The organism is Microbulbifer mixtoriginis (SeqCode), from assembly GCF_052466695.1.
On record NZ_CP174285.1, the window covers coordinates 233,186 to 290,856 of the forward strand.

Genomic DNA, 57,671 nt, shown 5'->3' on the forward strand with positions numbered 1-57,671 from the left:
GTAAAAAGGCCCATAGGCGCCAGCGAGTTCTAATCCCAGAATCCACACATCTCCACCGGGGTCGCCCTGATAAAATTCATCATCGCCAAAATCACCGAAGAAAAATTCACCACCACCGGGGCTCAGTGCAACCAGTTGTTCTGGGCCGCGACGCCCTGCGTATTCGACTAGTGCCTCGCGCGGTGGCGTGTCTTCATTGGCGTCTTCATAGCTGAATGAAGCGCCCAGATGTACAGTACTGTCGAAGTTACTGATTGGGGCCCAGGTAAATCGGGTGGCGGCACCAATACCCTCGTTGCGTGGATCACCGGGGTTGCGCAGATTAAAAAGGGTGACCCCATAGGTATGACAGCACCAATGGGTATGCCAGCCAATGCCCTGTTGCCTGCCGCGGTTGTCGTAAATACCAGCGGATGAGGCAAAGGATCTCTCCATCATGGTGATTTGATTGGAGGAAGTGAGTTGGTTCATCGAGCGGCTGGGTTTAAAATTTCCTATGCGGAGGCTTCCATCAAAGACTTTAGTGCCCAGGTATACAGTCCTTAATCCTCCAGTTCCAGAGGAGGCAAAGTCTCTTTCCAGTTCGTATTCCCATTTCCACAATTTTCCCCGCATTTTTAGTCGTACTCGACGAAAATCTGTAGTGTTTACGGGTTCTTCAAGTTCTGTATCAAACAAGATGGTGTCATAGTAGTTTTTATCTTTGTCAAAAAAATATGTGTCAAAGTGAATGCGGCCGCCGAGTTCTGCAGAAAAATTTTCATCCTTGGACGTAATTTTTAGTCCCCCTTCAGTTTTGGCCTTATCAGCAGTGGCGAAGGGAGATAAAAGTACACAGGTTAGGGCGAAATACAGGGCGTAGTATTTCATGCAGTGTCCTTAGAGGCGGCTGTATCTTTAGCTGCGTATTGTTGCAGTTTAGCAAGTAGGTTTGATGATTTTTCGGTTTTCTGGGGTAGGGTTTACTTATAAAGAGAAGGTCTTGGGATATGGCCGAGTAAGGGATGGGTGTTCTTAAGTAAGCCCGTGAAACACCTGCAGCTGTGTATACTTCTACAAGTGTTTCTTGGGTGGAAATGAAGCTGGTTGTAGCTCAATTGTTTTCCTGATAAGTGAAAGTTTAGATACGCTCCAGCTTATAGCCTTTTTGCTTCATCAGCTCAGCAATGCTGCCTTGGCCGACTAAATGGCCGGCGCCGACAACCACAAAGAGTTTCTGATACTTCGGCGCTTTTAAGATTATTTTGTTCGCCATTTTCTCGTTGCGCTGAAAAAACAATTTTTCATAAAGTGGCTGGTACTCGGGACTTTCTTCAAGGCCATCGAGAATAATCAGTCGATTGAGAGCTTTGTCGTCTCCGGCTTTCCATGCACTAGTGAGCTTTGGTAAAAAGGAAGAGATATCTTCCAGCTGCTCAAGCGTCTGCTGGAGTAGAAGGGCGGGATTATCCAGGCCATTTAATAGCTGGAATTGCTGTAGAACCCCCTCCAGTTCCAATACCGGTTTGCCGTCCTTTTTAGCCTTACTTAGGAAGTGGCGATCGATACCCAGTTCCGGGTTGAGACCCTGGGCCTGCATTTCGATCATACTCATGGAAATCATGGCGATGGCTGGGCGCTGGCGAATAAACATAGCCTCCGGCATGTTGCGTTTGTGCATCCAGGCTTGTAATTTCTTGTACAAATCTGCGGGGAGGTCATCACGCAGGCTGCGTTCTCCCTGATAAACAGACTCCATCATAATTTTCTGCTGTATCAACATATCGCTTTCGGCGGCGAGGATATCAGCTTCAACAGCAACGGCATCACTTTGGGCATAGGCACGCTCAATCTGGGAGCGCATTGGGTAATAGTCTTCTGTGGCCAGGTGGATAGATCCCAGCAGGTAGACAGTTTTATCCTCCTTGGTGGCTTTCCAGAAAATACCTTGATCTGTTTCGGCTGCAGAGGCTGTGCCAACAAATAATATAAGAACAAGAGCGATTGACCGTGTGAAGTAGCGTTGGAACATTACTTTTCCCTGAATGTGTTGAGGCGAATTATGTTAGCACTCGAGAAGCCCGTCTGATACCAAGTGACTGCGCAGGTAAATTGGCCTTGCCAGAGGGGTTTGTTGCAAATCTGTGTGGAATCTACTGGGAAATTACTTCTGTGAGGGTCAAAATACTCTCTTTGTTCCACTTTTGCGGTAGATATTTTGAGAATTGTACAAATCTGGCCTGAATTGGAGCCTGGAGATAGAGGTAAGGCTGCGCTGGATTTCATTCAGGAGTTGGCTCGGCAGGACGCAAAACCAATTGTGATCTCAGCCGGGGGGGCCTTGGTGGCGCGCCTCGAACTGCATGATGTCCAACATATCCGATTGCCTTTGAACAAGAAGCCTTTTTGGGCTATGGCTCTTGTGCGCCGCTTACGCAATGTCCTACAGAATTTAAATGCCGATGTGATCCATGTCCATGGGCGTTTAACCGCCCAGATGGTCTGGAGAGCTTGGGATGGTATGGATGTCAATACACGCCCCAGTTTGGTCACTCATGTCGATGGTTATTATTCGCCCAGTCGAAGGGATGTAGGGTTGGTTTCCGGGCCATGTGTGATCGCATCATCCGATGGAATTGCCAGCCACCTGAAAGCGCATCTTGGGGAAAAATTGGTTAATCCTACCCATATCGTGCACTGGGGCATTAGTTCTCGGGAGTTCGATCGCAGTAAACCTGTATCGGGCCAATGGCATCTGCGTTTCCTGAACAGCTATCCGCAACTGGAGGGAAAAAATTGGTGGCTGTATTCGGGCCCCTTGTCTGAAAAGGGTGAGCTGAAGGTGTTTTTGCACGCTCTGGCGCGGGCCGTAACTAGCCGGGAGGATTTATTGGGGTTGGTGGTAGGGGCATCAAAGGGTGGTGATTTACACCATATCCGCAAGTTGGAGCAACTGGCTCAAGAGTTGGGGCTGGAAGGGAAAGTACTTTTTCTGGGAGAGAGAAAGGATTTACGGGAGCTCTATGCCTCCTCTCAATTGACTTTCAGTTTGGCCAGCCCTGGTGAGCCTAGCGGCCAAAGTGCTATGCAGGCTTTGGCGATGGGGTGCTCTGTAGTTGCCTATAAAGATACTTGTGCTGGAGAGGTGCTGGAAGGCTGCTTCCCAAAGGGAGTTGTTGAGCGGGGAGATTCGCAAGCTTTATGTGATGTGGGTCTGGCTTTAATGGAGCAGCAGGATAAAGTGGAGTTAAATGGTTTTTTTCATGAAGAAATCGTTAAAAAGACCATAAATATCTATCGGGATTTAGTTGGCTCTTCCATCCGGCCAGAGGCTGATTATGTTTGAGGTTGATTAAAAATTAAAGTGCCCATTAAATGAGGCAAAATCAAAACCGGGATTGGGGATATTCGTATAGGCATTGGAAAAGTGGCTATAGCGCAGCGATAGTGTATGGCCGCTACTGAAGCGATAGCCCAGAGCAAAATGTAAGGCAAAATTTACCTTGGTGCTGAGTCGAATATCACCAAACTTCTGCTGGCTTAAATAAGAAGCGCCGACACCCGCCTCGCCAAAGCTACCGAGGGGTTCACTGCGCGGATACCAACGCAGCACCGGTTTGATTTCAAGAATATTTTGCTGTTGGGTTTTATTGAGGTGTTCCAGGCGGATATAGGAATAACTGCCTTGTCCCCACCACTGCCAGGAATTATTGGCATTGTTGAAAGAGGTGAATAGGTAGGAATAGTTGATACCGCCTACTTTGGCGGCTGAAATCGAGTCTCTCTGCATCAGGACATTTCCTAGCCCCTTTCCTGCGCTGATAATAATTTCCTGCTCGGCGATAGTGGCAGGGGCTCCGGGGAGAATCCAGGCGAGCAAAAGTGTACAGCCCAATGCTGTGTTGCTGCTTATACCATTTTGGGAATATTTACGCATGGGTTGTGAGGATCATAGTTGCAAGAGCTGTAACTAAGACTAGTGGGAAAGTGATTGAAGGCAAGCACGCTACCTATTGACCGCCACCGGCTTCCTCAAGTTTGCCTGGGGCTGAGATCAGCCCCAGGCCGCGGAGTTTTTGGACGGTTATCGCCACTGACGTTTCAGTTGACGAATGGCATCGGAGTGCAGTTGGCGGGCGCGTTCCTGACTAAGCCCAAGCTGTTCGCCGATAACTCTGAAAGAGCAATCCTTGTCTGAAATAAGTCCATAGCGCAGGTTCAATACCGTCCTTTGCCTAGCTGGCAGGCGGTCGACAGCTTCGCGTAGTCGCTCTGCCAGCTCTTGGTTGGTGACCAATTCATCGGTATTGTAAAGTTCGTCGGCGGGAGCGTAATCCAAGCGGGTACTGCTCTGGTCGTCTGCGACAGGGTCGTCCAGTGAGCCTGTTGGGCCGGGTAGCTTGAGCAAGCTTTGAATTCGTTCCAGGTCAAGCCCCGTGTGCCTGGCTAGATTTTCATCGGATGCGGGCTGGCCTAATGCGCGTACCTCGCCGATGGCACGGTAAATTGTGCGTAAGTCATCCTGCACATTGGCTGGCTGGCGAACCAAATCTTCATTGCGCCGCATAGCCAGTTGTATTTCCTGCTGAATCCACCAGTAGGCGTAGGTTGAAAATCGGTAGCCCATTTGCGGCTTGAAGCGCTCTATTGCTTTCATCAAGCCGACGTTCCCCTCCTGAATCAGATCAATAAAAGGGACCGAGGGATTGCGAAAGCGCTTGGCAATAGCGATTACCAGGCGTAAATTGCACTGAATCAGCTTTTTTCTTTGCTCCTGAAAGCGTCTCAGAAGCCCACCGAGTTTGCTTCTTTCTCGTCGGGTGAGTTCTTCGAGTGACAGTAACATCTCCGTGCGAGCAATTATCAGGCCGTGGTCATAGGCACCGGTACTGCCCCGCTGCTCCACGCCTTCACTACGCAATTGCACAAGCTCGGTTCCGCACTGCTGTAATTTCTCAATCAGGGTATCTTCGAGATCCCGCAGTAGGCAGGTGGTACTGTGTTCCTCCTCTGGGGTAAGCAGCTCAAGTCTGTATAGGTGCTTGAGATAGCTTTGCATTGGGGTGCTGCCACTTTCGCTGAGCGATTCCCCAACTGAATGGATCTCTTCGATATCGGGTTCGGCATCTTCTGCCTGACCGCGATTTTCCGCATTGGAGCAGGAATCGGAGAGGGCGTTGTCTGTATCCTTCAGCCAGTCTTCATCCCTTGAGTAAAAGTTTTCTCGGGACAAGTGCTTAAACCTTCTGTTGACTGCGTGAACGATATGCTTTGTTCAGTCTCTCCAGGCGCTCTTGGCGCCCTTTTCACCTTAACGATAGATGAAAGTTGAATTTTGCGCCCAATAAAGGCTGACTGATGGGTTTTTGTGGGAGGGGCTGGGCGCAGCAAACGCCCAGTTAATAAAAGATAAATTATTTTAGGCGCTTAACTCGCATTTTCTTTCCGCCATTGGCGGGTTTCATAAAGAAGGAGCCAAACATTGCACGTTCTACGATAATTAGATCGCCGGCCTTCCAGAAAATGCGTCCTGTATCATTCTGCTTCCAAATCTGACCATTCTCCAGAGTGATAATCTTTTTATTGTGAGTGCTCTCTTGAATCTCAGTGATTCTTGCCTCAATAGACTCAGGTGTCTCTACAGTTTGCTTATACTCTTGACCAAAATTTTGTTCGGCTCGCCTTTCAATGGAGTTACTGAGCTTATCGTAGCAGGCCAATCGGTCTGTATTGGATGTCACTTTAGAGCAGTGTTTGAGCTGCTTTCCAAGTGAATCTGCATAAACACTGGAGGTAAGGATCGCTAGAAGGGAGATTATAAAAATTCGAGTCATGACTATTTATTACGCTTTTGCCGGTTGTTGGCTTTATTTTGCCGGAGCAGTTGGTGATGGACAATTGGATTTGTGCGTCTCAGCACGCTTTTAGTGGAACCTACATGGAAAAATAGCTTCCATAAAAATGGGTCACCCTGCCACTCTTTAGTGTTCAGGCCGGCTCATTTGTAAGAGCAGCGCTTACATTAGGAGGTTGTCGAGCGCTTAGCTATTGGTTGGGTTAAAAATATAGGCAAAAACTATCCAGGGGCGGAAAATGAAAGGTCTTATTACTCCCGCAGTTCTATTGGCCACGCTAGGTTACCTTAGTTTTGAGGGGTTGCGACTCTCTTTTGCAGGGGAGGCCTTTGCCGCTACGAGCATGGTTAGCCTGTCTCAGAGCCAGCAGGGGAAAAACATAGAGCAGGACTTTTCTGGAAATGGTGCTCAGAAGGAAATGCTTGATGGCAGTGAGATGATGGAATTTGAAGGGGACATCTTTGCGGATGTGCCTGAGCATGCGGCAACCGATAAGGGTGTCGGGCAGAGAGATTCATTGGGAGAGAAATCCCCAAGTAAGTGACGCAAGGGCATTTTTTTGTTGATGCCTTAGTAAAAAACCGGGTTTTACCCGGTTTTTTACTATTTACATGGGTTCAGCGTTTTTGAGCGCTAAAGTGTTTGCCGCTTTGACTGCGGCTGTCATCGCCCATTAAGTAGAGGTAGGTGGGCATAATTTCTTCTGGTGCCGCCACAGATTTGGGGTTTTCTGCCGGATAGGCTGTTGCGCGCATTGGGGTGCGAGTTGCGCCTGGGTTGAGGCTATTCACCCGTACATTGGATACACCATCCAATTCATCGGCCAATACCTGCATAAGGCCTTCTGTTGCGAACTTTGATACAGAGTAGGCACCCCAATAAGCCCTTCCCTTTAGGCCTACGCTGGAACTGGTGAATACCACTGATCCGGCTTCGGATTTTTCTAGTAATGGCAGTAGTGTTTTGGTGAGCCCAAATACGGCATTAACATTGACCTGCATAACCTGTTGCCAGGCGGAGAAATTGTAATTTGCCAGAGGGGTGCGCTGCCCGAGGAGGCTGGCATTGTGAAGTAGCCCATCGAGACGGCCAAACTCCTGTTCAATGGCCTCGGCAAAATTTTCAAAGTGCTCTATTTTGGCTTCATTGAGGTCCATTGGGAAAATGGCCGGCTGCGGTCCTCCTGCGGCCTCAATCTCGTCATAGACCATCTCAAGTTTTGGAGTGGTGCGTCCCAGTAAGATTACAGTGGCTCCGTGTGCGGCGAAAGTCTTTGCTGCAACCTTGCCGATACCGTCACCAGCGCCGGTTACAAGTATGATTTTATCTTTTAGTAGGTTTGATGGAGCGACATAGTCGCCGGCATATTCAGACATGAAACATCCTGATGCTGGCGCCCAGCATCGGGCCGGGCATGGTTTCGAAGGTTAAATATAATGTTGCTGGAGTAGGGGCCAGATTTCATCCACTGAGCTGACCAGGTGATCGGCACCCCAGTTAGCAGGATCGTCGGAGGCATCAATATATCCGTATGCGCAAGCAATGGTAGGCATGCCCGCACGCTGGCCGGCAATGATATCTCGCTGATGATCCCCTATATAAACGGCATCCGCTGGAGTGCAGCCTATTTTGCTGCAGGCGAGCAGTATGGCTTCAGGGTCCGGCTTGGACTTGCTCACATGATCCGGGCAAATCACAGTGGAGGCTGGCGGCAGGTATTCGAATGCTCGCATAAGGGGCACAGTAAACGCTTCGGGCTTGTTGGTAACGATACCCCAGGGGATTTCATTTTGTGCCAGCGTATCAAGTAATGGCTCTATGCCGGGAAAAGGTACGGTCTGCTCTGCGAGGTGTGCCAGGTAAAGATCCAGTAGGCGCTGCAAAAGGCTGGAAAATTCAGGATCGCCTTCCTGCTTGCCAAACCCCAGGGTGACCAGTGCTCGCGAGCCGCTAGAGACGGTGCCACGGATAACCTGATCGGGCAGGGGAGGGAGTTGCTCCTGGTGGCGCAACTGATTGAGCACGACAATAAAGTCTGGTGCGGTGTCGAGGAGTGTGCCATCCAGATCAAATAAAACTGCTTTCATTCTATGGTTCGCTTATTCGGGTTTGCTGGCATACATCAGGTAATTGACGTCGACGTCGCGGGGGTTCAGTTTATAGGTGCGGGTTACCGGGTTATAGGTCATGCCGGTGATGTCGCGTAACTCCAGATCCGCCTCGCGCAGCCAGGCACCCATTTCCGAAGGTCGGATAAATTTGCTGTATTCGTGGGTGCCTTTGGGTAGTAAGCGTAGGATATATTCCGCTCCCACCACCCCGAAAAGCCAGCCTTTAGGGGTGCGGTTGATCGTCGAAAAAAACAGGTGCCCGCCGGGTTTGACCAAGTTGGCACAGGCGCGGATTACCGAGGCAGGATCGGGTACATGCTCGAGCATTTCCAGGCAGGTGACAACGTCGTAACTTCCAGGGGCTTCCTCGGCAAGTGCTTCCACTGTAATACGTCGATAATCTACCGATACGCCACTTTCCAGGGCGTGTAGCTTGGCGACATTGAGAGGGGCTTCGCCCATATCAATACCGGTTACCGTCGCGCCTCGCTGAGCCATTGCCTCGGCTAGAATGCCACCGCCACAACCGACATCCAACAGTTTTTTACCAGCCACCGAGGCGTATCTATCGATATAATTAGCACGCAATGGGTTAATTTCGTGAAGGGGTTTAAATTCACCTTCTTTGTCCCACCAGCGGCTGGCGAGTTGTTCGAATTTGGCGATTTCCGCGGGATCTACATTACTCATGAAATTCTCTGCATACTCCGTCGCTATCAACCCGCAAATAAATTTGTGCCGGGTTAGTTCAGCACTGAGGTGCTGTCGCCGGCTATTAGCCGGTCCTAGTCCGCGAATACGAGGAGGGTCGAATGACTACTTCCGTACTTCACGGGCGGCAATAAATGACGAAGAGAGTCAATTTAATTGCCCGGTTAATCGTTAATTGCTGGCTGCTTATTGCAGTTGAATTACCGTAACCAATAACGCCTAGCGTGAATGGCCGGCGATTCTATCACGCCATAATTGCGCCCGCTGGATTACCTCTGCTTCATTCAAGGTCAACAGCTGGCGTTCCTCCAGCAGTTGTTTGCCGGCAACCCAGACATCGCTGACATTGTGCCCACCGCTGGCATAAATTAACTGTGATACAGGGTCATGCACTGGTTGCTGTTCGAGGCCGGATAGATCGATCGCGGCAATATCGGCGCTCTTGCCGATTTCCAGGCTGCCAGTCTTCTCTTCAATTCCCAGGGCGCGGGCACCATTGATGGTGGCCATCGCCAGTGCCTGGTGAGCGGGAAGCGCAGTGGCCTTGCCGCTTACGGCTTTGGCGAGCAGGGCGGCGGTACTGGCCTCGGCAAAAAGGTCCTGACTATTGTTACTCGCGGCTCCATCGGTGCCCAGTGATACATTGATACCGGCGTCGAGCATCTCGACCGTGGGGCAGAAGCCGGAGGCCAGCTTGAGGTTGGAGGATGGGCAATGGGCCACATGCGCACCACTGGTTTTTAACAACTCTATGTCCCGTTCATTGGTTGCTACCATGTGCACACAGAGCGTTTGTGGGCTCATTAGGCCTAGCCGCTGTAGTCGTTCGGTGGGGCGTTCACCATTTTGTTTCAACGCAGTTTCCACTTCTTGGTAAGTCTCATGCAGATGGATCTGCACGGGAATTTGCGCCTCGGCGGAACACACGGCGATTTTTTCCAGGGTCTGATCGCCAACTGTATAAGGGGCGTGTGGTGCAAACATCACTTCAATGCGTTCATGGGCGCGGTAGTCGTCGCGCAGTGCCAAGCCTTTGTGCAAGGCCTCTTCGGCGTGGCGGCTCCAGGGAGTGGGTGCGTCTAATATCGGGAAGGCGATATGAGCGCGGATGCCGGTTTCCCGAGCGGCGATTGCTACGGCTTCTGGGTAGAAGTACTGATCTGAGAAGGTGGTAGTGCCCGAGCGCAACATTTCAGCAATAGCGTGGCGGCTGCCATCTGCGACAAACTCCGGCCCCACCCAGCGTTGTTCCGCTGGCCAGATATGTTTCTCCAGCCACTCCTTGAGGGGGCGGTCATCAGCATAACCCCGCAATAGTGTCATGGGCGCGTGATTGTGAGTATTGATCAGTCCGGGAATCAGGGCGTGATGTCCTAACTCTACTTCCCGCTTTGCCTTAAAGCGTATCTTGGCTTCTGCCGATGGCAGCAGAGCGGTAATTTTTCCGCCTTCAACAGCGAGTGAGCAGTTCTCGTACACTTTTTGTGCGGGGACTACCGGAATAATCCAGCGCGCATGAATCAGGGTATCTATTGCTTGGGGCATGGGGAGGTAAGTGGCGACGGTTAAGATAGGGATTTACTTTAACGGCAGAGTCTGCCCGCGGCAACAGCTGTAGGTGAGGCTCGGAAGTGCGTGGGGACTGCCATCCAAAGGCGTCAAACTGTGCTAGAATCGCCCGCTTATCCGGGCTCAGTATCCATGCCCGCGCTATAAAAGGAACGCCGTAAGCCATGGGCGAATTAGCCAAAGAAATCTCTCCGATTAATATCGAAGAAGAACTAAAGCAGTCTTATCTCGACTACGCCATGAGCGTGATCGTCGGGCGCGCACTGCCGGATGTACGCGATGGCCTCAAGCCGGTACACCGTCGTGTGCTCTTCGCTATGAGCGAGCTTAAAAACGACTGGAACAAACCTTATAAAAAGTCAGCGCGTGTCGTTGGCGATGTGATTGGTAAATATCACCCGCACGGAGATACCGCGGTCTACGACACCATTGTGCGTATGGCTCAGCCGTTCTCTATGCGCTACACACTGGTGGATGGCCAGGGTAACTTCGGTTCTATCGACGGTGATAGCCCGGCCGCCATGCGTTATACCGAAATTCGCATGGATAAGCTGGCCCACGAGCTGCTATCCGACCTCGATAAAGAAACGGTCAATTTTGTCGACAACTACGATGGCTCCGAGCAGATGCCGGAGGTACTGCCTTCCCGAGTACCGAACCTGCTGGTAAACGGTTCCTCCGGTATTGCTGTGGGCATGGCCACCAATATTCCTCCTCACAATTTGGGGGAAGTTGTTAATGCCTGCCTGGCGCTGATTGCTAACCCCGAGCTGTCTGTCGACGACTTGATGGAGCATATTCCCGGGCCGGACTTCCCCACTGGCGCAACCATTAATGGCCGTGCCGGTATCTTGCTAGCCTACCGCACTGGTCGCGGACGCATCTATGTGCGCGCCAAGGCGGACGTTGTTCGCGATGACAAGAGCAATCGCGAAACGATCATCATTACTGAGATTCCCTTCCAGCTGAACAAAGCGCGCCTGATCGAGCGAATTGCCGAGCTGGTGAAAGAGAAGAAGATTGAGGGTATCTCTGAGCTGCGCGATGAATCCGATAAAGACGGCTTGCGTGTAGTGATTGAGCTTAAGCGCGGTGAGCTGGGTGATGTGGTCTTGAATAACCTCTATTCCCAGACCCAGCTGGAGAGTGTGTTCGGCATCAATATGGTAGCTCTGGTTGATGGTCAGCCCAAGGTGCTGAACCTGAAAGAGTTGCTTGAGCACTTTGTACGTCACCGCCAGGAAGTGGTTACCCGCCGTACCGTTTACCTGCTGCGTAAAGCACGCGAGCGCGGCCACATTCTAGAAGGCCTGGCAATTGCTATTGCCAATATTGATCCGGTCATTGAACTGATTAAATCCTCCGCAACGCCGGCGGAAGCCCGTGAGGCGCTGCTAGCCAAGGGTTGGCCGGTGGGTAACGTACAGCAGTTCCTGGAGCGCGCTGGCGCCGATGCCTGCCGCCCAGATGACCTGCCTAAAGAATTTGGCCTGCGCGATAACGCTTACTATCTGTCCCCAGCTCAGGCTCAGGCCATTCTCGAACTGCGCCTGCACCGCCTCACTGGTATGGAGCACGACAAACTGCTGGCGGAATACCAGGACCGCTTGGAGCAGATCGCCGAGTATCTGCATATTCTCGGCAGTTTTGAGCGCTTGATGGAAGTGATTCGCGAGGAGCTGGAGCAGCTGTCAAAAGACTTTGGTGATGAGCGTCGCACCGATATTGTTGCCTCCCGTCAGGATTTGACCGTAGAAGATCTGATCACCCCGGAAGACAAGGTGGTGACCATTTCCCACGGTGGCTATGCCAAGAGTCAGCCTCTGACCGATTACCAAGCCCAGCGTCGTGGTGGTATGGGTAAGTCGGCCACCCAGGTGAAAGATGAGGACTTCGTCGAGCACCTGCTGATCGCCAACTCCCATGACACTATTTTGTGCTTCTCTAACAAGGGCAAGGTGTATTGGCTCAAAGTCTATGAAGTGCCGACTGCTGGCCGCGCCTCCCGTGGCCGCCCGGTGGTCAATATGCTGCCCCTCGAAGAGGGTGAGCGCATTAGTAGTCTGATGCCAGTGTCTGAATACGATGAGGATCACTTTATTTTCTTCACCACCGCCAATGGCACCGTGAAGAAGACTCCACTGACGGCCTTTGCCCGTCCGCGCAGCGTTGGTTTGCGCGCAATTGAGCTGGAGGAGGGCGATCGTCTCGTCGCTACAGCGGTAACCGATGGTGAGCGCGATGTGTTGCTGCTCACCAGTGCTGGTAAAGCAGCCCGCTTCTCCGAAGCCAATGTGCGCTCTATGGGGCGCGTGTCTCGCGGTGTGCGTGGTATCCGCATGCAGGAGGGGCAGGAAGTGATCGCCATGGTAATCCCTGAAGAGGGAGGCTCCGTGATGATGGCGACTGAAAACGGCTACGGTAAGCGCACCGCGATCAGCGAGTTCCCCACGAAAGGTCGAGGTACCCAGGGGGTTATCGCAATCGCCGAAAGCGAGCGTAACGGCGCTCTGGTCGGAGCTTGTCAGGTCCACCCGGGTGAGGAAATGATGTTAATTTCCGATCAGGGTACTCTGGTGCGCACCCGAGTCGATGAGGTTTCGGTGCTGGGGCGCAATACCCAGGGTGTGCGTGTCATTCGACTCAAGAGCGGTGAAAAACTCGTGGGCCTCGGGCGCATCGAGGAGACGGAAGAAGAGGGTGAAGATAACGGTGGGGCCGAGTGACCCACCCCAAACTACCAACAGAAAGGCTGCGATTATCGCGGCCTTTCTTGCCTCTGGCACCCTAAGAAATGCTTAAAAGCGTGATATCCATCTCTCAAGATGGTGTTTTGTGCGTCGGCATATCTAGTTGAATTTGAAACCATTTTTAGTTTGTGGAAATCAGGTCATGAGGAAATACAATTTCTGCGCTGGTCCAGCGGCTCTGCCGGAACCGGTCTTACAGCAAGCACAGTTGGAGCTGATGGACTGGCGCGGTCTGGGTTGTTCAGTAATGGAAGTTAGCCACCGCTCGCCGGAATTTGTTGAGGTGGCTGAGCGCGCGGAGCAGGACTTGCGCGATCTGCTCCAGGTGCCGGATAACTATAAGGTGCTGTTTCTGCAGGGGGGCGCTACCGGGCAGTTTAGCGCGATACCCTGGAACTTGTTTGGCGCTGGCTCTAAGCAGGCAGATTTTATCCACTCGGGACAATGGGCCGCAAAAGCGATTAAAGAGGCCCGGCGCTATGGTGATGTGAATGTGGTCGCCACTAGCGAGGACCGCAATTTCAGTTATGTGCCAGCGCAGAATAGCTGGCAGCAGAGCGAGGGTGCGGCCTATCTTCATTACACGCCCAACGAGACTATTGGCGGTATCGAGTTTGATTATGTTCCAGAAGTGGACTGCCCTCTGGTTGCGGATATGTCATCAAATATCCTTTCCTGCCCGATCGACGTGGAGAAGTTCGGTGTAATTTATGCCGGCGCGCAAAAAAATATCGGACCTTCGGGAATTGCGGTCGCCTTAGTGCGCGATGATCTCCTGGATCGGGCGATGAAAGATATTCCGCGCAGTTTGAGCTGGAAAGTGGCAGCCGATGCCGGTTCAATGGATAACACCCCGCCCACATTTGCTTGGTACCTTTCTGGCCTGGTTTTCCAGTGGCTTAAGGCGCAGGGCGGGGTTGAAGCTATGGCCCAACAGGCCGCTAAAAAATCCTCGTTACTCTATGAGTTTCTCGATGGCAGCGATTTCTTTTCCAGTCCGGTAGAAAAGTCCAGCCGCTCGCGGATGAATGTCCCATTTGTGCTGGCCGATGAGCGCCTCGATAAACCGTTTTTGCAAGAGGCTGAAGCAGCTGGGCTGCTGAGTTTGAAGGGACATCGCTCTGTGGGTGGCATGCGCGCATCCCTTTACAACGCAGTGCCTTTTGAGGCGGTGAAGGCGTTAGTGGCCTTTATGGCAGACTTTGAAGCCCGCAAAGGCTAGAGAGCAGACAATTATTAACTTCAGGAGAAAGTAGAAAGCGGATGACAGAGGAAACCGTGGGAGGCGACCAGCGCCTGCTGGAGCTGCGCAATCGTATTGATAGTATTGATTCAGAGATCGCGCGATTAATCAGCGAGCGAGCCAGTTGTGCACTGGAAGTGGCTGAAGTAAAGAAAGCGACAGGTGAGGATGCGCTCTACTATCGTCCTGAGCGTGAGGCGCAGGTACTGCGTCGCGCCATGGAGCGCAATGACGGCCCCCTGACGGATGAAGAAATGGCAAGGCTGTTTCGTGAGATTATGTCTGCCTGCCTTGCTTTGGAGGAGCCTGTCAAAGTGGCTTATCTCGGGCCAGAAGGTACCTTTACCCAGCAGGCGGCCCTGAAGCATTTTGGCAATTCTGCGCAGAGTCGTCCGCTGGCGGCCATTGATGAGGTCTTTCGCGAGGTGGAAGCCGGCGCTGTAAATTACGGTGTAGTGCCCGTGGAAAATTCCACCGAGGGTGTGATTAATCATACCCTGGACAACTTTATGAACTCCAACCTCAGTATCTGTGGTGAGGTGGAGCTGCGAATTCACCATCATCTAATGATTTCTGACGTGACCCGCCCTGAATCGATCACGCGGATTTACTCCCATGCCCAGAGTCTGGCCCAGTGCCGAAAATGGCTGGATGCACATTACCCCAACGTGGAGAGGGTGGCGGTTTCCAGTAATGCGGATGCGGCCAGGCGTGTTAAAGGGGAGTGGAACGCTGCAGCAATCGCTGGCGATATGGCTGCCGAATTATATGGTCTCAAAGTGCTCTCAGAGAAAATCGAGGACCGTCCGGATAACTCTACGCGCTTCTTAATCATTGGTACCCAGCGGGTGCCCGCCAGCGGTGATGACAAAACCTCCCTGATGGTCTCTATGCGCAATGAGCCGGGTGCGCTGCACGATTTGCTAGAGCCATTTCGCCGTTATGGAATCGATCTCACCAGGGTGGAAACCCGCCCATCCCAGTCTGGAAATTGGACCTATGTATTTTTCGTGGATTTCAAGGGGCACCGGAATACAGATGATATTGCGGAGGCACTCAAAGAGGTTGGCGCCTGTGCCTCGGACCTGAAAGTGCTCGGGTCCTACCCGCGCGGTGTGCTGTGATGGAGAAGTCTCATATAGGTCGCTTATTGGTGGTTGGCGTCGGCCTTATTGGTGGTAGCTTCGCGTTGTCCCTAAAGGCGGCGGGTGCTTGCCGTGAGGTGATCGGTGTCGCACTCCAAGAGGAAGTCTGTGAAGAGGCAAAGAAGCTAGGCGTGGTCGATCGTGCCTATACCAGTCTGCCGGAAGCGCTCGACTTGTTGGAGGAGGGAGACCTGGTTTTTATCGCTGTGCCAACCTTGGCGGTGGAGTCGGTGTTTGCGCAGTTGAAGGACAATCTGCCCGAAGGTGTAACGGTTACCGATGCTGCCAGTGTTAAGGGAAGTGTGCAGCGCTCGGCGGAAAAGGTCTGGGGCAGGGTGCCGAACTTCCTGGTGTTGGGGCACCCGATTGCTGGCTCTGAGAAGAGCGGGGTCAGTGCCGCACGAGATGACCTTTATCGCGATCACCGTGTCATCCTCACTCCGGCTCCTGATACCGATGTCGATCGCCTGCGCTTGGTGGCTCAGGCTTGGCAGGCTGCAGGATCTGAGGTGCTGACAATGTCGGTAGAAGAGCATGATGAGGTGCTGGCTGCAACCAGTCATCTACCTCATGTAATCGCCTTCAGTCTGGTGGATACCTTGGCCCACGACGCCGAGAATGAAAATATCTTTCGCTATGCTGCTGGAGGTTTTCGCGATTTTACCCGTATTGCCTCCAGCGACCCGGTGATGTGGCGGGACATTATGTTGGCCAACCGGGATGCCATTTTACAGTCGATCGATCTCTACAGTCTCAACCTCTCCTCCCTGCGCAGTGCCATTGCCTCCGGTGATAGCTCGGCGTTGATGGGAGTTTTTACCCGCGCTAAAGCGGCGCGGGATCACTTTACAAAAATGTTGGCAAAACAAGCGTATTCAGAACCTATGCAAGCTAAGGAAGTAACTTTTATTGCTCAGCCGGGTGGCACAGTGAGTGGCAAACTCCGTGTTCCTGGAGATAAATCCATGTCTCACCGTTCAATTATGCTGGGCTCCCTGGCTGAAGGTGTGACAGAGGTGGAGGGATTCCTCGAGGGGGAGGATGCCCTTGCTACTCTGCAGGCTTTCCGTGATATGGGGGTGGTGATTGAGGGGCCGGACAAGGGCCGAGTGATAATACACGGGGTGGGACTTCATGGCTTAAAGGCACCGCCTGGCCCCTTATATCTGGGCAACTCCGGAACCTCTATGCGCCTGCTTGCTGGTTTGCTGGCGGGGCAGGGCTTCGACGTTACCCTAACCGGCGATGAGTCCCTCTCTAAGCGCCCTATGAATCGAGTTGCCAACCCATTGCGAGAGATGGGCGCGGCTATTGAGACTGGCCCTGAGGGGCGTCCGCCGTTATTGATCAAAGGCGGCAAGCCTCTGTCGGGGATCAATTACCGGTTGCCAATGGCAAGTGCCCAGGTGAAGTCTGCGGTACTACTTGCAGGCCTTTATGCAGAAGGTGAGACCAGTACCGAAGAACCGGCCCCCACTCGAGATCATACCGAGCGTATGCTGCAGGGCTTTGGTTATGCGGTGGAGCGAAATGGCGCCTGTGCGACCTTGCGTGGTAGTGGGGGGCTTAAGGCTTGCCGTATTGATGTGCCGGCGGATATTTCCTCTGCAGCTTTCTTTATGGTGGCTGCGGCTATTTCCCCGGGAGCCGATGTGATGCTGGAACATGTGGGCATCAATCCCACCCGCGACGGGGTTATCAATATCTTGCGGGCCATGGGTGGCGATATAGAGCTTTTAAATAAGCGTACTGTAGGGGGGGAGCCGGTTGCGGATATTCGGGTTCGCTATGCACCTTTAAAGGGGATTGCCATTCCAGAGGGTCAGGTGCCACTGGCTATCGATGAATTTCCCGCACTTTTTATTGCTGCCGCTTGTGCCCAGGGGCAGACGGTATTGACCGGCGCCGAAGAGTTGCGTGTGAAGGAGAGTGATCGTATTCAGGCGATGGCTAACGGCCTTTCTGCCTTGGGGGTGAGCGCGGAGCCTACCGCGGATGGAATTGTAATCGATGGTTCTATTGAAGATGCTGTATTTTCAGGCGGCACTGTGGATAGTTTGGGGGATCATCGTATTGCGATGGCTTTTGCGGTGGCATCGTTGCGCGCAAAGGATACAATTCGCATCCTCCACTGCGCTAATGTGGCGACCTCCTTTCCAAATTTTGCCGAGCTGGCCGTCGGTGCAGGTCTAAATCTGCAGTTGGCATGACCTAAGACATGAGTTAAGGAGGGGCCGGTTTGCGCGGCTTACAATGAAGTTGAGTTGTACAAAAATATGAATGAAACGAACAAGCTGCCACCGGTCGTCACAATTGATGGCCCCAGTGGTTCTGGTAAGGGGACTATCGCAAAGTTGCTGGCGGATAGGCTGGGCTTTGTTCTTTTGGATTCTGGTGCTCTCTATCGGGCTGCAGCTTTGGCGGCCCTGGAAAAAGAGGTGGATCTGGCCGATGAGGATTCGCTGACCCAGGTTGCCAGAGATCTGGATGTTCGCTTTCTGATCAGTGATGGTTGTCTGCAGGTCCTGCTGGAGGGGCGCGAAGTCAGCCATGAAATTCGTATGGAGCGGGTGAGTATGGCGGCCTCTACTGTCGCTGCCATTCCTGGGGTACGCGCCGCACTGTTGCAGCGCCAGCGTGATTTTCGACTACAGCCTGGATTGGTTGCTGATGGCCGCGATATGGGCACGACCGTATTTCCCGATGCTCCAGTCAAAGTCTATTTGACCGCCAGTGCAGAAGAGCGCGCCAGAAGGCGCGAGGCTCAGTTGCGGGAGAAGGGGGTTTCTGTTAGCCTCCGCGACCTGCTGGAGGACATCCGTGCCCGTGATGCACAGGATATGAACCGAAAAGCCTCACCCCTGGCTCCTGCGAAAGATGCGGTAGAGCTCGATAGTACTGGGGTGACGATTGAAGAGGTTCTCAACGAAGTGCTGGCACTGGTGCAGAAGCGAATTGCGCCCTGAACCACAGAAGTCAGCAGCAGATAGTTTTTAACGATAACGGCCGGGTTTTGCCAGAATTGCCCGGCCGTTGTTGTAATCCGACCCGCGTTCTGGCATCGCGGTTGGGGTCTTGGCTGGCGGTTGACTAAACTCAACAGTTACCAACGGCTGGACCCAGCACTATAGGTAATGTAATGAGCGAGAGCTTTGCTGATCTATTTGAAGAGAGCCTGAAAAGCGTTGAAATGGCACCGGGCGCTATTGTTACTGGTGTTGTAATTGACGTAGACAAAGACTGGGTAACCGTTCACGCGGGCCTGAAGTCTGAAGGCGTTATCCCTGCTGCCCAGTTCGCCAACGATAAAGGCGAAGTTGAGCTGCAGGTGGGCGACGAAGTACAGGTTGCCCTGGAAGCTGTAGAAGACGGTTTCGGTGAAACCCGTCTGTCCCGTGAAAAAGCCAAGCGCGCTGAAGCCTGGAAAATCCTCGACGCAGCTCACGCAGCTGACGAAGTGGTTAAAGGCGTTATCAGTGGCAAGGTTAAGGGTGGCTTTACTGTCGACGTTGCCAATATCCGCGCATTCCTGCCCGGCTCTCTGGTTGATGTTCGCCCGGTTCGCGACACCGCGCACCTGGAAGGTAAAGAGCTCGAGTTCAAGGTTATCAAGCTGGATGCCAAGCGTAACAACGTAGTGGTTTCCCGTCGCGCCGTGATGGAAGCTGCAACCTCTGAAGAGCGTGAAGCGCTGCTGGAAAGCCTGCAAGAAGGCATGAGCATTAAAGGTATCGTTAAGAACCTGACCGACTACGGTGCTTTCGTAGATCTGGGCGGTATCGACGGCCTGCTGCACATCACCGATATGGCTTGGAAGCGCATCAAGCACCCAAGCGAGATCGTGAACGTTGGCGACGAGATCGAAGTAAAAGTACTGAAGTTCGACCGCGAGCGCAGCCGTGTATCCCTGGGCCTGAAGCAACTGGGCGAAGATCCTTGGGTATCCATCAAGCAGCGTTACCCAGAGAACAGCCGCGTGAAGGCGGTTGTAACCAACCTGACCGACTACGGCTGCTTCGCCGAGCTGGAAGAAGGTGTCGAGGGTCTGGTACACGTTTCCGAAATGGATTGGACCAACAAGAACATCCACCCGTCCAAAGTTGTCCAGGTTGGCGACGAGGTAGAGGTGATGATCCTGGATATCGACGAAGAGCGTCGTCGTATCTCCCTGGGTATCAAGCAGTGCCAAGAAAATCCGTGGGATGCCTTCGCGCGTAAATTCGCTAAGGGCGACAAGATCTCCGGTAAGATCAAGTCCATCACTGACTTCGGTATCTTCATCGGTCTCGACGGCAGCATCGACGGTCTGGTTCACCTGTCCGATATCTCCTGGAACGAAGCTGGCGAAGAAGCTGTTCGCAAGTTCAAGAAAGGCGACGAAATCGAGACTGTTATCCTGGGCATCGATTCCGAGCGCGAGCGCATCTCCCTGGGTATCAAGCAACTGGAGTCCGATCCGTTCTCCGACTACGTATCCACTAGCGATCGCGGCAGCATCGTCAATGGTATCGTGAAGGAAGTAGACGCTAAGCAAGCGGTAATCACCCTGGCGGATGAAGTTGAAGGCATTCTGCGTGCTTCTGAAATCAGCCGCGACAAGGTTGAAGACGCTCGCAATGTTCTGAAAGAAGGCGAAGAAGTAGAAGCTAAGATCACCAGCGTGGATCGCAAGAACCGCGTGATCAGCCTGTCAATCAAAGCCAAAGATCAGGACGACGAGAAGCAAGCCATCAAGGATCACAGCAAGAAGCAGTCTGAGCAGGTTCAGCCCGCTACTATTGGTGACCTGATTAAGGCACAGATGAGCAACAAAGATTAATAGTCTTTAAGTGTTCATTGCTCCAAGTTTAGTGCTTGGAGTGACCCGAAAGCCGGACTGGGGTTGCCCAGTCCGGCTTTCTATTAGATGATTGGCGCTCTACTCCAGAAAATCAATGACTTACAAAGGTTGCGGAGCGCATGACCAAGTCCGAACTGATCGAAAGGATTGCGTTGAGGTTGGATCAGCTGCCAGTTAAGGATGTAGAGCTGGCGGTGAAGGTGATGTTGGATACTATGTCTGACTCCCTGTCGCAGGGTGAGCGTATTGAGATACGTGGTTTTGGTAGTTTTTCCCTACACTACCGAGCGCCGCGCACTGGGCGTAACCCCAAGACGGGGGATGCTGTGGCGTTAGCGGGTAAGTATGTACCCCATTTCAAACCGGGGAAAGAGTTGCGCGACAGAGTCAATCGCAGTATGCATGATGTGGTTGGGATCGAAGTATGATTGCATCTTAGGGCTTGCGGGATCAGAGGGGCAGGGCTCCTCGAGTGGCAGTACCGTTCGCCAGAAAATTCTATTGGCTGTTAGAGTCACCCTTTAGTGGAACGTGGAGGTTCCCTTGTCATTTCTGCGCTGGCTGATGCACTTTATTTTCGGTCTTCTGGCCCTGGTATGCGTTGCTCTCGGAATCTATTTCGCGGTGGAAAACTCCCAGGTAATCTCCCCGGTTATTGCAGGCTACTCATTGCAGTCAGGCAGCGTTGGTGTTTGGCTTATCTGCATGTTGCTGCTGGGTGTCCTGCTCGGATTTCTCGCCAGCCTTTTGCCAATTTTTTCCCAGCGTCGCCGCGTGCGAGGTCTTAACAAGCAGCTGAAAAAGATGGAGCGCGAACTCCAGGCTGTTCATCATAAGGCTACCGGAGACTGACTTGCTGGACTTAGCCTATTTCTTCTTTTTACTGGCTGCCGTTGCAATCGGTTGGGTGCTGGGTCGAGGCAGCACTAGGAAAAAACCTGACTTTAGTGAGCAGGAGCAATCCCTCGCCCGCTCCTATGTTCAGGGGCTCAACTATTTGCTCAGCGAGCATCCCGATGACACTATTGAGAAGTTTATTGATTCTCTTGAGGTAAGCCCGGTCACTTTCGATACACACCTGGCCTTGGGAAACCTCTTGCGTAGGCGAGGGGAGTACGACCAGGCTATTAGAGTGCATCAGAACCTGCTGGCGCGCCCTAGTCTATCAAGGCAGAGCCAGCACAGGGCCCAATTTGAGCTGGCTTGCGACTATATTGCTGCTGGTTGGTTGGATAGAGCCGAGCGACTATTACAAGAGCTGGTTGAGACTTCACAGGAGCTGCGTGCAACCAGCCTCGAGCACTTGATAGAAGTCTATAGGGATGAGAGAGAGTGGGCTAAGGCTATTCATGCAGTAAATCTACTGCATGGCCGCCGCTTTAAGCGGCTGTCAGCGGACTGGGCTCCTGTGCAGGCACACTTTTGCTGTGAGTTGGCTGAGGAGGCAATTACCGGCAAAGACTACTTGAGTGCGCGAAAGCATCTCGACGCGGCTTTAGGGTATGATCGAAGTTCGGTCAGGGCTTGCCTGTTGTGGGCGCGACTCGAATATTTGCTCGGCAAGCAGCGAGATGCCATTAAAGTATTGCAGCGGATCCCCAAGCAAAGTCCAGACTATATCCCGGAGATTCTAGAGCTGTTAGTCACCTGCTACGTGGAGCTTGATGATGGGAAGGGGTTGGACCGCTATCTTGAGTCGCTTCTCAAGGAGCATCCTTCAAATAGTGTGCTGATTGCCCTGACTAGCAGGATTCAGGAGCAGGATAGCGAAGCTGCCGCTGCGGCTTTTATGGGAAAGCAGCTTGCTCTGCGTCCTTCTTTGCGAGGGCTTGGCCGCTTTCTGGACTTATATATAGGTACTGCGCAGGGTAGATCGAGGGAAAATCTCTCCCTGCTGAAAGCGCTTATCGATCAGTTGATCGCTAGTCGCCCACACTACCGGTGTAGCAACTGTGGTTTTTCTGGTAACCAGTTGCATTGGTTGTGCCCCAGTTGTAAGCACTGGGATTCTGTCCGGTCAGTCAAAGGGATCGAGGGTGAGTGATCAGCTCCCTCGGCCACCGTATAACCTAATCCTTAAGAGGTATTTCTTTGCAGTCTCAAGTCTCCTCCCCAGTTATTGTTGCTCTTGACTATGACAGCGCTGATGCCGCGCTCTCCATGGCTGACCAGTTAGACCCGTTGCTTTGTCGGGTAAAAGTTGGCAAGGAGCTTTTCACTATTGCTGGGCCCGACCTGGTTCGTGCCCTTGTGGGCCGTGGGTTTGAGGTGTTTCTAGACCTGAAATTTCATGATATTCCCAACACTGTCGCTGCGGCGGTTAAGGCGGCTGCGCGCATGGGGGTCTGGATGGTGAATGTGCATGCTAGTGGTGGAGAGCGCATGATGAGGGCGGCTGTAGATGCTCTGAGTGAATTTGGTGCTCGCAAGCCATTGTTGATTGGAGTTACTGTGTTGACCAGTACCACCCCGGAAGAGCTGGCTGCCACTGGGGTTGCTAAACCGCTTCAGGAGCAGGTGCTAAATCTGGCTACACAAGCACAGTCTTGTGGTCTCGATGGCGTGGTCTGCTCTGCCCGTGAGGCTGAAGCGTTAAAAGCGGCTTGCGGCCCCGACTTTGAGCTGGTGACTCCGGGAATTCGTCCTGCGGGCAGTGATGCCGGCGATCAGCGACGGACTCTCACCCCTTCTGAGGCGCTGGATCAAGGTGCTGACCTCTTGGTGATAGGTCGACCTATTACTGCAGCAAAGAATCCCATGGTCGCCCTTCAAGATATATTGACTGAAATTGCAGGAAATTAAGGTTTGTTTGCCTAGACCGGGTGTGATGTAGTGTAATAGCCCTCGGGCAAAGTGTTGTTTGACCTGTTGGTATCATGTCCCGGCTTGGGGAGGTAGAGCTGTCCCAATGTGAAACTAGAACACTTTCACTGGGAGTCAAACATGATTAAAACTCATTCATTACTTTCTTTGCTGTTAGCTATTGCACTTTCATTTCTTTCCTCATCAGTAGTATTTGCCGATGGGGCTGAGAGTGAGCAGCAAGTTGCCTTTGAGGTCAATGTAAACAGTGCATCTGCTGAGGAGCTTGCTGGCAAGCTTCTTGGAGTTGGTGAGGCTAAGGCGCAGTTGATTATCGAGTATCGGGAACAATATGGACCCTTTACATCCTTGGATCAGCTTCTAAATGTCAAAGGGATTGGGGCGGCCACCCTGGATAAGAATCGTGAGCGCATTCGGTTGTAGCTGCTTCTGACTAGCGGTGGATTAAGGTCTTCTTTGCTGAGTGGGTAAGGGGTCTATGTCTACCTATTTGCTTAACCGGGTTAGAGAGAGGGTTCAATCACCTCCTCTGCTGTGAATTTGGCGTCAGCACTTATTTGAGTTTTTAGTGTTGGCGCTATCTCACGCCAATCGTAGAGCATTGAGGAGAGAGGTTTAGTGGATCCGATGTCAGCTTGGTGGCTTCCCTTGCTAGTTGGAGGGGCTCTGAGTTATGGCGTGACGCTTGTCTTGCTGTTGCGCATGCGAAATTTGGCTTTAGATGTTCCTAACCACCGTTCAATGCACAGCGCTCCAATTCCGCGCACAGGCGGATGGGCACTGTTGGCGGGCTGCGGACTGGGCATAGCTGTAGGGCCTGCTTCCCTCCCGTTACCTGTTTATATGTCTTTTGTGTTGCTCCTTGCCGTATCTGCCATGGATGATATTAGGCATGTGGCGGCGAAGGTACGTTTGGCTTTCCAGTTGATTGCTGCTTTGATGGTTGTCCTTGCGCTCCCTATAGGGCTGGAGTGGTGGTGGCTTCCCCTTTTTGTGTTGGGCGGGGCCTGGATGATCAATCTATACAACTTTATGGATGGTATAGATGGATTTGCTGGCAGTATGACCGTGATTGGCTTCTCATCTCTTTGTCTGGCATTCCTCTTGGTGGAAGACTGGGAGTTGGCAGGGGTGTGTGTCTTATTCGTTGTGTGCGCATTAATTTTCTTGCGCTTTAACTGGCCTCCTGCGCAAATTTTCTTGGGAGATGCAGGGTCGACGTGCATTGGCTTGGCGGCGTTTACCTTAAGCTTATTTGGATGGCAGAGAGGGGCCTTTGAGTTATGGTTTCCAATCATTGTTTTTAGCCCTTTTTGGGTGGATGCCAGCATTACATTGTTGCGGCGAATGGCTAGCGGGCAGCGTTGGTGGGAGGCGCATCGAGAACATTTTTATCAACGCTTGGCTATTCGTATCGGGGTGGCAAAAGCGCTCTACCTGCAGCTGATTCTGATGATCGCAGCCTCTGCCCTGGCGTTCACTTTTTCTGCTTTCGCGGCAACTTGATTTCAACGGTCGCTTTTAATTGGCGCCACGGATTGGTTGATTTTTATGTATGGGGTAATCCTTTGATGGGAATTTGGCGAAAGCTGGAGAGGGCTAGGAAGCCGGTTTTGATGTTGCTGTTTGACTTGGCAATGCTGAGTGCTGCCTTTTTTATGGCGATGGCAATTCGATTGAATGGATTAGCTGAAGCCGTAACACTCCCAATGCTGGGTTGCTTGATTATTACGATCTGCTCTAGCAGTTTAATATTTCTAAAGCTCGGCCTTTACCGCACAGTTATCCGCTATATGGGGCAGAAAGCGGTTATTGCTGTGCTCCAGGGAGTTACCGCATCCTCAATTTTGCTTGCGGTTGCCTCTTATTTGACGACCGCAGGTGTCCCTCGCTCGGTTCCCGTAATTTACTGGTGCTTCGCGTTGATAGCAGTAGGGGGGTCTCGGTGGCTCGTCCGAATTTACTATCAAATGGCGTTGGAAATTCATAAAACGCGAGTGGCAATTTATGGGGCTGGTACTGCTGGCCTGCAAGTTTACAAGGCCCTGCTTCACGGTGAGGTCTACAAGCCGGTTGCCTTTTTTGATGATAACACCTCAAAGCAAAAGACCCTGATAGATGGTGTTATGGTCTACTCCCCTTCAAGCATACTTGATGTGGTCGCTGAGCATGATATTGCTGAAGTATTGCTGGCGATGCCTGGTGTTCCAAAGCGCCGGCGCCGAGAAATAGCGAGAGGGCTTCGTGATCAGGGATTGGTAGTCAAAGCTATTCCTGGTGTGGAGGAGCTGGTTGATGCGGCAGGCCGTACCGAAGATATGTCCCAAACCTATGAGAATGTATTGGGCAGGGCTCCGGTGGAGCCTGAGAAGGCTCTGATAGCTGGTTCCATTAGCGGCAAAGTAGTGCTGGTAACGGGCGCTGGCGGCTCTATTGGGTCGGAGCTTTGCCGACAGATTGCCCAGTGGGGCCCGGCTCATTTGGTGTTGGTGGAATCTTCAGAGTATGCGCTTTATCAAATCGAGCGCGAGCTTCGTCAACAGCAACTGGATGAGGGGTATCAGCTCCGCGTCACAGCCTTGCTTGGTGATGTTCGGGATGGGGTTCGGATGGCCGATATCATTAAAGGCTTTTCTGTTAATACCATTTATCACGCTGCCGCTTACAAGCATGTTCCCCTGGTTGAGCAAAATGTTGTTCTGGGGGCGGACAATAATGTGCTGGGCACGTTGTCGGTTCTGGAGGCCGCGGAGGGTTCTAAAGTTGAGCAGTTTGTGCTGATCTCCACCGATAAGGCTGTACGCCCTACGAACGTAATGGGGGCTACCAAGCGTTTCGCGGAGTTGGTGTGCCAGGATTATGGGCGTCGCTCTACTCAAATGCGGGTTTGCATGGTGCGCTTTGGCAATGTGTTGGGGTCTTCGGGTTCGGTGATACCCCTGTTTACGGATCAGATTAATGCGGGCGGTCCTGTCACTGTAACCCATCCAAAAGTAACGCGTTACTTTATGACTATCCCTGAAGCGGCTCAGCTTGTATTGCAGGCAGGCAATATGGGGCGCAATGGCGATGTATTCGTTCTGGATATGGGGGAGCCAGTCCTTATATATGACCTTGCTGAGCGGCTAATTCGGGTTATGGGACACTCTGTGAAGGATGATAAAAATCCTGATGGGGATATTGAGATTCAAGTGTCAGGTTTACGTCCTGGGGAAAAGCTCTATGAAGAGCTGCTACTCGGTGACAATGTGTTGGGCACTGACCACTCGATGATAATGCGTGCGGAAGAAGAGTTCTTGGAACCTGGGGTCTTGCGGCGATTGATTGCGGGGTTGAGGCAGGCTTGCTTAGAGCATCATTGTGAAAGGGTTCATCAGATTTTGTCTGAGGCGGTAAGTGGTTACACCTCAAAGCAAGGTTTGGTCGATGCTGTTTGGTCCCGGTCTCGCACTGTGAAGCCCCAGGTAAAAATGGCCACGGTGGAGCGTCTTCCTGTTACCAGTGAGGGCGGCTTGCACTAGCTTACCAGGTAAGCTGTTACATGAGCTCCTGATTTTTGGGGGCTTGTAATTCCAAGGGTGGAATATAGGTAGGTAAAAGCCATTCTGCCCATGGGGTGAGGGAAGTGCGGTGAAGCATGAAGAAAGTGAATAAGAAAAAACCCCGCATAGCATGCTATGCGGGGTTTTTGTTTGGCTCCGCCTGCTGGGCTCGAACCAGCGACCCAATGATTAACAGTCATTTGCTCTACCAACTGAGCTAAGGCGGAATTTAATCTAACTTATAGAGCGCAAATTAAGCTGCGCTTTGAAATTTGGCTCCGCCTGCTGGGCTCGAACCAGCGACCCAATGATTAACAGTCATTTGCTCTACCAACTGAGCTAAGGCGGAATATCTTTTCGGCTGTGCCGTTGAGATGGCGCGTATATTATAGAGCACTCCTGGCGAGGTCAACCCCTTTTTTGATCTTTAACTAATTGATTTGTCAGGAAATTATTTATTTGGCCTGTGCGCAAAATGCCTCAGGTCTGGGTGGGGCGGGGTAGGACGCTATTCTCTTGTATTTGAGGGTGGTATGACGACAGCCTACAATCCGCTGTTGCATGAACGATTGAGTGGTTGAGGGAAGTGTATGGAGTCGCGACCTTTTAAGGTGGAATCTAAGTATCAGCCTGCCGGGGATCAGCCGCTGGCGATCGAGCAGTTATCCGAGGGTATAGATGACGGCTTGAGTCATCAAACACTGCTAGGGGTTACCGGCTCAGGTAAGACCTTCACGATGGCGAATATTATCGAGCGCTTGCAGCGCCCGGCGATAGTGATGGCTCACAACAAAACGTTGGCAGCTCAGCTCTATGGCGAGTTCAAAGAGTTTTTCCCCAAGAATGCCGTCGAATACTTTGTTTCTTATTATGACTACTATCAGCCCGAGGCCTATGTTCCCTCCTCGGATACTTTTATTGAGAAAGATGCATCGGTAAATGAGCACATTGAACAGATGCGCCTTTCCGCCACCAAGGCACTGATAGAGCGGCGTGATGTTGTGGTCGTTGCCACGGTATCGGCTATTTACGGTCTGGGTGATCCTGATAAATACCTAAAAATGGTATTGCACTTGGATCGCGGCGACCTGGTGGATCAGCGCACAATTTTACGCAGGTTGGCGGAGTTGCAATACACGCGCAATGATGCTGATTTCCGCCGCGCAACTTATCGTGTGCGCGGCGATATTATTGATATCTACCCGGCCGACTCCGATTTAGAGGCGGTACGCCTGTCTCTGTTTGATGAAGAGATTGAAGAGATCACCTTGTTTGACCCGCTTACTGGAGAGCAGTTTAAGAAAGTTCCCCGGGTTACCATCTTCCCCAAGAGTCACTACGTTACCCCGCGTGAGACCATTGTCAGCGCTATTGATGAAATCAAAGATGAGCTGCGAGTACGTCTGGAGCAGTTGCGCGGTAATAACAAGTTATTGGAGGCGCAAAGGTTGGAGCAGCGCACCCGCTACGACCTGGAAATGATGCAGGAGTTAGGATACTGCAATGGTGTGGAGAACTATTCCCGCTACCTCTCCGGCCGCAATGCTGGCCAGCCGCCCCCCACGCTATTTGACTACTTGCCAAACGATGCACTGCTATTTATCGATGAAAGCCACGTAACCGTGCCACAAATCGGCGGCATGTATCGCGGGGATAGATCGCGCAAAGAAACTTTGGTGGAGTATGGTTTTCGCCTGCCTTCTGCCCTGGACAATCGCCCCCTCAAGTTTGAAGAGTGGGAACACCTGGCCCCGCAAACGGTATTTGTTTCGGCAACGCCTGGGCCCTATGAAGCCGATCACGCTGGGCAGGTGGTCGAGCAGGTGGTGCGGCCCACAGGGCTTGTTGACCCGGAAGTGGAAATCCGCCCGGCCCAAACCCAAGTTGATGATGCGCTCTCTGAAATTCACCGCTGCGCGGAAGCGGATCAGCGAGTGCTGATTACCGTGCTGACAAAGCGGATGGCAGAGGACCTGACTGAGTATCTGGAGGAGAATGGGGTGCGGGTACGCTACCTGCATTCCGATATTGATACCGTTGAGCGGGTGGAGATTATCCGTGATCTTCGTATTGGTGAGTTTGATGTGTTGGTGGGTATTAACTTGCTGCGAGAAGGACTGGATATGCCTGAGGTGTCTCTGGTGGCGATCTTCGATGCTGACAAGGAGGGTTTCCTGCGCTCTGATCGCTCCCTGATCCAGACTATTGGGCGTGCGGCGCGCAACCTTGAGGGGCGGGCTATTTTATATGCGGACAAAGTAACCGGCTCCATGGAGCGCGCGCTTGAAGAGACCCGTCGACGCCGGGAAAAACAAATTGCTTTCAATAAAGAGCATGGCATTACACCGAAAGGGATTCGCAAAAGCGTTGCGGATATTCTTGAGGGCGCTGTGGCGCCCGGTGTGCCCAAAAGTAAGCGTAAGGTGGCAGAAGGGAAGGGTACCTATAAGGTTGATGACAAACCGATGTCCGATAAGCAGCGCTGGGCGCGAGTTGCTGAGCTGGAGAACCAGATGTATGAGCACGCCAAAAACCTGGAGTTTGAATCTGCAGCGAAGCTGCGAGATGAGATTGCCCACCTGAAGGAGGTGGAATAGTTTAGTTGGGGGCGGCTTTTTCGGCTGCCCTCACCGCCACGGCAACTTAAAGCAACTCTGTAAAAAGTTCAGTAAGTTGTTGAAAACACTGAAAAGCGGTGCTAAAGTTCGCGCTCTTCGCAGCACTGGGTTCCCCCGCTGCAGAGTTCTAGACCCGTAGCTCAGTTGGTTAGAGCGCTGCCTTGACATGGCAGAGGTCAGCGGTTCAAATCCGCTCGGGTCTACCATCTTCAAAAGGATGGTTACCCATCTGAATCAATAGTTCCATGAACCACTTCATGGATAGTTTCATGCGGTCTTTGGTAGGGATCGCCACTGAGAGAAAGGACAAACAATGCTCGTTGTTACTCTCCCCGATGGTTCTCGTCGAGAATTTTCCGCTCCGGTTTCCGTGCATGACGTAGCCGCAGATATCGGTCCTGGCTTGGCCAAGGCTGCACTTGCAGGCGTAGTCGACGGCAAAGAGGTTGATACCAGCTATGTCATCGATCGCGATGTCAATCTGGCCATCATCACCGACCGTCAGCCCGAAGGCCTGGAAGTCATTCGCCACTCCGCTGCACACTTACTGGCGCAGGCAGTTAAGCAGCTGTACCCGACGGCCCAGGTCACTATTGGCCCGGTTATCGAAGATGGCTTCTACTACGACTTTGCTTACGAGCGTCAGTTTACGCCGGAAGATCTCGAGAAGATCGAAGAGCGCATGGAAGTGCTGGCCAAGGAAGATATTACAGTCAGCCGCCGGCTTATGCCCCGTAAAGAAGCGGTGCAATACTTCCGTGATATGGGTGAAGAGTACAAGGCCGAGATTATCGACAGCATCCCCAGCGACGAAGATATTTCTTTGTACCGCCAGGGCGATTTCGAAGATCTGTGTCGCGGCCCCCACGTGCCCTCCACTGGCAGACTGAAGGCGTTCAAGCTGACCAAGGTGGCTGGTGCTTACTGGCGCGGTGATTCCAGCAACGAGATGTTGACCCGTGTCTACGGCACCGCCTGGGCCAACAAGAAAGAATTAAAAGCCTACCTGCGCCGTATTGAAGAGGCAGAGAAGCGCGACCACCGCAAGCTGGCCAAGAAATACGACCTCTTCCATATCCAGGAGGAGGCGCCCGGCATGGTGTTCTGGCACCCAAATGGCTGGACTATTTACAGTACTGTTGAGCAGTACATGCGCCGCCGTCAGCGCGAGTTTGGTTACAAAGAAATCAAAACCCCACAGCTGGTGGATTTCAGTCTATGGCAGAAGTCTGGCCATGCGGATAAGTTTGCCGATGACATGTTTACGCTCACCAGTGAAGAGCGCCAGTTTGCCATCAAACCTATGAACTGCCCCTGTCACGTGCAGGTGTTCAATCAAGGTTTGCGCAGTTATCGCGACCTGCCGCTGCGTTTGGCGGAGTTTGGCTCCTGCCACCGTAGTGAACCTTCCGGTTCCCTGCACGGTCTGATGCGCGTGCGCGGCTTCGTGCAGGATGATGGTCATATCTTCTGTAGCGAAGATCAGATCCAGTCAGAGGTTTCTGACTTTATGGATCTGCTGCACTCCGTGTACAAAGACTTCGGCTTTAATGATGTTATTTACCGTCTCTCCACTCGCCCGGAGAAGCGTGTAGGTTCCGATGAGAGCTGGGATAAGGCAGAGAAAGCCCTGGCCGATGCGCTGGATGCCGCGGGCCTGCCGTGGGAAGAGCTGCCAGGTGAAGGCGCCTTCTACGGGCCCAAGATCGAATTCTCCCTGAAAGACTGTCTCGGCCGGGTATGGCAGTGCGGTACCATTCAGGTGGACTTCTCTATGCCGGGCCGTCTGGATGCGCAATATGTTGCCGAAGATGGTTCGCGTCAGTCCCCGGTGATGTTGCACCGTGCAGCCTTGGGTTCCTTCGAGCGCTTTATCGGAATTCTGATCGAGCATTACGAAGGCGCGTTCCCCACCTGGCTGGCACCACAGCAGGTGGCGATCATGAATATTACCGATCGTCAGGCCGATTACTGTCGTGACTTGGAGGCCCGCCTTGGTTCGCTGCAATACCGCGCCAGTGCTGACTTGAGAAACGAGAAGATCGGCTTTAAAATCCGCGAGCACACGCTCCAGCGTGTCCCTTATCTGCTGGTCATTGGCGATAAGGAAGTAGAGAGCCAGACGGTTGCCGTGCGCACCCGCAGCGGTGAGGATCTGGGAAGCATGACTTATGAGTCTTTCCTTGAGATTCTCGAGCAGGACGTCAGTCGCCGCGGCCGTTTGTCCGAAGATAATGCATAACAACTTGGCAACTGGGAGACCATAGCTATTAAACGAGACACTAAGGGACGGTCCAAAAAGGCCCGCATAAACGATCAGATTGAAGCGTCAGAAATCCGCCTGATTGGCGCTGATGGCGAACAGGTAGGCATTGTCTCCCTGAATGAAGCGCTGGAAGCTGCACAGCAGGCTAGCTTGGATCTCGTTGAAATTGCCCCGGACTCCACGCCGATAGTCTGTAAGATCATGGACTACGGCAAGCACGTATTCGAAGCTAAGAAAGCTAAGAATGCCGCCAAGAAGAAGCAGAAGCAGCAGCAGATCAAGGAAATGAAATTCCGCCCGGGCACCGATATCGGTGACTACCAGATCAAGCTGCGCAACCTCATCCGCTTCCTGGAGGCGGGTGACAAGGCCAAAGTATCCCTGCGCTTCCGTGGTCGTGAAATGGCTCACCAGGAGCTGGGTATGGAAATGATGCAGCGCATCGAAAAAGACCTGGAAGAGCTGGCCATTGTAGAGCAGCGACCAAAGATGGAAGGTCGCCAGATGCTGATGGTTCTCGCTCCCAGCAAAAAGAAAAAGTGAGGTTTGGGGAAGCGATTCCCGGAACCTCCTTTGAGAAGTGATTGGGCGACGGCTGCCTCCTCACTCTCACCGTGCCGATGGCTCAGGTTGTCGGCAGATACTAAAGGTGCCTGTTATGCAGGCGAATATTCACTTTGGAGTACAAAATGCCGAAAGCAAAGACTCACAGTGGCGCTGCCAAGCGCTTCAAGAAGACGGCTGCGGGCTATAAGCACAAGCACGCTAACAAGAGCCACATCCTCACCAAGATGACCACGAAGCGTAAGCGTCAGCTGCGTGGCACCCAGACTATGAACAAGTCTGATGCCGGTCTGGTCGATCGTATGCTGCGCGCCAAGTAATTGGCCCAAATCGCAAAGGTTTAAGAGGATAGAGTTATGGCCCGTGTAAAACGTGGTGTAGAGGCGCGTCGTCGTCACAAGAAGATTCTGAAGCAGGCTAAAGGTTACTACGGTGCGCGTTCACGCGTATTCCGCGTTGCCAAGCAGGCAGTTATTAAAGCTGGTCAGTACGCATACCGTGACCGTCGCGTTAAGAAGCGTAACTTCCGCGCTCTGTGGATTACCCGTATTAACGCCCAGTCCCGTGCAGAAGGCCTGAGCTACAGCCGCCTGATCGCAGGTCTTAAGAAAGCGGAAATCGCACTGGATCGCCGTGTACTGGCTGATCTGGCTGTTTACGATAAAGCCGCTTTTGCTGCCGTAGTTGAAAAAGCTAAGGCAGCCCTGGCAGCGTAAGCTGTCACTTCAGTTGTAAAACTGAATACTTAAAATAGGGAAGGGCTGTAGCGGCCCTTCCCTATTTTTTTATGGGGTTTCCGCTATTTTTTACCGGTGGCGGTGCCAGGGGAGCCCCCGCGGTGCAAATGCACCGGCAAAAACAAGCACAAAACTAGGGCCAATCGGCCTCAATCGAAGTTGGATTCAAACGGGAACAGTTCGATGCAAGATTTGCAGTCCCTCACCGAGCAGGCAATGGAGCTGGTGGAGAAGGCCGATGGCCTCGCCGCACTGGATCAGGTGCGTGTTGATTACCTGGGCAAAAAGGGCCAGCTGACGGCACTGCTGAAAGGCCTGGGCAAGCTGTCTGCTGAGGAGCGCCCGGCTGCGGGTGCCAAGATCAATGAAGCCAAGCAGCAGGTGCAGGAAAAAATTAATGCGCGCCGCACTATGCTGGAACAGGCAGCCATCAATGCCAAGCTGGCTGAAGAGACCATTGATGTCACCCTGCCAGGGCGTGGTGAAGAGCAGGGCAATGCTCACCCCATCACCCGCACCTTAAAGCGTGTAGAAGATTTCTTTGCGGGCATCGGATTTACAGTTGAGAACGGCCCGGAAGTCGAACAGGACTACTACAACTTCGAAGCCCTGAATATTCCCGCGCACCACCCAGCGCGCGCGATGCACGACACTTTCTACGTGGACCCCACCACCGTACTGAGAACACACACCTCTTCCGTGCAGATCCGCACCATGGAGAAAAAGTCTCCGCCGCTGCGCATTATCTGCCCGGGCCGCGTATACCGTTGCGACTCCGATGTGACCCACTCGCCCATGTTCCACCAGGTAGAAGGCTTGGTAATCGGCGAGAACATCAGCTTTGCGCATCTGAAAGGCACCATCGACCAATTCCTGCGCGCCTTCTTCGAAGCGGAAGTGCCGGTGCGTTTCCGTCCGTCTTATTTCCCATTCACCGAGCCGTCTGCAGAAGCGGATATCCAGTGCACCGCCTGTGGTGGTGAAGGTTGCCGCGTATGTTCCGGCACCGGCTGGCTGGAAATTCTCGGCTGCGGCATGGTGCACCCGAACGTGTTTGCCGCCTGTGATATCGACAGCGAAAAATACTCCGGCTTTGCCTTCGGTATTGGTATCGAGCGCCTCGCCATGCTGCGTTACGGCGTTAACGATCTGCGCTTGTTCTTCGATAACGATCTGCGCTTCTTGAAACAGTTCTAGCCCAGTGAGAGCGCGAATGGCTGAGGCGGTTCGCAGTAGCAATCGAATTGTGGAGGCCCGGGTGGCGAAATAAATACCCCGGGCGAAATGCGCACCAAGTTGCGCTGACGGAATACAGAAAGAGATCAACTATGAAAATCAGCAACTCCTGGTTGCGGGAATGGGTAAACCCGAAACTCACCACACAGGAACTGGCCGATCAAATCACCATGGCCGGTCTGGAAGTGGATGGCATAGAAAAAGTAGCGGGTGAATTTTCCGGAGTGGTTGTGGGTGAGATTGTCGCCTGTGAACAGCACCCGGATGCGGACAAACTGCGCGTCTGTAAAGTGGCCGGCCACCCCGACGGTGAAATGCAGGTGGTGTGCGGTGCCCCCAACGCGCGCGTTGGAATCAAAATTCCTTTTGCTCTGGTAGGCGCCAAGCTGCCGGGCGATTTTAAAATCAAAAAAGCCAAGCTGCGCGGTGTAGAGAGCTTCGGCATGCTCTGCGCACAGACCGAACTGGAGCTAGGCGAAGACAACGACGGTATCTGGGAGCTGCCAGAAGACGCACCCACCGGTACCGATCTGCGCGAATACCTGCAGCTCGATGACGAAACCATCGAAGTGGATCTCACCCCGAACCGTTCCGACTGCCTCGGTGTTGCCGGTATCGCTCGCGAAGTGGGCGTACTGAATCGCTGCGCCGTTCAGGGCCCGGAAGTTGCCACGGTACCCCAGCAAATTGACGAGAGCCTGCCCGTATCCTTGCTGGCGGAAGCGGCCTGCCCGCGTTACGTAGGTCGTGTCATTCGCAATATCGATATCAAAGCCGTAACACCTCTGTGGATGCAAGAGCGTCTGCGTCGCAGCGGCCTGCGCAGTATCGATCCGGTAGTAGATGTGACCAATTACGTACTGCTGGAACTGGGCCAACCCATGCATGCCTTCGACCTGGAGAAACTCTCCGGCGGTATCAAGGTGCGTATGGCAGAAGCCGGCGAAGAGCTGACCCTGCTGGACGGCCAGGAAGTGAAGCTACAAGAAGGCACCCTGGTGATCGCCGACGAAGAGAAGCCTCTGGCCATGGCCGGTATTATGGGTGGCTTGGATTCTTCCGTTACCGAAGGTACCCAACATATCTTCCTGGAGAGCGCCTTCTTCAGCCCGCTGGCGATAGCCGGTAAAGCCCGATCCTACGGCCTTCACACCGATTCCTCTCACCGCTTTGAGCGCGGCGTAGACTACCACCTGCAAGAGAAAGCGGTTGAGCGTGCTACCCAACTGCTACTGGATATCGTTGGCGGTGAGCCAGGTCCGGTACACGTGCGCGAGCTGACTGAAACTATGCCCGCCGAGCGCCATATTACCCTGCGCCGTGCGAAAGTAGAGTTGGGCCTGGGTATCAAGCTGGCCGATGACGAAATCGTCGATATTCTTACTCGTCTGGGTCTGGAAAAGATTGATCAGAATGACGAAGGCTGGACCTTCCTCGCCCCCAGCTTCCGTTTCGATATCGCCATCGAAGCCGATCTGCTGGAAGAGCTGGCCCGTGTTTACGGTTACAACCGTATCCCCAGCGAGAGCTTTACTGCCGAGCTGGAAATTGCCCCGCGCCCGGAGAGCACCATTGCCCAGGACAATCTGGAGCAGACCCTGCTGAGCCGCGGCTACTACGAAGCGATCACTTTCAGCTTTATCGATAGCGACAGCGCCGCCCTGTTTGACCCGGAAGCTGACCCAGTGGCCCTGCAAAACCCAATCAGCGCCGAGCTGGCGGTGATGCGTACCACCTTATTGCCGGGCCTGTGTAAAGCCTTGCAGTACAACCTCAATCGCCAGCAAAACCGCGTGCGCATTTTTGAAACCGGCCTGCGCTTTGTACCTGGCGCGGAACTGCACCAGGAGCAGATGATCGCTGGTCTCGCCTACGGTAACCGCTTTGCGGAAAACTGGACTGGCAGCAAAGACAGCGTAGATTTCTACGACGTGAAAGCCGACGTGGAAGCCCTGCTGGCTCGCACCGGTGTCGCCGATGAATTCCGCTTTGTTGCCGGTCAACACTCCGCACTGCACCCCGGCCAAACCGCCAAGATTATGCGCGGCGACCGCGAAGTAGGGGTTATCGGTGCCCTGCACCCGCAGCTGCAGAAGAAGCTGGATCTGGCCAAGCCGGCCTTCGTATTCGAGCTCAGCCTGGAAGCGATCGGCCAGGGTAAAGCCCCGGCATTCCGCCCGCTGTCCAAGTTCCCGGAAGTGCGCCGCGATCTGGCCCTGCTGATCGACGCCGATGTTCCCGCCGCCAGTTTGGTGGAAGCTGCCACCGAGGCCGCCGGTGAAACCTTGACGGACCTCAAGATATTTGACGTCTACCAGGGCAAAGGTATTGATTTAAATAGAAAAAGTGTCGCTTTGGGGTTGACGTTTCAGCATTCGTCGCGCACCCTTAATGACGAAGAAATCAATGCCGCTGTAGATGCGGTGGTCGGTAAATTAGAAGAAAAATATAACGCTAGTCTGCGCTAACAGGGCATGATGCTCTCGGTGTGCAGACTGAATTGCACCCCGAGAGCGTCTGCTTCCGGGTTGAAAGCCGCCGCGGTTTGGGCCGCTTCCGATCTGGAGTCGACGCCTCTGAATCAATTGGTAGGATCCAATGACAGAGGCACTGACCAAGGCCGGGCTCGCCGAGAAGTTGTACGAGGAGCTGGGCTTTAATAAGCGCGAAGCAAAAGAGATCGTCGAGTATTTCTTCGAGGAAATCCGCAATGCGCTGGAAAGCAACGAGCAGGTCAAGCTCTCGGGCTTTGGCAATTTCGACTTGCGAGACAAAAGCCAGCGCCCCGGTCGCAACCCCAAGACCGGCGAGGAAATCCCCATCTCAGCCCGCAGGGTAGTCACCTTCAAACCAGGGCAAAAACTCAAGACACGAGTAGAGGAACATGCTGGAACCGAGCAATAATGCTCAGCTACCTGCAATCCCCGGTAAGCGCTATTTCACCATTGGTGAAGTGAGCGAGCTGTGTGCCGTGAAGCCCCATGTACTGCGCTATTGGGAGCAGGAATTCCCACAGCTGAAGCCCGTTAAACGCCGCGGCAACCGCCGTTACTACCAGCACCAGGACGTTATTATGGTGCGTCAGATTCGTGCGCTACTCTATGAAGAGGGCTATACCATTGGAGGAGCCCGCCAGCAGATAGAGACCGGTAGTGAGCGGGCAGAAGTGGTGCAGTTACAGCAGGTGCTGCCGGAAGTGATAGCGGAACTCAAAGATGTGGTGGCCCTGCTGGATGGGAGAAAGAATTTCTAAAAAACTGTAAACCTGGGCTTGCAATCCAGCCGCACTCAGGTATGATTCACGCCACATCGAGACACGATGTCTTTAAAAATCAATCACTTAGCGAAGTGAGCGATTTTTCAAAATCGGAGCGTAGCGCAGCCTGGTAGCGCACCACACTGGGGGTGTGGTGGTCGTCGGTTCAAATCCGGCCGCTCCGACCATACATATCGTTGCATAGCAACGGCCAAGAAACCCGCTTTTTAGCGGGTTTTTTTGTGGCTGGGGTTTTCAGTAATTTAGCTGGAGGAAATGTCAGTTGCTACCCATACGGTGCATCTCTTTAAAAAAATTGAGGAGAGAAAAAAACAATATTTTTCCGCAAGGCTTGATAGTCATCAATCTCGTCAAGTTGAGCTAGATCTAGAGGCCGAGTTGTTTCTAGTCGCTAATGGCCTCGAGCTTGGCCCATCAATATGTTCTACAGGTGTCCAGAAATTATCCGGTAAATGGCGCTAGAAGCTAATAAATAGTGGCTGGCGGAAAGCTTCCGCTCCCTCAATGTTGCAAATTATCTGCAGCGCTGGATGTCCCACTAAAGAATTAAAAAAATAGAGAGTTATAAAAATATGTACGTAAAAAGTTTCGTTTTGGTCGCAATAGCCATATTTACTTCTGCCTGTGCTAGCCGGTACCTAGAACCGCAGGAGGGTGAGTTGGCCGCTTTGGAGATGCCAGTAAAACACGTAAAGGTAGGTATCGGAGCAAATTCGTCAATTTATCTTTTTGCAATTAAGGAAGAAGGATCCAGCTGTGGAAAAGTTTTCAAACCGCTGGAGCCTAAAAATCGGGGAGATAAAACAGTTACCGTTAACATTCCAGCTGATCGAGAAATATTTGTAGCTAATTCTTCAAGCATAGGGAGCTATTCGTTTTGTAATGTTGCTGGTTCATTTAAGTCAGCTCAAAATAAGAATTACAAGCTTACTTCAGCGCCAATTTTTGGTGGCTGTGGTATCGTGTTGTTTGAATTGGATGGTGACAAAGTTAAAGCCGTAGAATTGGATGATGCAAAACTTGATAATTTAACTGGAACAAAAATTTGTGCTGGATAAAGGCCTGAAAAAATATACTAAGAGAGGCACTTTTTCGCCGCAAATTTTGTGTCGGATACTTCAAAAGCCACTATACCTAAAGAGCCTTTTAGATAAGCGTCATGGCCAAGAAAGTAGTTGAGTCAGGTATTAAATAAGAAGATTACCGAAAATAGAAAGAAACCCAAAATCTGAAAACATAGGAAAGTTTATGGGGTGTGTCGATTGCTGCGTTAATTGAAATTTATCTAACTTTGGAGGTTTCCTGTGCCACTTCAGAAATATTTTTCCTATTTTGGATTGAGTTATTCCAGGGATAGTTCTTGGTGGTTTTGTTAGTCTGGCAATAAGTGCGCACAGCATGAAGCAAATTCAGGGCATCCAAAGATCAAGAAAGGTATTACAATAATTAGATTTCTGCCTGATCATGGTTATTAAAGGGTAGGAAAAGCACGGTTATTCTGAATATCTAAGTCATCTTGGAAATACTGAGCTTCAGTACGCGGGAGGAATGGGAATTGGTGTGTGAATTTAGAATACTTAACCTTGTTGAAATTAGGAGGGAGGCTACTGGCAATCACGCATATCCTTTGTCTTCAAAAAATCGCAGGCTTATCGAATCATCTCATCTGACCCTAAGAAGCCTTTAAAGCGACTTTCAAAATTCCGCTTGAGATAAAGCCAGTTCATACATGAGATGCCAAGCTACTCTAGGATAGGAGGCGTGTTTTCGGAAGTTCAACCTCATTTTCTGGGATCTAGGTGACGGCTACTCTAGTCCACTAGCTCAAAGTAGTGATCCAGCTGAAAGAGGTAGCTCTTTCGGCACATTCAAATACTCACCACTGACAAACAGAGGTAGATCTTTGGGCTGCTCACCTGAGAATGCTACGTAAACGCGCTGTTGAATAGAAGCTCAAGTAGAGTCTTAAGGCATTTTGGCGAAGATATAGAGTTCCGGTCCGCATCAAGCGAACACCCTCTGCTACCCTAGAAATTGAATATTCTTACTCAGAGACTAGGGTCGGAGCGTTTTTCTTGAATTACGGCTTAAAATACCTACATGTATCTTTTGTTGTTCGCTTGGTAGTTTTACCATCTTAGCGTAGTGTCCAGAAGGATCAGACCACTACATATATCTCCGCTATCATGTCAAGAGCTTTGTGGAGACAATAAGGTACTCTTAGGCTGAATAGAGCCGAACTCTTGTTGACCTTTTCTCCAGAAATAGATGCTTGTACAAAAAATTACTACAGGCAGAACCACTCCAAACTCATTGATATACCAACCTGAATCTGTGTTTTGCATGGTCAAGGGATTGAAAAATTTTTGAATAAATGCATTGTGGCTCATGTGAAAGATTACGGCCGGCCAAACACTATTACTTCTTAATCTTATGTAGGTTATGATGACTGACATAGACATTAAACCTAGTGTAAAGAAAAATAATTGGTAGCCGAGAGGTACCGTTTCATTCCCATAAACGCCTGCTATCATCATGGGCCAATGCCAAGCTGCCCATATAAATCCAGAAATTAGTGCAATCCCGGGGAAGGACATAAGTTTCGAAAGTTCAGGTACAAGTAATCCTCGCCATCCAATCTCTTCTCCTAGAACTCCAGGCAGTAATAATACAAAGCTGATAGTTGCAGTAATTAAGAATCGGAAAATAATCACATTGGAGTCACTCCAGTTGTCTACCTTATACCCATCTCTAAGTGCTGTAACGTATTCTGAGTTGTACCACTCTCCAAAACCTAAGCCCCATATAATGAGGTAGGCAACTGCTACATAAGCTAAAGGTACTAAATAGCTTAACCATTGATACTTCCAGCTTCCCCAAGGCCAGCCCAGGGATTCCAGGCTTTTCTTGAAGATCAGGCAGGTTATAATCGTAGCAAGTCCAACTGAAAGCATTAAAGGTACTGCACTCTCCATATGGAAAATAAGCCAGTATCCGATGGGATAAAGGCATGCTGTGAGGGTTAAAAAAACCGCGATAATCTTGAGTGAACTCAGAGATTGTTTCATCTGGATAGTTAACTCCATGTTATTTATAAAAAACACTAATCTGTAGTACGTCTTTATGTAAAGTAGAGCACGTTTTATGCTGCCATTGATTCAAAATCACGAAAGACACAACTCAAGGTGTTGGCTTGCAAAACCCTGCTACAAGGTTAGGTGAAATTCATATTCCCTAAATCAATATTACAAATGCAGAGAGCAAAATCTCTCAACTGTCCTTACGCTCAATGTTTGCTGAGTCTTTCATTGGCTTTGCTTGTATGCTGAGTTATGGGGATCTCCTTAATTTGATTAATCACTCATTGCTTTAACCTGAGTTGCAATGAGCAACTGAGCTTATCAGGAAGAACATTGTGTTTTCATGTAAATTCGGTCAATAGAATTCTGTGTGAGATGTGTAGTAGGCAATACTGAGCACCCAAATAATGGGGAGAGATATGACAAATATCTGTTTTTGAGGCTCTCTAACTCTCATTTAGCAGTAAAGGACGTGAAATGCAGAGAATTTGCAATCAAGTCCCGGAGAATTTGTTTATAGACTGAAAGTCGGCGATCATGTCGTTGAGTAATTGGGGAAAGGCTAGATTAGCAGGGAATAGCTGAAATGCAATGCAGGTAGTTACCTATGCTGTGTATCCAAGGTTTATTAAGCTCGCCTGAAGTCTACTGGCGCTAGCAAGTCTCTAAAGTGTCCGGTTGATATATAGCCCCTGCTTGGGTGAGATACCAAGTCACTTGAGGGTAGGAGGCGTTTTTCTTCGATACGGACTCATTTCCTGGGCCGCTAAATGTCGGCCACACTAGCTCATTAGCTCCAAATAGCGATCGAAATAGAAGGGTAGGTCTGTCGACATATTCAAACGCTCACCGCCGACAAATGGAATTAGATCTTTAATATTTTCATAAGAGCATAAGAAAAATTCCAATATAAATTAAATTTACCAATAGTTGGCTGAGATTTCCTTAGGCGAAAGTATGAGAAATATAGGCGCAGAAATATTCTTATTAGAATTTATTCAGTTTGTTTCAACCCCAAAGCTGGGTAAAATCAATTGATACTCTTGGTATTTTTGCAGTAATAGAGTGGGCCGCTTAAAAAGACTTCAGAAATTCAAAAAATTTTGAAAGCTGCGTGAGAGCCGAGAATTTTATAAAAAACCCATCCCCTCAAAGGAGAACGGTAGCGTGACGTAAGAGTAAGTAAAAGGCGCTGACCCAAGGTGCTACCAACACCCGGGGCCAGCTAACCAAATTGATAGGATAAGTATCAAGATGGCTATATGGATAATACGCTAGAAACCCGCTCGTCTTCAATAAAGTGGAGTACATTCAGCAGCTTGGGGCCTATTCCCAATCTCTGGAACCCTAGCGCCCGCCTTTTCCTCTTCTCTGCCTACCGCCCCCGCGCACCACCCAACATTTCCTCCAAATATTAAGCCCAAGCTTCCCCACCTGGGAGGCGCCCAAACTTTGACCATCGAGGGAAATGTGTATGTTGATTTTAAAGCGACGGATAGGTGAAAACTTAAGGATTGGAGCAAATGTCTCCGTCACAGTGCTGGAGGTTAAAGGTAATCAAGTGAAGATAGGTATAAGTGCACCCAGGTCATTGCCCATCCACCGTGAAGAAATCTATGTGCGGATCAAAAAGCAGCTGAAAGCGAAGGCCTGAAAGCGCTTAAAGCGGCAGCCAGGAGGGATAATCTTGCCTCTCTGGTGCACCCTTATTGAAAAGACTAGAGGAGTGATGCCGGCAATCGTCCCTTGTTATTTAGCGAAGTGAACTAGTAGCCAAATTGGGCCCCAGATTACCAGACAAAAATAGCCGATGAACCCAGTAGAAAAAAGTCAAAGCGATCCAGCGTGTTACTGCATACGCTTGTTTGGGATTTTAAATTTCCACAATGAAAGATTAAGCTAGTGATAGATGATCCTGAGCGCATCGCAGGCAGTATATATTTCCTCATCAAATTTGGTGAGCTTGATTTGCAAGGAGTTGTTACTCATATAAGCAGTGCATGAGCCACATTATTTAATTTTCCCTGGCAGACTGGCACGATGCCCCCTCCATCAACTTCGAAGAAATGCCCCATGAATCAGCAGCAGTGGCAAAGCTATATCGGGGTCTACGAGGAAAGCTCTCAATCCAAGTGCGCCAATGATTCGTAATCACAATCTAAACTACAGCCAGTTCCTCTATTGGTATCGCAAGCTATCTGAACAAACTTCGGTGACTATTACCCTGAATTTGTTCCTGTGAATATCAAGTTCCCCACAGTCATTACGGGAAATCTGGGTATATTGGATTCTCTAATGGCATAAAGCTGAAGTTGATACCCGTGTAGTGAGTCAACCTGGTCAGGTGTTTGTGTCCAGGCTTGAGCGGCACCATCAACCTCTTTTAACGCATGTACCAGGGATTGATCATGTAGAGTGATATAGGATTTACCAAGCGCTACGCAGCATCCAGCATCGAACACTGCATTCCATTTATTATATTTTCACCAAAGAGAATAATAGCCAGGCCACAATTTTCAATGTGGCGTTTAATCCATATCGCGTTGACCTAGGCAGACTCATGATCTCGACAGAAGGAGTTAGCTTCCACGCCATGACCATCGCCAGCTGTATCACTGGCATAGTGATTGGTAACCGCAGAGGAGAAAGAGATTTCCAGTCCCTGCTTATTGTAGCCTTCGATTATCTGGGCTCTCCAGTCAGAGTGTATTTTTCCAGAGAGGTATACTTTCAGTTTTATAGTTGAGTTACTTAATAGTGGTAAACAATAGAGTTTGATACTTAGGAAATGACTTACAGTAGGAATTTGACTTGAGAGGAGGGGGCTATTGATTGAGTCAATTAGGATATATCAATGCGTCATTAGCGCTGAAGTATAAGACCAAAATCCCTTTTGGCTCTTACTTATTGGTAGTTAAGGTAGCCTTATGGCTTAAACACCACATTTTCTGGCACTTTTCCAGATGGCAGTCTTGTAGAGTGCAATTGTGAGATGAGCCACTTTCCTTTCACTTTCTTTAGAATAGCGCTTTCGAGCCAATAAACATCTTGGCTCTCATTCTTTTTAGCAAAATTGGCCTTATTCCAATAGTTGATTGTGACTAGGTCTGGCTTCTCATCAAAGTCAATAATGCTAAAGTAATTGGTTCTAACAGTATCTGATGGCTTTGCTACCTTAATTAGATCTTCAATCGTCCATACTTCACCATGTTCGAGCAAGAGAAAAGATTCAGTTACGCTGCCTCTCATACGCTCATGGTCTACATCGGATAGGTAATTTAGAAGGTTCTCGATAGTTTTGAATGCTTCAGGCTTCTCTTGCGCCTGTGCGTTACCGATTGTCAAAACAAACAACATCAATGTAAAAACAATATTTCGCATAAGTTATTTTCCTAGTTTTTAGAGGTTAATTATTAGTAACGGAAGTGTTGATTTTACAACATTTACTTCATCAAGTGTCTAAACTGCTTAAAGTGAGGGAAGCTATAAATGTTAGGCGAGTTCCGGTCGGAGCAGGTTTTCGCTGATGCTGTCTATTTTTTAAGCAAAAAATTTGTTTTTGGGATCTCAGAGCCCCATTATACGGCATACCAGAGTAAGTTTTGATATTTGTACACTCTGCGCCAATGTCCTCCGGCCGGATTACACCTAAGATACAGCTCGAGCAAGGATTGTTGCTGAATTCTGTTGAGCTGATGTTCCTCTATGATTACGGCGAGATCATAGAAGCGATCGCCCATAGCCGCGTATTCCCAATCAATGGCATAAAGCCGCCCGGTCTTTTCAGTGATGAGATTTCCAGTGCTTAAAATCATTATGGCAAAGAAAGAACCTACTACTTAGCTGTTCCGCGGCAGCAATATGGGAAGAAATTGTTTGGTAAAGCTGTACTAGTGTGGGGTAGAAATTTGCTTGTTCATTAATCGAGCTCCAATAATGATCAGCTTTAAAGGATATATCCAAGTGGGCATCAATTTCGGGGAGGCTGTGGATTTCATTAAGTAAATTGGCAACCTGTTCCGGAGCATTGGCATCACTTCCATTCCAAGGTGCACTTCACAAAGCGGGTAACTTGGTATTGATATGCTGGGGCACTGTAAACTAAAGGAGCGTATAGCCCGGCACTACTTGAACTCACAAGGAGGTAGGTCTCTGCTTGTCGGTTTAAATCTAGAGCACTACTATATTGTGAGTTGATACGTAGAAGTAATAGCTCTTGGTTTGCCTTGAGTGGGAATGTTTGGTTCGTTTGCCCCTGTAAGCCGTCTGACCACAATGGATTTGGATGGGCTCCATAGGGCCAGTCCTGGGGAAGCATAACGTAGAACTAATATCTTTGCCGGCTGATTAATTGATTGAAGCTGAATCTTATCACCTATTGTAGGCCGTTCTAGAGGCACGTAATAGTGATGAACTTAATTTCAAAAGTAAAATTTGGGTGAGTAGTGTGTTTTAAATTGCGAGTCTTGATTGAAAATGGGGGCTGGAGGTTTATTCTTGTGATAAGCAATATTTTTCAAAGTATGATTCTTTTAGTGAGAATTTGATTCATGAAATTTGTAATTGTGGTCCGCATTACAGCTCTCAATTAAAATAGGGTGTGTCAGATTTGTCCTGAATTAATACAACTAAAACTGCCTAATGCTAGGCGTGCCCAATTCAAAGCCGGAATCCGGCACTATTACAGCTGGCGATCTGTTCTCCAGATCGCCGAGAGAAATAATCTGCCTATAGCTGACTAGCTCACGCAGAGTTTTGAACATCCTTGCAGATGCCCACTTCACCTTTTAGTCGATAACGATTAAGAAAAGGTGACCGCACGCTCATTCAAATCATAATACTGAGTATTAACCTTAATCTTTACAGAGCTACCGGTAGCATCAAACCAGCCGAGGTACCCGGTAACCTCTAGGCTTTTATGGGTAGTGGCCATCGCCTCACGTAAACGCTGGGCCCAGGGCCTTAACTTCTCACCATCATAACCTGACCCACAAGCGCAGAGGTGCAGATCGACAAAATTGCCAGGCAAACCCTCTTTAACCAGCGTGCCCGCTAGCTGCGTGGGAGTATAGGTTTTCCATACTCCGCCCTGCCACGACTCTACCCCTCTATCGAAAACTTTTGCTTGTTTATTCTTACCACTATTGCGTTGTGCACCAATTTGCTTGCCATCGCCACCGCCGGTACCATGAGCAACAATATAAAGAGTGTCACCAGATTTGAGGCTACTGAGACACTTATCTATCCAGCGGTACATAGACTTACCAATACCAGATGTTACCTTGTTGGCAAGAATTTGATTCTTCGGAATATCCCATGCACTTGCCATATTCTCAGCAAACTCTAGCATTTCATCACTGTTTACCGGTAGGTAAATGTACTTTGCCATTTTTTACACCTTGTTATTATTACAACGCCAAAATTATAACACCAAGCCTTGCAGATTGAATTATTCAGGGCACCCAAAAATTGGAGAAAAGTCTCAGTTTTGCGACATGCATCGGTTCTGGTGGCTACTCATATCTGATTTGGATATAAAGGTAGGTGAGATGTTAAGAACTTGTATTTAGGCTTTAGAAAACTTCACTTTTTGGTAATAAGTCAGAAATCGTAGTGTTGATAGATTGGAGCAGGGTTAAATTAGCAAAGAGGAAACTCCGATAGTGGATCAGACCATGTACCCTATGTTTATTGAGCTTGCTGCACGAATGCATAGTTGAATCAAAGTGTAATCAGGGTGTTTAGGCGTATTTGTGATATTGGCCCAGATCGTGTTTAGGTCTACATAGCCCATACTGGCCGCGATAACGCTTTTATCCAATAAAGCCCAGGATTTAAATAAGTGGCCTGTAACGCTGTCTTCAGGATTAGCTGGGATTCATTTAAGAGATGTATAAAACAGCTGACATTGATTAAATTTTCCAGCCATAGAAGGGCAACGCTTTGTAGCTTTAACGATTCACAGTGATCGAGTACGCTGCCCTGGGTTATCGTTGTGCCAAGTTTGAGGCCTTAAATAGCTCCAGATAGCGAAGAATCACTTCGATATCTGGTCAGGTCAACCTTTTTGTCGATATAAAGTACGATATGGTAATGATTACTCATTACGGTATAGGCTACGTTACTAAGTGTAAAATCTGATGCCAACCTATTCATAGGCGTTTCAATTAACAGGTACTAGGCGTAGGGGTAAATGCACTGATAAGAGGGTGTTACACCAAGAAATATCTGAATGATTCTGGGCCGAGTCCTTGGTTATTCTCATATTGATATGGATGATTAGCAGATATTTTATTAAATTTCGTCAGTAGGGTTGGCGGTTTAGGCTTTATATTTGGTGAGTGTTGATCAGTGTCCTTAGGTTATTTGGTGCCAATAAATAAAGTGGGTGAAGTAACTAGACCTTCTGGGAAATACGTTTGTTTGTAGCCGCATGCGACAAATAGTGCCAGTATAGTTAGGGTGAGGATGGCTTGTCCGCTAAGTACCTATACCTTGTCTATAGTCCGAACTGCTTACCTCTTTGCACAGAGAGGCTTGCTAGTTTATCGATCCACTTAATATGCAATGAGTGAATGAATGTGATGGACGGACGTTAGTCATGCCATCAGCTATTTTAAGGTTTCTATTAATCTGTCAGCAAATGACTGTGGAGGATGCCGGTGAGGTTTATAATCTCATGCCCGTCAATACTAAGTGATCACCGCCCAATAGACTTCCCCGGTCTGCTTTCGAGAGCCTTGTTTTTTTCACTCAGTTGGGTTGTTGGCGCTTCATTAGGTGCGCAGGAAATCAGTTCCTCAGACCTGGGGCAAGATACGCCTACTACAGATGTTGCTGCTGACTATCTGAGGAAGGAGTTAAAAGGCACCCAGAACTTGGTTTGGACCGGGCATAAAATACCCGATACTGATTCCGTTAGTGGGAGCTTGCTCTCAGCCTTCATTTATGGTGGTAAGCCAGCAATTCCCAGTAAAATCAATCCGGAGACTCGCTTCGCCATTGAACAATGTGGTGCTGAGGAGCCCGAAATAATTGAGAATTTCTCAGGAAAGACTGTTGGATTGGTGGATTTCAACCAAGGCACTCAATTGCCAACTGGCATTGATCCAGACTTAATCGTAGCGATAATCGACCATCATGCGATTGGTGGATCGCCAATTAATATTCCAAATGTAATCAGTATAGAGACTAGGCCATGGGGATCGAGCGCGACAATTTTAACTGATCATGCTCAGAAGTTTGCTATTGAATTACCAGTTCATCTGGCGTGTATGGGGTTGGCTGCAATTCTTTCGGATACGGTTAACCTGACATCACCTACCACAACCGAGTACGACAAAGTCTATGTAAAAAAATTGGCAAAGAGAGCTGGTATAGATGATGTAGATAAGTTTGCAGAGCGGATGTTGCTAGAGAAATCAGATCTGGGTGGGTTTTCCGCCAAGGATATTGTTTTACTTGATTTTAAAGATTTTGAGTTCGGAGGAAAAAAAGTTGGCATTGGTGTTGCTGAAACGCTGACAGCTCAGCAGTTAATCAACAGAAGGTATGAACTGAAGTCTGCCATGGGCGAGATAAAAAAAGTGAAAGGTATCGATCACTTGATCTTCGCAATTGTCGACACTCATGAAAATAAATCTTATCTACTTTGGAGTGACACCTCAGACAAAGATCTTATTATCTCCGCTTTTGGGGACCAGGTAGAGGATGATATGGTTGTTGCTAAAGGGGTGATCTCGCGAAAACGCCAAATTGGCCCAGCAATTCAAAGAGCTTTAGAGAATTGAAAGATTGACTGATTTATTGAGTTCTCTGAAAAGATTATATTCCTGCGATGCCCATTTTGGGCGAGGAACAAATTAAGTGTAATCATTATCAAGAAAAACAGATACCAAGAAAGTTGGAGTAAAGCTGGCCTATACCAGATGTGAGGCTTTACTACGATTCAAATAATGGAACGCCTTTGATTTCACTGACGAAACGATGACTTGATCATCAACGATGATCGTGATTGAAATGTTACAGCTGATTTAATATTGCAATAAATTTTTACCGTTTCGCTTTTAAATAAAGGGGTGGAGGGTAAGACTAATGAAAAGTTTAAAGCGTTAATAAATTTTTACTTACCTCAGGATAATCATCCCCATTACGTCATTGAGAACTTGTTTTATAAATCATTCGTAAAAGTAAAGGTGAGATTCTATGTGGATACTATCCGAGCGTTATCTCCATTGTTCAAAAGCTGCAAGAGTAAATAAAAATTGTTAAATAATTTTGGTTTTCTTTAGTAGGCAATTATTCAGTTTAAGCCCAAAAGGCTGGGGTTGAGCTCCGGTGTTTTTACACGTTGTAATTTCAAGATGGCAATAAATTCATAAAGCCGAGCATTAATCCCGAGCTATACTAAATTTAGCAACATGCGTACCCTTGCTCATATTATACGCAACAACTTCCCTTTTCGTTTGACAATACTCTTGTAATCCCACTGAATTACCTTTGATTTTTTTAGCCAGCGTTTTATATCAGATGTTTTTATCTGCACTGCGTCTGTATAACGAATAGAAGCATCTTTAAATTTTCCTGTCCCTGGTTCGAGCTTAGGCTCGTCAAAGTCTATACCGCTCCAGAACATCAGGCGAATGCAGTCTTTTAGTTTACTGTACCCTACAATTGGATTGCCCTCTAAAAACCATACAGGGTGGCCATGCCAGATCTTACTTTCAGCTTTTGTCAGGCCTTTATCAATTAGCTGTCGTAAAGTATCGCATATCAGCAGCTCTTCACCGACCTGTGCTGAATTAAAATCATCGATCGTTTCATATTTCATGGTTATCAATCTTTCAGCCTCGTCGAGCTTTAACGCCAGTTTCAGGTATGTCTAGAGTGGCGGTGTTGAGTTATTTTTTATAAGTGGTATATACATATTAAAAAATATGTTTGATGGCATCATCCTTAAGCGTCAATTCTAGCATCTAGAACTTGGTTTAGAGGGTTAAATCTGAAGCAAGGTTGAACAGTCGTTATCTATCATCTATCAAGGGTAAAATTATTCGGTCCCTGTATCACCTGATTCTTGGTGTCTTAAGTCCCAAAACAGATCGCTACACTTATCGAGATTACCGGAGCCACAAATATACAGGTCTTGGACAGGATGCGCCAATCCGCAAAGTAAATAAAGAGCCGGTTACTCCACGCTTGATACAACCCCAAAGTATTAAGGTAGATATCACAATAGATCAAATAAAACCTATGTTCTAAATCCGGGGAGAGTGAATTTTCTGGGCGATGATGGCATTACGAATATTCGAATTGTAGTTAATGATGGTACCAGTAATAGTTTTCGCTGACCAATCACGATAGTTCTCTAATTTTTGACCTCCAGCAGTTCTTGAGTGATTTGTTAGCAGAATAGCGTGGTGATATGGTGGTTTTCGCAGCTGGAATCGAAAGGATGGTGGAAGATCCTTACTTGGTAATATTTGAGCTACTTTGGTCTTCAGGCCTCTCTGAAAGCCATTGTTTTGTCATGATCTATCTACAATGTGCATCTTATCGCTTTATTCGGTTTGTTTGACGCATTATCTAGAGCTAATGGTTGTGCTTTGTTTAAGGGCATAGTGAAAATAGTGGCACAAATTAGGAGGATCTAATAATGATAAAAACAACAGCCAAGTGGGTTGGCGGGATACTATTGCTTGGGATGGTTGCAATCTCGGTCTTTGCCGTCAATGCAATTTATTTTAAACCATGGTCTATCAATGTATATTTTGAGCGAGCCTTTATAAAAATTCAAAGTACCAGCCCGGAAACACTCTCAATTTTTCGCATACTGGAACGATTTGGGATTGATGGCCATAATGCTCATCTTGATGATGTTTCTGAAAAGATGAAGCAACATGAGATACAGATAGTTAAGGATGAACTATCTACTTTAAGGAGCTATGACAGATCTAGTCTCAATGACCGGCAGGCAATTTCCTATGATATTCTGGAGTACTACCTGGAAAGTCTAGTAGAAGGGGAGCGCTGGAGGCATCATAATTACCCTCTCAATCAAATGTTTGGTGTGCAAAATACTCTTCCGGAGTTTCTTGTTGAGTTGCATCAAATTAACAATGTCAAAGAAGCGGATTATTATCTCTCCCGCTTAAGTGAAGTAGATAGAAAATTTTCTCAAGTATTGGATGGGTTGAAAATTCGGGAACAGAAAAAGATCTTGCCTCCACGCTTTGTAATTGATCGTGTATTAAGAGAAATGCAAGGGTTTATTAACGTTCCGGCGCATGAAAACATACTTTATACCTCTCTGGAAAATCGCTTGGATACTCTTGAAACTTTACCAGATCAAGAGCGTACACGTATCCTTGATAGAGGAAAAATATTAATTGAAACAGATGTCTATCCTGCGTACGCAAGCTTGATCGCTTACTATCAAGAATTACAGTATAAGGTTTCAGAGAATAATGGCGTTTGGGCCCTCCCGGAAGGTGATGAATTTTATGCATATCAAATACGTATTCATACCACTACAAATCTGACTCCCGATGAACTGCACAATACGGGCTTGATGGAAGTAGAGCGTATAAAAGATGAAATGAAACAGATCTTTGCTTCTGTAGGTCTTGATACGGGAAGCATTAACTCCCGTTTCTCCGCTATAAATAATGATCCTCGGTTTCTTTATGAAAATTCAGATAAGGGCCGTGAGCAGATTATCAAAGACTATCAATTGATTATCGATGAGATTAACACAGGTATTGACGATTATTTCAATATAAAACCAACTGCGGGCGTTGAAGTTAAGCGAATTGCAGAGTTCAAAGAACAAGGCGCACCGAAAGCATACTATATGCCCCCGGCAATTGATGGGTCTCGCGGAGGGGTGTTTTATGTAAACCTGCGCGATGTACATGAAACAAAGAAATTTACCATGCGAACCTTGGCTTATCATGAGGCAATTCCAGGGCATCATTTTCAAGAAGCAATTGCAAAAGACTTAGAGGGATTGCCAACTTTTCTTAAAGCCGTATCAAATACAGCTTATGCGGACGGCTGGGCTCTTTATACAGAGAAGCTAGCCAAGGAGATTGGTTTTCAAGATGATCCCTATGATGATCTTGGGCGATTACAAGATGAGATGCTTCGTGCTGTTCGTTTAGTGGTAGATACCGGTATACATCACAAGCGCTGGAATCGAGAAGAGGCGATTGAATATATGGTGAAAACGACCGGTTTTCCGAGAACTGAAGTCACCACCGAGGTTGAGCGCTACTTTGTGATGCCGGGTCAGGCTGTAGCTTATAAAACTGGTATGTTGAAGATATTGGAGTTGCGAGAACGTGCTCGTCAAAAGTTAGGGAATAAATTTGATATACGTGAATTCCATGATGTAGTGCTAACTAATGGTGCCGTACCGCTGATGGTGTTAGAGCAACTTGTTGACCGCTGGATTGCTACTAAGAAAGTCTAAGAGAGTAAATAAAAAGGCATTTCAAGCAGTATCATTTGCTATTTAGAGTGAGCTCGCGTTAATTGTAATAGCGATCAACAAGTTCATTGTAGCGCCTGAAAGGGGGTTGAGTTCGACTCATACCCCACTACTGAATCCAAACAGATAATGGCCTGCTTTCTGCGGGTCATTTTTTATTTATCCCTTAAAATCTCCATCGCAGCATTATGCCCAGGCACTCCAGTAACGCCACCTCCCGGGTGACTACCGGAGCCGCAGAGATACAGGCCCTGAATCGGCGTGCGGTAATCCGCAAAGCCCATAAAAGGGCGGTTGCTCCACAGTTGGTCCAGGCCTAAGGCACCATGGAAGATATCGCCACCCATCAAGCCAAACTTGCGCTCTAAATCCAGCGGTGAGTGGATTTGTTGGGCGATGATGGAATCACGGAAATTGGGTGCATAGTTGTTGACGGTATTGATAATGGTCTGAGCTGCCTGCTCACGGTAGTTGTCCCAGCTCTTACCCTCCGGCAGTTCTGGAGCAAATTGTTGGCAGAATAGGCTGGCCACATGTTGGCCCTCGGGGGCCAGGGAGGGATCGATGGTGGAGGGGATCAATATCTCGACAATGGGTTGCTTTGACCAGCCGTATTGAGCCGCATCTATATAGGCCTGCTCCAGGTAATCCATGGTAGGGCCAATGACGATTCCCGACTTGTGATGCGGTTGTACGTGAGTACCGGGTTTACATGTAAAGTCTGGCAGTTCAGACAGTGCGACATTCATACGGAAGGTGCCGGACCCCACCCTAAAACCACGTACCCTGCGGTGAAATTCCGGCTCCAGATGTTGTTCGTTAATCATCTGGGAATAGAGCAGTTTAGGGCCGACATTGGCGATTACTTTATTAGCTGCAATGGTTTCCCCGCTACTTAGTCGTGCTCCAGTAGCGCGACCACCATCAATAAGCACCTCTTTAACTTCAGCGTCTGTGCGAATAGTGACCCCGAGCTGCTCTGCCTCTTTACGCATGGCCTGAGTGATAGCACCCATACCACCCATAGCATGGCCCCAAGCGCCTTTCTCACCGTTTACCTCGCCAAACACATGGTGCAAGAGCACATAGGCGGAACCGGGAGTGCTGGGAGCGGCATAGTTGCCGACAATAGAGTCAAAGGCGAACGCAGCTTTTACATGGTCATTTTCGAACCAGGCATCCAGCACGTTGGTAGCACTCTTGGTGAACAGGTCCAGAGCGTCTCGGCGTGATTCCATGCTTAACTTTTTCGCTCTAAGCCCAAATCCACCAGCGCGAACCAGGTCTATAAGGCCACCACCCACGTTGGGGGGAGCGCGTAGTAGCTCTTCGCGTAAAATATCCGCAACGGTTTCCAGCATGGCATAAAAGTCAGGTAAGGTAGCTGCGTCTCTCTCAGAGAAACGTGCTACCTCTGCTTGTGTATCCACAAGATTCTTGTGGAAGGAAAGACTATTGGCTTCTGAAAGTGGGAAGAAGTTTGATTGCGGCCGTAATTTGATTTCCAGGCCATGCTCTCGTAGATGGAGGTCTTCGATGATCTTGGGGTTAAGCAGACTCACGGTGTAGCTTGCCACAGAGTTTTGGAAGCCTGGATGGAATTCTTCAGTAACCGCAGCACCACCAACAATCGACCGGCGCTCAAGAATCGTTACATTTTTTCCAGCTTTAGCTAAATAGCAGGCACAGACAAGGCCATTATGGCCACCGCCTATAATCAAAAAATCCTTCATTATTATTCTCTGAGTAGGGAAAGGTTAGGATCAATTGTCGTCAAAAACTGCAGAAAAATAAAGAGCCCAAAACCAGATTGTTATCGATACTATTTTGTCTATTGCTAGGTCTAAAGTTTTTAGATGAATTAAGGAGGGAGAAATACTTGTACAAAACTCTATTTTATTTCCGCTTTAGTGCAAAATTAGTGTTTACAGCATCCTTGATTAAAATTATGCGGCTTCAAAAAAATGTCCAGTTAAATATATTGAACTCAAGGAGCCTAAAGGGGAGTGCCCGTAGTATTATTAGTGAAGCGTTAATCTATATCACTTCTTGTTAGATTTTCTCTGTAATTAATTGTGTGTACTGCCATCATGCATGCAGATATTTTGGGAGGCATATGGCTACTATCTATAACGAAGGTTTATATCGGTTTTTTAAATTACCCTGACCTTTTAGTAGGCTGAAGCCAAGTTGAGTTTAACTCAACACACGAGAAGTAGAAGTTCAGTTTTGTAGATTAAATTCCTGGTTGATACTAAAGAGTAAAAAAATATTGCAGCTATTAAGAGTGAAATGTATGCACAAAATCACTTTTCAATGCTAAATTTTCTTTGTTATTACCTCCTATAGGAATTACTTTAGTTAGCATAGACATGCCTTATAGAGATGATATTTCGTGTCCAGTGAAAACCTTTCCAGAGTGTTAGGTGCTCAAGAAGCAATATTCACAGAATTAGCCAGGAGGACCTGTGGAGGTACTTTAGTTATTTCCTTCATTAAAGTTCTTACACCACTAAGCGTTGAGCAATTAAAGTCTGGGTTTGCATCTATTCATAAAATTTATCCTTTATTACAAGCACGTGTGGAGTCTGGAGAGCAACTTCGTTGGCGTTGCGATGTATCATTCGATTCTATCCCTTTCGAAGTTGTGAAATTAGATGGGGCTCTTGATTTTGAAGAGGAGTTTACGCGTAGAGGCGAGGCTGGACTTGATGTTGAAAAATGTACTTATACGCTCTCGTTCTATATAAATTCCCAGGATAAAGTTGACTGGATATCCCTGGTAAGCAGCCATGCAGCCCTGGATGGCCGGTCAGTAATGACTCTTTTTTGTGTTTTAGATATATATTTTAGGGAGCCTGAGACATTTAAATTAGGAAGGCAACCCTTGTATGAAGCGGTTGAGAGCTACTTTCGCTCCTCCAAATACTTCGCAAGACAGGAGTCATGTAACGCTAAAGATGATTTATTTAAATGGCCAGTTGAAGAGTCAGCCTTTGCTGCAGAGCGTGAGGGGCACGCTATTTATAGACAATTTCCTATGGAGGACCTTTCAAGTATTGTAAAGCAGGGGAAGAGCTACAAAGTTAGACCTAGTGCACTTTTTTGTGCGGTTGCTATTAAGGCATCAAAAATTTTACCTAATCATAGGGACTGGATTAAAATCCTCTTACCTTTAGATGTTCGAGATTTATGTGGATCAGAAATCGGTTTAAGCGCAGTGGGTGCATTTTCAGCAGTAACCACTTTAGAAGTAATACCTAATATTGATACTAGTAATATTTGGCAGCTAGCAAGATACTTGCAAGTTGAGCTTGATCGCCAAGCCGCGGAGGGAGAATCATGTAAGTTCGCCTTTCCTAAAAATTATATCCTAGGGGATATTATCGGTTGGGCTCAAGAGTATGAAAATAATAAACCAGTTTTTTCTGAAGGGTTATGTATTTCAAATGTTGGAAGCATGAAAGCTTTGGGCACGCACATGACATCTTTTGAAATTGTAACAGCTATTCCTTTCCAGACACATGGTGCTCACCCAATATCACTGTTAACCTATTCAACGGTTAGGAACTCAGTATTTATTTTCTCTTACTGTTCTCCCCTTACTAAGAAAGATAATGTTTTAAACTTCGCGGAAAAATTTATCAATACACTTAGGGATCTTGTCAAGAACACTTGAATAAATAATATTCTACAACCTACTCAACTGAAAGAGCTCTGACCGGAAAGCTCGCATTATATTTTACATGTAAAGTAATTTCGAGGAATTCTGGTTACTTCATTTAGATTTATGTCTCTAATAATTTGTAACCAAGGTATGGCTTTTCAGGGCTACCTAAGTCTTTAAATTCATAATGGTGTATACAAATCTTCCTGAAAGATCAGTGTAACAAACTCTGAACGGAATAATTCCGGGATTAAAGATTTTTCGAAGGGTTGTGGCTATTCGCGAAATACTGCCTCTAACCTATGTGCCCTTACAACCCTTAAAATATTTTTCAATCTGCTCGAACCTATACTTGGGTTCTTTGAATGATTTTATTCTGATGGAGTATTGGTTGCCTTCCTGCTGGGGTATGTATGATTTATACATTAAGTCAGATTTGACGAATCAAAGTATAAGTTAAAACTCGTGGGGGAGTTTTCTTTCTCAGTTGAATGTTCCCACTTTATAGAAGGGGCTGAAATTTGGGTGTTTACTTGTTAACGACCGAGCCAGAGAGACGCTACTTGTGTATCCACTGAGAGTTGTATTGGCATTGAATGCATTTTATAAAATGTTAGGGATTCGACTTATTGGTATCCACTTCCACAAAGTAAGTAGAAGAAGCGTGATCCTAAATAACGGAATACAAAAAAAATCAGGTATATTGGAGTAAAGTTGGATGTTGATTTATAGGATTCTGGCGGGCTAACACATAGTGCCGATACAATAGCTGCCAATAGGTACGAGATTTAAATTTCTGTATGAGCTGGTAAATCCTGACTAGGCATGTTCCGATTTTACTAGTCTAGAAGAAATTGATGAATTAGAATCTATAGAAGTGAAGCGGAACATCGTAAAGAAACCAGGGTGCTTTAAGCGTAAGTAAAGTCGTGTAGGGTAGGCAGAATAAGGGGGGGTGGCGCCAAAGTAAGAATTTATTTCGTCATTAAAAAACACAGAGCACATCCATGTATTTGGTTTGCCAGCTTATTGATTGTGGAAAGCCTATAGACCATGGCGTTAGCACTTCCCCAAAAAAGTAGATTTGATACAATGCAAAAGAGGGAAATACATGTTAAGGCCTGGTTTCGAATAGTGAAGTGTAGGCTCTTTATTGCGTAAAATTTAACACTTATTTAGAGGGCGACTACTCATAAGTATTCTCGAATCATAGGTATGAATGCTAATGTTAAATAAGGGTTTCATTACTAATAATAACCGTGGCCTTAGCCTCCCTTTGTGTATTAGGGCAAGTTTGATCATGATTAATTAATATTTCATAATAATTGTGATGTAAAAAATCAACCTCCTCTTAGTATATGTCGGCTTGTCCTTTAAGGGGTAAGAATATGAACCCCTAAATTCTTGAGATGCAATCTATAGTTGAAGGAAGAAATGATGGTTTCTGTATTCATGGATCTAACACTAGTGAACATCTATAGGTTGTGATCTGAATTGATCTGTCTACAAGCCCGACTCTATTGTAGATCGCTAGCTGTCAAGCAGCATGGATTTCATCTTGATGAGGTAAATATTATGCTTATACTACTGCACAAGTAAGATTCCAATGAATAATATTATTTAAGAATTTGACACCTTGATAATCATTAGGCGTACATGGATGATAGGCGAGAATGGGAGCTTACCCTCAAGGTAAATCTCTGAATTGCAGCCACAGGGAGGAAGTCAAATTTGCTTAATTATTTTATTGAGCATTATGTAGTGAAAGTGAACTTAATGGTAGCAAGGGAACGATTAATATTATGAAGTCTAGATTTAGCATAATCGCCCCTTGTTATAATAATTCGGGTCTCTTGCGCAACATGCTGAAAGGGTTCTCTGTCCAAAATTATCCAAAAGAAGATTTCGAAGTTATTGTTGTCGACAACAATTCAAGTGATTCAGGTATTTATTCTTGTTATAAGGAATACAAAGACAAGTTGAATTTAACCTTACTTTATCGCCAGATTTTAGATAATCCTTTTGCCCTTAATTCTGCTCGAAATTTAGGAGTAAAGATTTCTAAATATGACTGGTGTGTTTTTACAGATAGCGACTGCATTCCATCCTCCAATTACCTGATGCTGATTAATAATATAATTAATAACAAGGGAAAGATTATCTGTAT

The 57,671-nt window shown here is 48.8% G+C and carries 47 protein-coding genes and 4 tRNA genes (2 of these 51 running past the window's edge); 32 read left to right on the forward strand and 19 right to left on the reverse strand.

Annotated features, from left to right (window positions below):
• Both ACJJI0_RS01000 and ACJJI0_RS01005 read right to left on the reverse strand, forming a co-directional pair.
• Positions 1-870: the 5' portion of an OprO/OprP family phosphate-selective porin gene (locus ACJJI0_RS01000; protein WP_444884284.1), read on the reverse strand. Its footprint begins 441 nt before the window's first position; the window shows 870 of its 1,311 coding nt (coding positions 1-870); it begins with the start codon at positions 868-870; its stop codon lies beyond the left edge, outside the window.
• Positions 871-1,120: 250 nt separating this feature from the next.
• Positions 1,121-2,011: a TraB/GumN family protein gene (locus ACJJI0_RS01005; protein WP_444884285.1), complete on the reverse strand. Its 891-nt coding sequence runs from the start codon at positions 2,009-2,011 to the stop codon at positions 1,121-1,123.
• A gap of 186 nt (positions 2,012-2,197) precedes the next feature.
• Here ACJJI0_RS01005 and ACJJI0_RS01010 point away from each other — a divergent pair, with 186 nt between their 5' ends.
• Positions 2,198-3,325 (forward strand): glycosyltransferase, encoded by a 1,128-nt coding sequence (locus tag ACJJI0_RS01010; RefSeq protein WP_444884286.1) that lies wholly within the window; start codon positions 2,198-2,200, stop codon positions 3,323-3,325.
• A gap of 6 nt (positions 3,326-3,331) precedes the next feature.
• On the opposite strand, the gene ACJJI0_RS01015 is transcribed toward ACJJI0_RS01010, so the two are convergent.
• The 3 genes from ACJJI0_RS01015 to ACJJI0_RS01025 form a co-directional block, all read right to left on the reverse strand.
• Entirely contained in the window at positions 3,332-3,916 is a 585-nt protein-coding gene (locus ACJJI0_RS01015; protein ID WP_444884287.1) for an acyloxyacyl hydrolase, read from the reverse strand.
• A gap of 147 nt (positions 3,917-4,063) precedes the next feature.
• Positions 4,064-5,212 carry a sigma-70 family RNA polymerase sigma factor gene (locus tag ACJJI0_RS01020; protein WP_252082396.1) on the reverse strand — a complete coding sequence of 383 codons (1,149 nt, stop codon included), beginning with the start codon at positions 5,210-5,212 and terminating at the stop codon, positions 4,064-4,066.
• A gap of 181 nt (positions 5,213-5,393) precedes the next feature.
• Complete coding sequence (locus ACJJI0_RS01025; RefSeq protein ID WP_444884288.1) at positions 5,394-5,813, reverse strand: hypothetical protein; 420 nt, start codon at positions 5,811-5,813, stop codon at positions 5,394-5,396.
• A gap of 259 nt (positions 5,814-6,072) precedes the next feature.
• Between ACJJI0_RS01025 and ACJJI0_RS01030 the strand changes: the two genes are divergently transcribed.
• Complete coding sequence (locus ACJJI0_RS01030) at positions 6,073-6,378, forward strand: hypothetical protein (RefSeq protein WP_444884289.1); 306 nt, start codon at positions 6,073-6,075, stop codon at positions 6,376-6,378.
• A 73-nt stretch (positions 6,379-6,451) separates the two neighbouring features.
• Here ACJJI0_RS01030 and ACJJI0_RS01035 read toward each other — a convergent pair whose 3' ends face one another.
• The 4 genes from ACJJI0_RS01035 to ACJJI0_RS01050 all read right to left on the reverse strand — a co-directional run bounded on the left by ACJJI0_RS01035 (position 6,452) and on the right by ACJJI0_RS01050 (position 10,201).
• Positions 6,452-7,210: a YciK family oxidoreductase gene (locus tag ACJJI0_RS01035; RefSeq protein WP_444884290.1), complete on the reverse strand. Its 759-nt coding sequence runs from the start codon at positions 7,208-7,210 to the stop codon at positions 6,452-6,454.
• Positions 7,211-7,261: 51 nt separating this feature from the next.
• On the reverse strand, positions 7,262-7,921 hold the full coding sequence (locus tag ACJJI0_RS01040; RefSeq protein WP_444884291.1) for an HAD family hydrolase: 660 nt from the start codon (positions 7,919-7,921) through the stop codon (positions 7,262-7,264).
• 12 nt (positions 7,922-7,933) lie between these two features.
• Positions 7,934-8,635: a bifunctional 2-polyprenyl-6-hydroxyphenol methylase/3-demethylubiquinol 3-O-methyltransferase UbiG gene (gene ubiG, locus ACJJI0_RS01045; RefSeq protein WP_252082389.1), complete on the reverse strand. Its 702-nt coding sequence runs from the start codon at positions 8,633-8,635 to the stop codon at positions 7,934-7,936.
• Between the two features lie 240 nt (positions 8,636-8,875).
• Positions 8,876-10,201, reverse strand: a complete 1,326-nt coding sequence (locus ACJJI0_RS01050) for a TRZ/ATZ family hydrolase (protein ID WP_444884292.1) — start codon at positions 10,199-10,201, stop codon at positions 8,876-8,878.
• 188 nt (positions 10,202-10,389) lie between these two features.
• Between ACJJI0_RS01050 and gyrA the strand changes: the two genes are divergently transcribed.
• The 13 genes from gyrA (at position 10,390) to ACJJI0_RS01115 (ending at position 26,547) form a co-directional block, all read left to right on the forward strand.
• Complete coding sequence (gyrA, locus tag ACJJI0_RS01055; RefSeq protein ID WP_252082387.1) at positions 10,390-12,951, forward strand: DNA gyrase subunit A; 2,562 nt, start codon at positions 10,390-10,392, stop codon at positions 12,949-12,951.
• 166 nt (positions 12,952-13,117) lie between these two features.
• The gene (gene serC, locus ACJJI0_RS01060; protein ID WP_444884293.1) at positions 13,118-14,197 is read left to right on the forward strand and encodes a 3-phosphoserine/phosphohydroxythreonine transaminase; all 1,080 of its coding nucleotides are present in this window, start codon (positions 13,118-13,120) and stop codon (positions 14,195-14,197) included.
• A gap of 41 nt (positions 14,198-14,238) precedes the next feature.
• Entirely contained in the window at positions 14,239-15,342 is a 1,104-nt protein-coding gene (pheA, locus tag ACJJI0_RS01065; RefSeq protein ID WP_252082383.1) for a prephenate dehydratase, read from the forward strand.
• A complete protein-coding gene (locus ACJJI0_RS01070) occupies positions 15,342-17,573 on the forward strand; it encodes a bifunctional prephenate dehydrogenase/3-phosphoshikimate 1-carboxyvinyltransferase (RefSeq protein ID WP_444884294.1) in 2,232 nt (743 codons plus the stop codon). The genes pheA and ACJJI0_RS01070 overlap by 1 nt, the downstream gene beginning before the upstream one ends.
• Positions 17,574-17,639: 66 nt before the next feature.
• A complete protein-coding gene (cmk, locus tag ACJJI0_RS01075) occupies positions 17,640-18,329 on the forward strand; it encodes a (d)CMP kinase (protein ID WP_444884295.1) in 690 nt (229 codons plus the stop codon).
• 173 nt (positions 18,330-18,502) lie between these two features.
• Positions 18,503-20,182: a 30S ribosomal protein S1 gene (rpsA, locus tag ACJJI0_RS01080; RefSeq protein ID WP_252082377.1), complete on the forward strand. Its 1,680-nt coding sequence runs from the start codon at positions 18,503-18,505 to the stop codon at positions 20,180-20,182.
• A 140-nt stretch (positions 20,183-20,322) separates the two neighbouring features.
• Positions 20,323-20,631 (forward strand): integration host factor subunit beta, encoded by a 309-nt coding sequence (gene ihfB, locus ACJJI0_RS01085; RefSeq protein WP_252082375.1) that lies wholly within the window; start codon positions 20,323-20,325, stop codon positions 20,629-20,631.
• Positions 20,632-20,746: 115 nt separating this feature from the next.
• Positions 20,747-21,055 carry a lipopolysaccharide assembly protein LapA domain-containing protein gene (locus tag ACJJI0_RS01090; RefSeq protein WP_252082373.1) on the forward strand — a complete coding sequence of 103 codons (309 nt, stop codon included), beginning with the start codon at positions 20,747-20,749 and terminating at the stop codon, positions 21,053-21,055.
• A 1-nt stretch (position 21,056) separates the two neighbouring features.
• Entirely contained in the window at positions 21,057-22,247 is a 1,191-nt protein-coding gene (gene lapB, locus ACJJI0_RS01095; RefSeq protein WP_444884296.1) for a lipopolysaccharide assembly protein LapB, read from the forward strand.
• A 47-nt stretch (positions 22,248-22,294) separates the two neighbouring features.
• Positions 22,295-23,005 (forward strand): orotidine-5'-phosphate decarboxylase, encoded by a 711-nt coding sequence (gene pyrF, locus ACJJI0_RS01100; protein WP_444884297.1) that lies wholly within the window; start codon positions 22,295-22,297, stop codon positions 23,003-23,005.
• Between the two features lie 141 nt (positions 23,006-23,146).
• Positions 23,147-23,449 carry a ComEA family DNA-binding protein gene (locus tag ACJJI0_RS01105; RefSeq protein WP_252082368.1) on the forward strand — a complete coding sequence of 101 codons (303 nt, stop codon included), beginning with the start codon at positions 23,147-23,149 and terminating at the stop codon, positions 23,447-23,449.
• A gap of 204 nt (positions 23,450-23,653) precedes the next feature.
• Positions 23,654-24,532, forward strand: coding sequence for an MraY family glycosyltransferase (locus tag ACJJI0_RS01110; protein WP_444885900.1), 879 nt, complete (start codon positions 23,654-23,656; stop codon positions 24,530-24,532).
• 65 nt (positions 24,533-24,597) lie between these two features.
• Positions 24,598-26,547 (forward strand): polysaccharide biosynthesis protein, encoded by a 1,950-nt coding sequence (locus ACJJI0_RS01115; RefSeq protein ID WP_444884298.1) that lies wholly within the window; start codon positions 24,598-24,600, stop codon positions 26,545-26,547.
• A 172-nt stretch (positions 26,548-26,719) separates the two neighbouring features.
• On the opposite strand, the gene ACJJI0_RS01120 is transcribed toward ACJJI0_RS01115, so the two are convergent.
• Positions 26,720-26,795, reverse strand: a tRNA-Asn gene (locus ACJJI0_RS01120).
• A 46-nt stretch (positions 26,796-26,841) separates the two neighbouring features.
• Positions 26,842-26,917 (reverse strand) — tRNA-Asn (locus ACJJI0_RS01125).
• 241 nt (positions 26,918-27,158) lie between these two features.
• On the opposite strand from ACJJI0_RS01125, the gene uvrB reads away from it, so the two are divergent.
• From uvrB to ACJJI0_RS01185, 12 genes are all read left to right on the forward strand, one after another.
• Complete coding sequence (gene uvrB, locus ACJJI0_RS01130) at positions 27,159-29,165, forward strand: excinuclease ABC subunit UvrB (protein WP_444884299.1); 2,007 nt, start codon at positions 27,159-27,161, stop codon at positions 29,163-29,165.
• A 150-nt stretch (positions 29,166-29,315) separates the two neighbouring features.
• Positions 29,316-29,392 (forward strand) — tRNA-Val (locus ACJJI0_RS01135).
• A gap of 107 nt (positions 29,393-29,499) precedes the next feature.
• A complete protein-coding gene (thrS, locus tag ACJJI0_RS01140) occupies positions 29,500-31,428 on the forward strand; it encodes a threonine--tRNA ligase (RefSeq protein WP_252082365.1) in 1,929 nt (642 codons plus the stop codon).
• A gap of 27 nt (positions 31,429-31,455) precedes the next feature.
• A complete protein-coding gene (infC, locus tag ACJJI0_RS01145; RefSeq protein WP_252086004.1) occupies positions 31,456-31,995 on the forward strand; it encodes a translation initiation factor IF-3 in 540 nt (179 codons plus the stop codon).
• A 146-nt stretch (positions 31,996-32,141) separates the two neighbouring features.
• Positions 32,142-32,336 carry a 50S ribosomal protein L35 gene (gene rpmI / locus ACJJI0_RS01150; protein WP_020413351.1) on the forward strand — a complete coding sequence of 65 codons (195 nt, stop codon included), beginning with the start codon at positions 32,142-32,144 and terminating at the stop codon, positions 32,334-32,336.
• A gap of 36 nt (positions 32,337-32,372) precedes the next feature.
• Positions 32,373-32,732 carry a 50S ribosomal protein L20 gene (gene rplT / locus ACJJI0_RS01155; protein ID WP_252082363.1) on the forward strand — a complete coding sequence of 120 codons (360 nt, stop codon included), beginning with the start codon at positions 32,373-32,375 and terminating at the stop codon, positions 32,730-32,732.
• Between the two features lie 204 nt (positions 32,733-32,936).
• Positions 32,937-33,950: a phenylalanine--tRNA ligase subunit alpha gene (gene pheS / locus ACJJI0_RS01160; RefSeq protein WP_252082361.1), complete on the forward strand. Its 1,014-nt coding sequence runs from the start codon at positions 32,937-32,939 to the stop codon at positions 33,948-33,950.
• 131 nt (positions 33,951-34,081) lie between these two features.
• Positions 34,082-36,457 carry a phenylalanine--tRNA ligase subunit beta gene (gene pheT / locus ACJJI0_RS01165; protein ID WP_444884300.1) on the forward strand — a complete coding sequence of 792 codons (2,376 nt, stop codon included), beginning with the start codon at positions 34,082-34,084 and terminating at the stop codon, positions 36,455-36,457.
• Positions 36,458-36,587: 130 nt separating this feature from the next.
• The gene (gene ihfA, locus ACJJI0_RS01170) at positions 36,588-36,893 is read left to right on the forward strand and encodes an integration host factor subunit alpha (RefSeq protein ID WP_108733837.1); all 306 of its coding nucleotides are present in this window, start codon (positions 36,588-36,590) and stop codon (positions 36,891-36,893) included.
• Positions 36,874-37,242, forward strand: coding sequence for a MerR family transcriptional regulator (locus ACJJI0_RS01175; RefSeq protein WP_152452791.1), 369 nt, complete (start codon positions 36,874-36,876; stop codon positions 37,240-37,242). The genes ihfA and ACJJI0_RS01175 overlap by 20 nt, the downstream gene beginning before the upstream one ends.
• Positions 37,243-37,356: 114 nt before the next feature.
• Positions 37,357-37,433: transfer RNA gene (locus ACJJI0_RS01180), tRNA-Pro, on the forward strand.
• A gap of 492 nt (positions 37,434-37,925) precedes the next feature.
• Positions 37,926-38,324: a hypothetical protein gene (locus tag ACJJI0_RS01185; RefSeq protein WP_444884301.1), complete on the forward strand. Its 399-nt coding sequence runs from the start codon at positions 37,926-37,928 to the stop codon at positions 38,322-38,324.
• Between the two features lie 1,131 nt (positions 38,325-39,455).
• Here the strand turns inward: ACJJI0_RS01185 and ACJJI0_RS01190 are convergent.
• The gene (locus tag ACJJI0_RS01190) at positions 39,456-40,334 is read right to left on the reverse strand and encodes a CPBP family intramembrane glutamic endopeptidase (protein WP_444884302.1); all 879 of its coding nucleotides are present in this window, start codon (positions 40,332-40,334) and stop codon (positions 39,456-39,458) included.
• A 1,486-nt stretch (positions 40,335-41,820) separates the two neighbouring features.
• Between ACJJI0_RS01190 and csrA the strand changes: the two genes are divergently transcribed.
• Complete coding sequence (gene csrA, locus ACJJI0_RS01195) at positions 41,821-42,000, forward strand: carbon storage regulator CsrA (protein ID WP_444884303.1); 180 nt, start codon at positions 41,821-41,823, stop codon at positions 41,998-42,000.
• Positions 42,001-42,565: 565 nt separating this feature from the next.
• Here the strand turns inward: csrA and ACJJI0_RS01200 are convergent.
• From ACJJI0_RS01200 to ACJJI0_RS01220, 5 genes are all read right to left on the reverse strand, one after another.
• Positions 42,566-42,808 (reverse strand): YtoQ family protein, encoded by a 243-nt coding sequence (locus tag ACJJI0_RS01200; protein WP_444884304.1) that lies wholly within the window; start codon positions 42,806-42,808, stop codon positions 42,566-42,568.
• Positions 42,809-42,894: 86 nt separating this feature from the next.
• Entirely contained in the window at positions 42,895-43,194 is a 300-nt protein-coding gene (locus ACJJI0_RS01205) for a YtoQ family protein (RefSeq protein WP_444885901.1), read from the reverse strand.
• Between the two features lie 77 nt (positions 43,195-43,271).
• Positions 43,272-43,727 carry a nuclear transport factor 2 family protein gene (locus tag ACJJI0_RS01210; protein ID WP_444884305.1) on the reverse strand — a complete coding sequence of 152 codons (456 nt, stop codon included), beginning with the start codon at positions 43,725-43,727 and terminating at the stop codon, positions 43,272-43,274.
• Between the two features lie 197 nt (positions 43,728-43,924).
• Positions 43,925-44,161: a phosphotransferase family protein gene (locus tag ACJJI0_RS01215; protein WP_444884306.1), complete on the reverse strand. Its 237-nt coding sequence runs from the start codon at positions 44,159-44,161 to the stop codon at positions 43,925-43,927.
• Positions 44,162-45,147: 986 nt separating this feature from the next.
• Positions 45,148-45,735, reverse strand: a complete 588-nt coding sequence (locus ACJJI0_RS01220) for a hypothetical protein (RefSeq protein ID WP_252082349.1) — start codon at positions 45,733-45,735, stop codon at positions 45,148-45,150.
• A 1,351-nt stretch (positions 45,736-47,086) separates the two neighbouring features.
• Between ACJJI0_RS01220 and ACJJI0_RS01225 the strand changes: the two genes are divergently transcribed.
• The gene (locus tag ACJJI0_RS01225) at positions 47,087-48,136 is read left to right on the forward strand and encodes a manganese-dependent inorganic pyrophosphatase (RefSeq protein WP_444884307.1); all 1,050 of its coding nucleotides are present in this window, start codon (positions 47,087-47,089) and stop codon (positions 48,134-48,136) included.
• 644 nt (positions 48,137-48,780) lie between these two features.
• On the opposite strand, the gene ACJJI0_RS01230 is transcribed toward ACJJI0_RS01225, so the two are convergent.
• Positions 48,781-49,176 carry a DUF1801 domain-containing protein gene (locus ACJJI0_RS01230; protein ID WP_444884308.1) on the reverse strand — a complete coding sequence of 132 codons (396 nt, stop codon included), beginning with the start codon at positions 49,174-49,176 and terminating at the stop codon, positions 48,781-48,783.
• Positions 49,177-50,001: 825 nt separating this feature from the next.
• On the opposite strand from ACJJI0_RS01230, the gene ACJJI0_RS01235 reads away from it, so the two are divergent.
• Positions 50,002-51,819: a DUF885 domain-containing protein gene (locus tag ACJJI0_RS01235; RefSeq protein WP_444884309.1), complete on the forward strand. Its 1,818-nt coding sequence runs from the start codon at positions 50,002-50,004 to the stop codon at positions 51,817-51,819.
• 173 nt (positions 51,820-51,992) lie between these two features.
• Here the strand turns inward: ACJJI0_RS01235 and ACJJI0_RS01240 are convergent, their stop codons facing one another.
• Entirely contained in the window at positions 51,993-53,570 is a 1,578-nt protein-coding gene (locus ACJJI0_RS01240) for a phytoene desaturase family protein (protein ID WP_444884310.1), read from the reverse strand.
• A 662-nt stretch (positions 53,571-54,232) separates the two neighbouring features.
• Here ACJJI0_RS01240 and ACJJI0_RS01245 point away from each other — a divergent pair.
• Complete coding sequence (locus tag ACJJI0_RS01245) at positions 54,233-55,516, forward strand: hypothetical protein (RefSeq protein ID WP_444884311.1); 1,284 nt, start codon at positions 54,233-54,235, stop codon at positions 55,514-55,516.
• Between the two features lie 1,790 nt (positions 55,517-57,306).
• A protein-coding gene (locus ACJJI0_RS01250; protein ID WP_444884312.1) for a glycosyltransferase family 2 protein crosses the window boundary here: on the forward strand, positions 57,307-57,671 show its start. Its footprint extends 502 nt past the window's final position; only the first 365 of its 867 coding nucleotides appear in the window; the start codon lies at positions 57,307-57,309; the stop codon falls past the right edge of the window.

Coding starts and splice junctions, on each gene's coding strand:
- ACJJI0_RS01005 (WP_444884285.1), bottom strand. CDS start 2,011: ATGTTCCAACGCTACTTCACACGGTCAATCGCTCTTGTTCTTATATTA.
- ACJJI0_RS01015 (WP_444884287.1), bottom strand. CDS start 3,916: ATGCGTAAATATTCCCAAAATGGTATAAGCAGCAACACAGCATTGGGC.
- ACJJI0_RS01025 (WP_444884288.1), bottom strand. CDS start 5,813: ATGACTCGAATTTTTATAATCTCCCTTCTAGCGATCCTTACCTCCAGT.
- ACJJI0_RS01030 (WP_444884289.1), top strand. CDS start 6,073: ATGAAAGGTCTTATTACTCCCGCAGTTCTATTGGCCACGCTAGGTTAC.
- ACJJI0_RS01035 (WP_444884290.1), bottom strand. CDS start 7,210: ATGTCTGAATATGCCGGCGACTATGTCGCTCCATCAAACCTACTAAAA.
- ACJJI0_RS01040 (WP_444884291.1), bottom strand. CDS start 7,921: ATGAAAGCAGTTTTATTTGATCTGGATGGCACACTCCTCGACACCGCA.
- ubiG (WP_252082389.1), bottom strand. CDS start 8,635: ATGAGTAATGTAGATCCCGCGGAAATCGCCAAATTCGAACAACTCGCC.
- ACJJI0_RS01050 (WP_444884292.1), bottom strand. CDS start 10,201: ATGCCCCAAGCAATAGATACCCTGATTCATGCGCGCTGGATTATTCCG.
- gyrA (WP_252082387.1), top strand. CDS start 10,390: ATGGGCGAATTAGCCAAAGAAATCTCTCCGATTAATATCGAAGAAGAA.
- serC (WP_444884293.1), top strand. CDS start 13,118: ATGAGGAAATACAATTTCTGCGCTGGTCCAGCGGCTCTGCCGGAACCG.
- pheA (WP_252082383.1), top strand. CDS start 14,239: ATGACAGAGGAAACCGTGGGAGGCGACCAGCGCCTGCTGGAGCTGCGC.
- ACJJI0_RS01070 (WP_444884294.1), top strand. CDS start 15,342: ATGGAGAAGTCTCATATAGGTCGCTTATTGGTGGTTGGCGTCGGCCTT.
- cmk (WP_444884295.1), top strand. CDS start 17,640: ATGAATGAAACGAACAAGCTGCCACCGGTCGTCACAATTGATGGCCCC.
- rpsA (WP_252082377.1), top strand. CDS start 18,503: ATGAGCGAGAGCTTTGCTGATCTATTTGAAGAGAGCCTGAAAAGCGTT.
- ihfB (WP_252082375.1), top strand. CDS start 20,323: ATGACCAAGTCCGAACTGATCGAAAGGATTGCGTTGAGGTTGGATCAG.
- ACJJI0_RS01105 (WP_252082368.1), top strand. CDS start 23,147: ATGATTAAAACTCATTCATTACTTTCTTTGCTGTTAGCTATTGCACTT.
- ACJJI0_RS01110 (WP_444885900.1), top strand. CDS start 23,654: ATGTCAGCTTGGTGGCTTCCCTTGCTAGTTGGAGGGGCTCTGAGTTAT.
- ACJJI0_RS01115 (WP_444884298.1), top strand. CDS start 24,598: ATGGGAATTTGGCGAAAGCTGGAGAGGGCTAGGAAGCCGGTTTTGATG.
- uvrB (WP_444884299.1), top strand. CDS start 27,159: ATGGAGTCGCGACCTTTTAAGGTGGAATCTAAGTATCAGCCTGCCGGG.
- thrS (WP_252082365.1), top strand. CDS start 29,500: ATGCTCGTTGTTACTCTCCCCGATGGTTCTCGTCGAGAATTTTCCGCT.
- rpmI (WP_020413351.1), top strand. CDS start 32,142: ATGCCGAAAGCAAAGACTCACAGTGGCGCTGCCAAGCGCTTCAAGAAG.
- rplT (WP_252082363.1), top strand. CDS start 32,373: ATGGCCCGTGTAAAACGTGGTGTAGAGGCGCGTCGTCGTCACAAGAAG.
- pheS (WP_252082361.1), top strand. CDS start 32,937: ATGCAAGATTTGCAGTCCCTCACCGAGCAGGCAATGGAGCTGGTGGAG.
- pheT (WP_444884300.1), top strand. CDS start 34,082: ATGAAAATCAGCAACTCCTGGTTGCGGGAATGGGTAAACCCGAAACTC.
- ihfA (WP_108733837.1), top strand. CDS start 36,588: ATGACAGAGGCACTGACCAAGGCCGGGCTCGCCGAGAAGTTGTACGAG.
- ACJJI0_RS01175 (WP_152452791.1), top strand. CDS start 36,874: ATGCTGGAACCGAGCAATAATGCTCAGCTACCTGCAATCCCCGGTAAG.
- ACJJI0_RS01190 (WP_444884302.1), bottom strand. CDS start 40,334: ATGAAACAATCTCTGAGTTCACTCAAGATTATCGCGGTTTTTTTAACC.
- csrA (WP_444884303.1), top strand. CDS start 41,821: ATGTTGATTTTAAAGCGACGGATAGGTGAAAACTTAAGGATTGGAGCA.
- ACJJI0_RS01210 (WP_444884305.1), bottom strand. CDS start 43,727: ATGCGAAATATTGTTTTTACATTGATGTTGTTTGTTTTGACAATCGGT.
- ACJJI0_RS01215 (WP_444884306.1), bottom strand. CDS start 44,161: ATGATTTTAAGCACTGGAAATCTCATCACTGAAAAGACCGGGCGGCTT.
- ACJJI0_RS01220 (WP_252082349.1), bottom strand. CDS start 45,735: ATGGCAAAGTACATTTACCTACCGGTAAACAGTGATGAAATGCTAGAG.
- ACJJI0_RS01230 (WP_444884308.1), bottom strand. CDS start 49,176: ATGAAATATGAAACGATCGATGATTTTAATTCAGCACAGGTCGGTGAA.
- ACJJI0_RS01235 (WP_444884309.1), top strand. CDS start 50,002: ATGATAAAAACAACAGCCAAGTGGGTTGGCGGGATACTATTGCTTGGG.
- ACJJI0_RS01240 (WP_444884310.1), bottom strand. CDS start 53,570: ATGAAGGATTTTTTGATTATAGGCGGTGGCCATAATGGCCTTGTCTGT.